This is a genomic window from Candidatus Frackibacter sp. WG13 (assembly GCF_900114655.1).
Taxonomy (GTDB): Bacteria; Bacillota; Halanaerobiia; order Halobacteroidales; family Acetohalobiaceae; genus Frackibacter.
Window position 1 is genome coordinate 57,672 of sequence record NZ_FOTT01000007.1, and the last position, 46,552, is coordinate 104,223.

At 34.2% G+C, this 46,552-nt stretch carries 53 protein-coding genes and 3 pseudogenes (1 of these 56 running past the window's edge); 5 read left to right on the forward strand and 51 right to left on the reverse strand.

Features of this window, described 5'->3' with window-relative positions; genetic code table 11:
* A protein-coding gene (locus BM077_RS05415; protein WP_089748798.1) for an FAD:protein FMN transferase crosses the window boundary here: on the reverse strand, positions 1-322 show its 5' portion. The gene continues 704 nt to the left of window position 1, outside the view; 322 of the gene's 1,026 nt are visible here — the first part of the coding sequence; its start codon is at positions 320-322; its stop codon lies off the left edge, out of view.
* Between the two features lie 269 nt (positions 323-591).
* Here BM077_RS05415 and BM077_RS14190 point away from each other — a divergent pair.
* Positions 592-1,022 (forward strand): annotated as a pseudogene (locus tag BM077_RS14190) (spore coat protein).
* Between the two features lie 141 nt (positions 1,023-1,163).
* Here BM077_RS14190 and BM077_RS05425 read toward each other — a convergent pair.
* From BM077_RS05425 to BM077_RS05655, 47 genes and pseudogenes are all read right to left on the reverse strand, one after another.
* On the reverse strand, positions 1,164-1,670 hold the full coding sequence (locus BM077_RS05425) for a hypothetical protein (protein ID WP_089748799.1): 507 nt from the start codon (positions 1,668-1,670) through the stop codon (positions 1,164-1,166).
* A gap of 173 nt (positions 1,671-1,843) precedes the next feature.
* Entirely contained in the window at positions 1,844-3,145 is a 1,302-nt protein-coding gene (hemL, locus tag BM077_RS05430) for a glutamate-1-semialdehyde 2,1-aminomutase (RefSeq protein WP_089748800.1), read from the reverse strand.
* Between the two features lie 158 nt (positions 3,146-3,303).
* The gene (gene ahbB / locus BM077_RS05435) at positions 3,304-3,786 is read right to left on the reverse strand and encodes a siroheme decarboxylase subunit beta (RefSeq protein ID WP_089748801.1); all 483 of its coding nucleotides are present in this window, start codon (positions 3,784-3,786) and stop codon (positions 3,304-3,306) included.
* Positions 3,786-4,271 carry a siroheme decarboxylase subunit alpha gene (gene ahbA / locus BM077_RS05440; protein ID WP_089748802.1) on the reverse strand — a complete coding sequence of 162 codons (486 nt, stop codon included), beginning with the start codon at positions 4,269-4,271 and terminating at the stop codon, positions 3,786-3,788. Before ahbA ends, ahbB begins: the two co-directional genes overlap by 1 nt.
* A gap of 23 nt (positions 4,272-4,294) precedes the next feature.
* Complete coding sequence (gene nirJ2 / locus BM077_RS05445) at positions 4,295-5,290, reverse strand: putative heme d1 biosynthesis radical SAM protein NirJ2 (protein ID WP_089748803.1); 996 nt, start codon at positions 5,288-5,290, stop codon at positions 4,295-4,297.
* 4 nt (positions 5,291-5,294) lie between these two features.
* Positions 5,295-6,272, reverse strand: a complete 978-nt coding sequence (gene hemB / locus BM077_RS05450) for a porphobilinogen synthase (protein ID WP_089748804.1) — start codon at positions 6,270-6,272, stop codon at positions 5,295-5,297.
* A 176-nt stretch (positions 6,273-6,448) separates the two neighbouring features.
* Positions 6,449-7,627, reverse strand: coding sequence for a putative heme d1 biosynthesis radical SAM protein NirJ1 (gene nirJ1 / locus BM077_RS05455; protein ID WP_089748805.1), 1,179 nt, complete (start codon positions 7,625-7,627; stop codon positions 6,449-6,451).
* A 33-nt stretch (positions 7,628-7,660) separates the two neighbouring features.
* Entirely contained in the window at positions 7,661-9,172 is a 1,512-nt protein-coding gene (gene cobA, locus BM077_RS05460; RefSeq protein WP_089748806.1) for a uroporphyrinogen-III C-methyltransferase, read from the reverse strand.
* Positions 9,172-10,116, reverse strand: a complete 945-nt coding sequence (gene hemC / locus BM077_RS05465; protein WP_089748807.1) for a hydroxymethylbilane synthase — start codon at positions 10,114-10,116, stop codon at positions 9,172-9,174. The genes cobA and hemC overlap by 1 nt, the downstream gene beginning before the upstream one ends.
* On the reverse strand, positions 10,106-10,798 hold the full coding sequence (locus BM077_RS05470) for a precorrin-2 dehydrogenase/sirohydrochlorin ferrochelatase family protein (RefSeq protein ID WP_089748808.1): 693 nt from the start codon (positions 10,796-10,798) through the stop codon (positions 10,106-10,108). The genes hemC and BM077_RS05470 overlap by 11 nt, the downstream gene beginning before the upstream one ends.
* A gap of 61 nt (positions 10,799-10,859) precedes the next feature.
* Positions 10,860-11,210: a cytochrome c-type biogenesis protein gene (locus tag BM077_RS05475; RefSeq protein WP_089748809.1), complete on the reverse strand. Its 351-nt coding sequence runs from the start codon at positions 11,208-11,210 to the stop codon at positions 10,860-10,862.
* A gap of 240 nt (positions 11,211-11,450) precedes the next feature.
* Positions 11,451-12,275: a c-type cytochrome biogenesis protein CcsB gene (gene ccsB / locus BM077_RS05480; protein ID WP_090003465.1), complete on the reverse strand. Its 825-nt coding sequence runs from the start codon at positions 12,273-12,275 to the stop codon at positions 11,451-11,453.
* Positions 12,276-12,277: 2 nt separating this feature from the next.
* The gene (hemA, locus tag BM077_RS05485) at positions 12,278-13,555 is read right to left on the reverse strand and encodes a glutamyl-tRNA reductase (protein WP_090095162.1); all 1,278 of its coding nucleotides are present in this window, start codon (positions 13,553-13,555) and stop codon (positions 12,278-12,280) included.
* A 163-nt stretch (positions 13,556-13,718) separates the two neighbouring features.
* Positions 13,719-14,240, reverse strand: a complete 522-nt coding sequence (locus BM077_RS05490) for a NapC/NirT family cytochrome c (RefSeq protein WP_089748812.1) — start codon at positions 14,238-14,240, stop codon at positions 13,719-13,721.
* Between the two features lie 61 nt (positions 14,241-14,301).
* Entirely contained in the window at positions 14,302-15,315 is a 1,014-nt protein-coding gene (locus tag BM077_RS05495) for a polyprenyl synthetase family protein (protein ID WP_089748813.1), read from the reverse strand.
* Positions 15,316-15,366: 51 nt separating this feature from the next.
* Positions 15,367-16,086 carry a bifunctional demethylmenaquinone methyltransferase/2-methoxy-6-polyprenyl-1,4-benzoquinol methylase UbiE gene (gene ubiE / locus BM077_RS05500; protein WP_089748814.1) on the reverse strand — a complete coding sequence of 240 codons (720 nt, stop codon included), beginning with the start codon at positions 16,084-16,086 and terminating at the stop codon, positions 15,367-15,369.
* A 254-nt stretch (positions 16,087-16,340) separates the two neighbouring features.
* Positions 16,341-17,186 carry an FAD/NAD(P)-binding protein gene (locus BM077_RS05505; RefSeq protein WP_089748815.1) on the reverse strand — a complete coding sequence of 282 codons (846 nt, stop codon included), beginning with the start codon at positions 17,184-17,186 and terminating at the stop codon, positions 16,341-16,343.
* 3 nt (positions 17,187-17,189) lie between these two features.
* A complete protein-coding gene (locus BM077_RS05510; RefSeq protein ID WP_089748816.1) occupies positions 17,190-18,227 on the reverse strand; it encodes a 4Fe-4S dicluster domain-containing protein in 1,038 nt (345 codons plus the stop codon).
* 28 nt (positions 18,228-18,255) lie between these two features.
* Positions 18,256-19,227: a 4Fe-4S dicluster domain-containing protein gene (locus BM077_RS05515; protein WP_089748817.1), complete on the reverse strand. Its 972-nt coding sequence runs from the start codon at positions 19,225-19,227 to the stop codon at positions 18,256-18,258.
* Positions 19,224-19,667 (reverse strand): hydrogenase iron-sulfur subunit, encoded by a 444-nt coding sequence (locus BM077_RS13980; protein WP_176941649.1) that lies wholly within the window; start codon positions 19,665-19,667, stop codon positions 19,224-19,226. The genes BM077_RS05515 and BM077_RS13980 overlap by 4 nt, the downstream gene beginning before the upstream one ends.
* A complete protein-coding gene (locus tag BM077_RS05525; RefSeq protein WP_090003464.1) occupies positions 19,658-21,634 on the reverse strand; it encodes a CoB--CoM heterodisulfide reductase iron-sulfur subunit A family protein in 1,977 nt (658 codons plus the stop codon). The genes BM077_RS13980 and BM077_RS05525 overlap by 10 nt, the downstream gene beginning before the upstream one ends.
* A 26-nt stretch (positions 21,635-21,660) precedes the next feature.
* Positions 21,661-22,527: a CoB--CoM heterodisulfide reductase iron-sulfur subunit B family protein gene (locus tag BM077_RS05530; protein WP_089748819.1), complete on the reverse strand. Its 867-nt coding sequence runs from the start codon at positions 22,525-22,527 to the stop codon at positions 21,661-21,663.
* Positions 22,527-23,102 carry a 4Fe-4S dicluster domain-containing protein gene (locus tag BM077_RS05535; protein WP_089748820.1) on the reverse strand — a complete coding sequence of 192 codons (576 nt, stop codon included), beginning with the start codon at positions 23,100-23,102 and terminating at the stop codon, positions 22,527-22,529. Before BM077_RS05535 ends, BM077_RS05530 begins: the two co-directional genes overlap by 1 nt.
* 99 nt (positions 23,103-23,201) lie before the next feature.
* Entirely contained in the window at positions 23,202-23,399 is a 198-nt protein-coding gene (locus tag BM077_RS05540) for a hypothetical protein (RefSeq protein WP_089748821.1), read from the reverse strand.
* 149 nt (positions 23,400-23,548) lie between these two features.
* Entirely contained in the window at positions 23,549-24,706 is a 1,158-nt protein-coding gene (locus BM077_RS05545; protein WP_089748822.1) for an RnfABCDGE type electron transport complex subunit B, read from the reverse strand.
* Positions 24,707-24,804: 98 nt separating this feature from the next.
* On the reverse strand, positions 24,805-25,383 hold the full coding sequence (gene rsxA / locus BM077_RS05550; protein WP_089748823.1) for an electron transport complex subunit RsxA: 579 nt from the start codon (positions 25,381-25,383) through the stop codon (positions 24,805-24,807).
* A gap of 32 nt (positions 25,384-25,415) precedes the next feature.
* Positions 25,416-26,027, reverse strand: coding sequence for an electron transport complex subunit RsxE (rsxE, locus tag BM077_RS05555; protein WP_089748824.1), 612 nt, complete (start codon positions 26,025-26,027; stop codon positions 25,416-25,418).
* Positions 26,028-26,030: 3 nt separating this feature from the next.
* Positions 26,031-26,576: an RnfABCDGE type electron transport complex subunit G gene (locus BM077_RS05560; protein ID WP_089748825.1), complete on the reverse strand. Its 546-nt coding sequence runs from the start codon at positions 26,574-26,576 to the stop codon at positions 26,031-26,033.
* Complete coding sequence (locus tag BM077_RS05565) at positions 26,576-27,502, reverse strand: RnfABCDGE type electron transport complex subunit D (protein WP_089748826.1); 927 nt, start codon at positions 27,500-27,502, stop codon at positions 26,576-26,578. Before BM077_RS05565 ends, BM077_RS05560 begins: the two co-directional genes overlap by 1 nt.
* 11 nt (positions 27,503-27,513) lie before the next feature.
* Positions 27,514-28,842 (reverse strand): electron transport complex subunit RsxC, encoded by a 1,329-nt coding sequence (gene rsxC, locus BM077_RS05570; RefSeq protein WP_089748827.1) that lies wholly within the window; start codon positions 28,840-28,842, stop codon positions 27,514-27,516.
* A 303-nt stretch (positions 28,843-29,145) separates the two neighbouring features.
* Entirely contained in the window at positions 29,146-29,502 is a 357-nt protein-coding gene (locus BM077_RS05575) for a (2Fe-2S) ferredoxin domain-containing protein (protein ID WP_089748828.1), read from the reverse strand.
* On the reverse strand, positions 29,502-30,053 hold the full coding sequence (locus BM077_RS05580) for an ATP-binding protein (protein ID WP_089748829.1): 552 nt from the start codon (positions 30,051-30,053) through the stop codon (positions 29,502-29,504). The genes BM077_RS05575 and BM077_RS05580 overlap by 1 nt, the downstream gene beginning before the upstream one ends.
* Positions 30,054-30,071: 18 nt before the next feature.
* Positions 30,072-30,815: a PHP domain-containing protein gene (locus tag BM077_RS05585; protein ID WP_089748830.1), complete on the reverse strand. Its 744-nt coding sequence runs from the start codon at positions 30,813-30,815 to the stop codon at positions 30,072-30,074.
* Between the two features lie 11 nt (positions 30,816-30,826).
* Positions 30,827-31,159, reverse strand: coding sequence for a DRTGG domain-containing protein (locus BM077_RS05590; RefSeq protein ID WP_089748831.1), 333 nt, complete (start codon positions 31,157-31,159; stop codon positions 30,827-30,829).
* 13 nt (positions 31,160-31,172) lie between these two features.
* Positions 31,173-32,486 carry a [Fe-Fe] hydrogenase large subunit C-terminal domain-containing protein gene (locus BM077_RS05595; protein ID WP_090095164.1) on the reverse strand — a complete coding sequence of 438 codons (1,314 nt, stop codon included), beginning with the start codon at positions 32,484-32,486 and terminating at the stop codon, positions 31,173-31,175.
* 14 nt (positions 32,487-32,500) lie between these two features.
* Entirely contained in the window at positions 32,501-33,409 is a 909-nt protein-coding gene (locus BM077_RS05600) for a CBS domain-containing protein (protein WP_089748834.1), read from the reverse strand.
* Between the two features lie 5 nt (positions 33,410-33,414).
* A complete protein-coding gene (locus BM077_RS05605) occupies positions 33,415-33,771 on the reverse strand; it encodes a DRTGG domain-containing protein (protein ID WP_089748835.1) in 357 nt (118 codons plus the stop codon).
* Between the two features lie 375 nt (positions 33,772-34,146).
* Entirely contained in the window at positions 34,147-34,650 is a 504-nt protein-coding gene (locus BM077_RS05610; protein ID WP_176941650.1) for an SPOR domain-containing protein, read from the reverse strand.
* Between the two features lie 443 nt (positions 34,651-35,093).
* Positions 35,094-36,383: a bifunctional folylpolyglutamate synthase/dihydrofolate synthase gene (locus tag BM077_RS05615; protein WP_089748837.1), complete on the reverse strand. Its 1,290-nt coding sequence runs from the start codon at positions 36,381-36,383 to the stop codon at positions 35,094-35,096.
* Positions 36,384-36,556: 173 nt separating this feature from the next.
* Complete coding sequence (locus BM077_RS05620) at positions 36,557-37,240, reverse strand: class I SAM-dependent methyltransferase (protein ID WP_089748838.1); 684 nt, start codon at positions 37,238-37,240, stop codon at positions 36,557-36,559.
* 75 nt (positions 37,241-37,315) lie between these two features.
* Positions 37,316-37,831, reverse strand: a pseudogene (locus BM077_RS05630) (DUF2284 domain-containing protein); the annotation flags it as partial.
* Between the two features lie 103 nt (positions 37,832-37,934).
* Positions 37,935-38,225: an ArsR family transcriptional regulator gene (locus BM077_RS05635; protein WP_089748841.1), complete on the reverse strand. Its 291-nt coding sequence runs from the start codon at positions 38,223-38,225 to the stop codon at positions 37,935-37,937.
* A gap of 20 nt (positions 38,226-38,245) precedes the next feature.
* Complete coding sequence (locus BM077_RS05640) at positions 38,246-38,653, reverse strand: methyltransferase domain-containing protein (protein ID WP_089748842.1); 408 nt, start codon at positions 38,651-38,653, stop codon at positions 38,246-38,248.
* A gap of 120 nt (positions 38,654-38,773) precedes the next feature.
* Complete coding sequence (locus tag BM077_RS05645; RefSeq protein ID WP_176941652.1) at positions 38,774-39,253, reverse strand: methylated-DNA--[protein]-cysteine S-methyltransferase; 480 nt, start codon at positions 39,251-39,253, stop codon at positions 38,774-38,776.
* Positions 39,254-39,429: 176 nt separating this feature from the next.
* Complete coding sequence (locus BM077_RS05650; protein WP_255361575.1) at positions 39,430-39,624, reverse strand: cyclase family protein; 195 nt, start codon at positions 39,622-39,624, stop codon at positions 39,430-39,432.
* Positions 39,625-39,702 (reverse strand): annotated as a pseudogene (locus tag BM077_RS13985) (cyclase family protein); the annotation flags it as partial. It lies immediately after the preceding gene.
* Positions 39,703-40,084: 382 nt separating this feature from the next.
* Positions 40,085-41,170 (reverse strand): Fic family protein, encoded by a 1,086-nt coding sequence (locus tag BM077_RS05655; RefSeq protein WP_089748844.1) that lies wholly within the window; start codon positions 41,168-41,170, stop codon positions 40,085-40,087.
* 411 nt (positions 41,171-41,581) lie between these two features.
* On the opposite strand from BM077_RS05655, the gene BM077_RS05660 reads away from it, so the two are divergent.
* Together BM077_RS05660 and BM077_RS05665 are read left to right on the forward strand one after the other, a co-directional pair.
* On the forward strand, positions 41,582-41,806 hold the full coding sequence (locus tag BM077_RS05660) for an AbrB/MazE/SpoVT family DNA-binding domain-containing protein (RefSeq protein ID WP_089748845.1): 225 nt from the start codon (positions 41,582-41,584) through the stop codon (positions 41,804-41,806).
* The gene (locus BM077_RS05665; RefSeq protein WP_089748846.1) at positions 41,803-42,195 is read left to right on the forward strand and encodes a type II toxin-antitoxin system death-on-curing family toxin; all 393 of its coding nucleotides are present in this window, start codon (positions 41,803-41,805) and stop codon (positions 42,193-42,195) included. The genes BM077_RS05660 and BM077_RS05665 overlap by 4 nt, the downstream gene beginning before the upstream one ends.
* A 374-nt stretch (positions 42,196-42,569) precedes the next feature.
* On the opposite strand, the gene BM077_RS13990 is transcribed toward BM077_RS05665, so the two are convergent.
* Entirely contained in the window at positions 42,570-43,268 is a 699-nt protein-coding gene (locus BM077_RS13990) for a group II intron maturase-specific domain-containing protein (protein WP_445082262.1), read from the reverse strand.
* 16 nt (positions 43,269-43,284) lie between these two features.
* Positions 43,285-44,034, reverse strand: coding sequence for a reverse transcriptase N-terminal domain-containing protein (locus tag BM077_RS13995; protein ID WP_255361576.1), 750 nt, complete (start codon positions 44,032-44,034; stop codon positions 43,285-43,287).
* Positions 44,035-44,952: 918 nt separating this feature from the next.
* Here BM077_RS13995 and BM077_RS05675 point away from each other — a divergent pair.
* Both BM077_RS05675 and BM077_RS05680 read left to right on the forward strand, forming a co-directional pair.
* The gene (locus BM077_RS05675) at positions 44,953-45,342 is read left to right on the forward strand and encodes a HEPN domain-containing protein (protein WP_255361577.1); all 390 of its coding nucleotides are present in this window, start codon (positions 44,953-44,955) and stop codon (positions 45,340-45,342) included.
* Entirely contained in the window at positions 45,318-45,656 is a 339-nt protein-coding gene (locus tag BM077_RS05680; protein WP_089748847.1) for a nucleotidyltransferase domain-containing protein, read from the forward strand. Before BM077_RS05675 ends, BM077_RS05680 begins: the two co-directional genes overlap by 25 nt.
* Positions 45,657-45,832: 176 nt before the next feature.
* Here the strand turns inward: BM077_RS05680 and BM077_RS05685 are convergent.
* The coding region (locus tag BM077_RS05685; protein ID WP_255364342.1) for a reverse transcriptase domain-containing protein at positions 45,833-46,552 on the reverse strand (720 nt) is incomplete at its 5' end.

The following is a 46,552-nucleotide window of genomic DNA, read 5'->3' on the forward strand; positions in this document are numbered from 1 at the left end:
CTTTAGCTGTCTTAATCATAGCCAGGATATCTTGGTCAACCTTAACCGGCTTTACTCCTGCTTGACGATTTATCTTACTGACAATACTTTCTGCTTTATATCTATCTGACTTATCTGCTATTTGCCGCATTTTCTGTAGTGCACCTTCTACAGCCTTATCTGCATTCTCACCAGTAGCTTGAATCGAAATAATAGTATCCATAAAAAATTCTTTTGTTTGGTACTGATTAGGTTGTTGAATGCTTTGTACAAAGCCTATAGCTAGAATTATAATCATAATTAAGAAGATTATTCCTATACCTATTTTTTTCTTAGCCTTCATATTGACCCACCTTCTATTTAAGTATTTATTCTCTTAATAATATTATCATTTATAATCCCATTTTACAAATCTTAAATGATTTTTCTCACTTAAGATTTTTGTATAATTAATTGCTACCGCCCTAAAACTTCATCATAATTATGTTTGAATTTCAGTTATGAAATTCACTTATTTAATCAATTAAAATTTCAATTGGAATTCTAGTCATAAACTTCCTACATACCATTATTTATTATGGAAATATTACTATTAGAAGGAGGGAGTTAAAGATGCAACTTACTAATAAAGAGCAGAGTTATCTTCAAGATGCTAAACAACATGAAGAAATGTGTATTAAAAAATACGGGAATTACGCTAATCAATTACAAGACCAAGAATTAAAGGATCTATTTAATCAAATCCAACAAAAAGAGCAAGAACATCTTAACACCATCAATCAATTTTTGAGCCAATAAAGTTTATAAAATTTTAAAAAGGAGGAATAATTATGCCCCAGAATATCACTGATAAAGACATCTTAAATGATATGTTAATGACAGAAAAGTATGTCTCTAATAGTTATGAAAATTCTGTTTTAGAATCAGCTAACCCACAATTACGTCAAGCCTTACAGCATATACAGAAAGAAGAACAGCAACACGCTGAACAAGTCTTTAATGCTATGCAGCAACGTGGTTGGTATAATCCACAAAATAGTTAAAAATATATGAATAAAGTTAATATAAAAACAAATTAGTGTGAGTAATGAGTATATGGTAGAACCTTTTCCCCATAACTCAAACTCACACTAACATTCGAATTATATAGTCTTTTAACCTCAATCTTAACTTAAGCCTTAGTCTCAGACTGAAATTAAATTCCCAACACGAATAGATAATAGATCAATCAAACTAAAAATAATAATAATAACTAAAAACTTATCCGTTAAAGTCGCTGCTATAAAACTAACAACTGCTACGTCAATGCTAGTAACAATTATTAAATTAACAAGTGCTGTAGTACTTTCTTCTTTCTGCTTTAAGACATCTTTCTCTTCTATATATTCTAATTTTAAAGTTCTTTTTGTAATTAGTTCTTTATTATTAGGTTCAGACATAATTATGTAGAATACAACACTAATTCCACCTAATAATAAGATGCTAATTAGTTTAGCTATTTTCTTGCCAACTAACATAAGGGTTAAATGTCCTAATAGTACAGCAAGGCTGATCAGAGTAATAATATATATAGTTATAAGTATTAACCCTCTTTTCTTAATCTCACCCCATTCACGCTTATAAATTACTCCGCTATAAAAACTATCAATGCTTACTAATAACGCCATTAAAAACAGGGTTCCTGTTCCCAAGTTAAGAACCTCCTTTACTTTATTCCACTACACTATTTATAGTATGAAAGTACTAGTATAATCGTGTTCTTATTGCTTGGGAAATAGACAAAAGCAAAAAAACAAGTTAGTAGGGTAAATAATTTGCCCTGCTAACTTGTTTAATTATACTTTATAAGTTTTTAAAATCTTGCTTATATGCTTTCTTTCACTGCTTTTAAAGCATTATAGTTAGCTTCGATAGTCTTCTGAATATCTTCTTCTGTATGTGCTAAAGACATAAATGCAGCTTCAAACTGTGAACAACCTAAATAGATACCTTGCTCTAACATTTTTCTAAAGTAAAGAGCAAACGCATCAGTATTACAGTCTTGAGCAGTAGCATAATCTACTACCTCATCCTCAGTAAAGAAGAGACTAAACATTGCTCCTTGCCGTGATTGATAGTAATTAAGACCTAATTTTGCTAAATTTTCCTTAATACCTTCATTCAGTTTAGCAGACTTTTCTTCTAATTCTTCATATACTCCTGGTTGCTTAAGAAGCTTTAAAGTTTCAATACCAGCTGTCATAGCTAATGGATTCCCTGATAAAGTTCCAGCTTGATATACCGGACCATCTGGTGCAATATGATCCATGATTTCTTTCTTGCCACCATAAGCACCTACTGGTAGACCTCCGCCAATTATTTTACCTAAACATGTTAAGTCAGGAGTTACTCCATACTTTTCTTGCACACCACCATAGGCTACTCTAAAACCAGTCATTACCTCATCAAAGATTAAAAGTGAATCATTCTTTTCTGTAATCTTTCTCAAACCTTCTAAGTAGCCATCTTTAGGTTTAATAACACCCATATTCCCGGTTACTGGCTCTAAAATAATGGCGGCAATATCATCACCATACTCTTCAAATATCTCTTCGATAATTTCTAGATCATTATATGGGGCTGCAATCGTTTCTTTAGCAATATTCTCTGGTACACCTGGACTACCTGGAATACCTAGAGTAGTTACTCCTGAACCAGCATCAATTAGTAGACTATCTCCATGACCATGATAACATCCGGTTAATTTAACAATTTTATTCTTTCCAGTGTAACCTCTAGCTAAACGTAAAGCACTCATCGTTGCTTCTGTACCTGAATTAACCATTCGTACTTTTTCAATTGAAGGTACAGCATCAACTACTAACTCTGCCATTTCAGTTTCTAATGCTGTAGGAGTTCCAAAGCTAGAGCTTCTAGCTACTGCCTCCTGTAAAGCTTCTACTACTTGAGGATGAGCATGTCCTATAATCATCGGTCCCCAAGAACCTACATAATCAATGTACTCATTCCCATCAGCATCATACATCTTAGAACCTTTGGCTTCTTCAATAAAGATAGGGTCCATCCCGACTGAGCTAAATGCTCGCACAGGACTATTAACTCCACCTGGAATCACTTGCTTTGCCTCTTCAAATAATTCATTTGACTTATTTGTGTTTAAACTCATAATTTCTTAAATCTTCACCTCCAAAAGTTGATAAAAATTAAACTATTAACATTATGTAATCAGAAATTTTATTTCTTAAGATACTAAGCTACGCTTTGAGAAGGAATCCCAAAGCGTATCTTAGATTTAATATTTATACTATAGAATCTCATTTTAGTTTAATCTTCACAGAAGTATTTCATACTTACTTTCTTTAATTCTTCAGTACTATATAAAATAGTATAATCATTAATTCCAGTCTTTTGAGAAATATCTTCTGCTACTGCTTTTACATCTTCTTTACTTTTCCCATGAACCATACTAAATAGGCTATATGGCCAGTCAGGATAAGTAGGTCTTTGGTAGACATGACTAATCTCATCGTAAGTAGCCATTACTTGTCCTGCCTCTTCTCTCTTTTCAGGCGGAACTATCCAAGCTACCATTCCGTTAAAGTCATAGCCAGAGTTACGATGATAAAGAATAACTCCCATACGTCGTAGCTTACCTTCATCGTTCAATTTATTTAATCTAGTCAGCAATTCTTCTTCGGTAATCCCAAGCTTATCAGCAATTTTCTGGTAAGGACGCCTTTCTAATGGTAGTTCTTCTTGAATTTCTTTTACAATCTTTTTATCTAATTCACTAATTTCTGCAGCCATTATGAATCCTCCCCACCTTTCTTTTCTCGCATATCTAGTTTAACTCCTATTTTAAAGAAACGTTCTGCTGGGAGATTTCTTAAAACATTAATCCCTTCAAAGTCAGCAATTTCAGCTAACTGTTCTTCTAGTTTTTCTTCTGAAGGAGCAATTAATGTAAACCACAGATTAAAATCATGATTACGACGATAATTATGCGTTACACCATGATAAGCACTAATCTTATCAGCGATTTCATAAAATTTATCTTCGTCTACTTTAGTAGCTACTAAAGTACTAACGTATCCTAATTTTTTTGAACTAAAGATACCGCCTAAACGTCGAATATAACCAGCATCTTTTAAGTCTTTTAACCTTTCAATCACTTCATCAGCATCAATACCTAGTCTATCTCCAATTGCTTTATAAGGCTCTGCAACTAAAGGGAAATTACGTTGGGTAGTAGTTAAGAGTTCCTGATCTACTTCATCTAATTCTTTTGCCATATGCATTCACCTCTCTAAACTTTTTATGCACATCCACCACGATGACACCAAGGCTCTCCAGCCATATAATCTCCATCAGAGTAATAATAAGCCCTTGCTCGACATCCACCACATATCTTAGTATAACCACAACTACCACAACTACCATCATAATCTAAAGTCCTTAGTTCTTCGAAGATCTCAGCGTTCTCCCAAATCTCATCGAATGGCTTTTCTGTAACATTACCTACTTCTACTGGTAAGTATGGACAGATATGGACTTCTCCATTAGGTAAGATACAACAATAATCAGTACCCGCTAAACAACCACGAGTGAATCGCATATCCATGTCCTTTTCTTTAGCAGCTGCCATAAATTGTGGTGCACAAGTTGGTTTTAACTCAATATCTACTTCTTTCTGCTTTTCTAAAATACGGTCAATCATCGCGTGATATCTCTTAGCTCTTACTGAATCCTTTTCAATCTCTTTTCCTCGTCCAGTAGGTACTAAGAAGAATGGATGATGGGCCTTAACTCCTAAATCTATAACAAAGTCTGTAATCTCTTCAAATTCATCATAGTTAATATCAGTAATCGTAGTATTAATCTGTACCGGAATCCCTACTTCAATACAGTTCTTAATTCCTTCTACTGCCTTCTCCCAAGCACCTTCTACCTGTCTAAATTCATCATGTACTTCTGGGTCAACACTATCAAGGCTGATTCCCATACCAGCTGTTCCAGCGTCTTTTAATTTCTTAGCAATCTTCTTAGTAATATACATCCCATTAGAACCAAAGACTGGACGCATACCTAAGCTAGCTGCATGTTCTACTAATTCATAAATATCATCTCTTAATAACGGTTCACCACCACTAAAGATCATAATCTTAAAACCTGCTTTAGCGATTTCATCTAATAGCTTCTTGCCTTCTTCTGTGCTTAATTCATCATTCTCTTTTGCTTCTGGTCCTGAATCTCGATAACAATGTTTACAATATAAGTTACATTCCTTAGTTGTATTCCAGGAAATAATCATTATTTTATTCCTCCCTTAACCATTTAGCTACATCTTTAGCAAAGTAGGTTAAAATTAAATCGGTTCCAGCTCTCTTCATGCTAAGTAACATCTCTAAAACTACTTCTTGCTCATTAATCCAACCTTTTTCCGCAGCTGCTTTAATTAATGAATACTCTCCACTTACATTATATGCAGCTACTGGATAATCGAACTCTTCGTTTAATTTCTGAATTATATCTAGATAAGATAGAGCCGGTTTTACCATTATAATATCGGCTCCTTCTTCAATATCTAAAGCCGTTTCTTTAACTGCTTCTTTACTATTAGCAGGATCCATTTGATAAGAACGTCGATCTCCTTCTTCTGGAGCAGAATGTGCCGCATCTCTAAATGGACCATAAAAACTAGAAGCATACTTAGCTGAATAAGCCATAATTGAAATATTACTAAATTCATTTTCGTCTAAGGCCTTACGAATAGCTCCAACTCTACCATCCATCATATCTGAAGGAGCTACCATATCAGCACCTGCTTCAGCATGAGAAACTGCTGTCTTAGCTAATAGCTCTAATGTCGGATCATTCTTTACTCGACCATCCTCTAATACACCACAATGTCCATGATCTGTATATTGACAGAGACAGACATCGGTAATTACTAATAAATCCGGATATTCTTCTTTAATCTTTTGACAAGCTCTCTGTACTATACCATCATCAATCCAAGCACTAGAACCTTTTTCATCCTTAAACTCTGGAATTCCAAAAAGAATAATAGCCTTAATTCCTAAATCAACTAGGTTCTTTACTTCTTCCATAACTAAATCTAACGACCAATGATAATTACCAGGCATTGATGGTATCTCTTCTTTAATCCCCTCACCATTAACTACAAATAGTGGATAGATTAAATCATCAACACTTAATTGATTTTCTCTAACTAAATCACGGATATTATTATTCCTCAATCTGCGAGGTCTTTTAATTAGCTCTGGAAACAAATTTCTTACCCTCCTTCAACACAAAATCTACACAAAGCTTTCTGCATTATATACTATATCTAATTATTCATAATTTAAATCTATCTAATCTTCAGTCTGTGCTTTGTCTGTGTAAGTCTGTGTCCAATTCTTTTTAAGTTTTAATCCGGAAGCTTTTTTCTGAACTTCAATATCAACTATTCTAGTCCAATCTCTTCATCAGTTAGGTAACACGCAGGATCTTCATGCCAGAAGTCATCATGTACTGCTTCAGCTCTGGATCTGAAGTTACCATTACATACCTCTAACCATTTACACTTAGCACAACGTCCTTTTAATAATGGCTTTCTATCTTTTAATCCGGCTAAGATTTCATTTTTTGAAGTGTCTGTCCAGATTTCACCAAACTTACGTTCACGAACATTACCGAAAGTATGGTTCTGAGTAAATTGGTCCGGATGTACGTCTCCAACCCAGTTTACATTAGCAATTGCAATTCCTGTTCTATTACCACCATTTCTACTTAAAAGTTCCCAAATTTCTTCTGCTTTTTCAGGATGCTCTTCCTTCATTCTTAAGTATAAGTAAATTCCATCAGCATGATTGTCTACAGTTAAGATCTCTTTATCTAAACCTCGGTCTAAAAAGTCCAGAGTTCTATCAATGATTATATCCATTGCTTTTCTAGATTCTTCTAAAGAGATGTCTTCCTTAACCATTTCACTACCACGACCAGAATAAACTAGGTGATAGAAACAAGCCCGTGGGATATTCTCCTCTTCAATTAGATCAAAGATATCATTTAAATCCTTATAGTTATGTCGATTAATAGTAAAACGCAAGCCTACTCTCTGACCAATCTCTAAACAGTTATTCATTCCTCTTAAGGCTTTATCAAAAGCTCCTTCTTTACCTCTAAATTTATCATTAGTCTCTTTAACTCCATCAAGACTGATTCCTACGTAGCCAACGCCTATATCCTTAAGACGTCTAGCAACATCTTTATCAATTAACGTTCCATTAGTAGAGATAGTAGGTCTCATTCCTTTTTCAGCAGTATACTCTGCTAATTCAAAGATATCATCACGAATCAATGGTTCTCCACCCGAAAATAATAGAACCGGCACATTAAAATCAGCTAAATCATCAATAAATGACTTGGCTTCTTCAGTTGTTAACTCACCATCATATTTTTTATAATCTGAATCGGAATAACAGTGGGTACAACTTAGGTTACAAGTTCTAGTCATATTCCAGACTACAATTGGACCTCTACCTTCTCTAGTACCATGCTTTTGCCCTTTAGATTTACGACTATATCTTAATTTATCACCATATTTTTCTGCGCCACCTAATAATTTTGAAACACCAATCATAATTTATCCCACCTTTTCTTAATTTAAAATGCCTTATTGAGCATCCTGTAATAGAGCTTCTACTAAACCATTGATAGTATATTCATCAGCCACTATATCTACTTCTAATCCTAGTTCTTTAGCTGTCTTAGCAGTAATCGGTCCAATACAAGCAATAGTTGTTTCAGATAATAATTCCTTATAATCTCGATCACCTAACATCTTAACAAAATTTCTCACTGTTGAAGAACTAGTAAACGTTACAACATCTACTTCTCTTTCATCCACCAATCTTAAAGCTTCTTCATTACCTTCTCCTGTTACTGTCCGATATGCTACTACATTTTCTACTTCGGCACCTCGTTCTTTTAAGCCTGCTGGTAATGCTTCCCTAGCAATATCTGCTCTTGGTAATAAGAACTTTTGACCAGATAAGTCATCTTCTAACCCGTCTAAAATCGATTCAGCTACATACTTTTCTGGAATATAATCTACTCTTAATCCCGAATTTTCTATCTCTTCAGCCGTTTTAGAACCGATTGCACATATCTTAGCGTCACCCAGGGCTCTTACATCCTTATCTAATTCTTTTAAGCGATTAACAACTGCTTTAACACCATTAACACTAGTAAAGACAATCCAATCATACTTATCAGCTTCAGCTAAACTAGCATCTAATGGATTGATATCTTCTGGTGCAACAATCTTAATTGCTGGACATTCAACTGGTTGAGCACCTAACTCATATAGTTGTTTCGAAAGTCTACTAGCCTGTGTCCGCGATCTAGTAACTAGTACACGTTTGCTAAATAACGGTTTATTATCGAACCATTGCAATCTATCTCTTAATTGCACTACATCACCAACTAAAGTAATTGCTGGTGGTTTTAAACCTGCCTCTTTTACCTTCTGTACTATATTATCTAAGTTACCAACTACTGTTTCTTGTTCTGGCCTAGTTCCCCAGCGAATTAATGCTACTGATGTATCTGGACTACGACCATGCTTCTTTAATTGTTCAACTATATTGGGTAGGTTCCCAACCCCCATTAAGAAAACAATTGTTCCTGTTGCTGTCGATAACTTTTCCCAATCTATGTTCGATTCATCTTTAGTCGGGTCCTCATGTCCAGTTACAAATGCTACTGAAGAGTTAAAGTCACGATGAGTTAATGGAATACCAGCATAAGCAGGAACCGCAATTGGAGATGTAATTCCTGGTACAATCTCAAATTCAACTCCATTGTCTCGTAAATACTCTGCTTCTTCTCCACCACGACCAAATATAAATGGATCTCCACCTTTAAGTCGAGTAACTATCTTGCCTTCCTTTGCTTTCTCAACTATTATGTCATTAATTTCTTCTTGTGAATAAGTATGATTTCCAGCTTTTTTACCTACATATATCTTTTCTACTTCTGGTGAAGCATCTTCTAATAACATAGGATTAGCTAAGTAGTCATAAACTAAGACATCAGCTTCTTCTATAGCCTCTAATCCTTTAACGGTAATTAGTTTTGGATCCCCTGGGCCAGCACCTATTAAAAACACCTTTCCTTTTTCCATTATTTATCAGTCTCCTGTCTTACTTTTTTTAATATCTCTTTAGCACCTTCTTCTACTAATTCTTTAGCTAATTTTACTCCTAATTCAGCGGCTTCATCTACTGAACCGGAGATTGTCTTCTGTAAACATTCCTTACCATCTAATGTAGACACCATTCCTTCTAAAGTAATATTATTGCCATTCACTTCAGCAAATGCACCTATCGGTACTTGACAGTCTCCTTCTAAATATTCTAAAAAGCCTCTTTCAGCTTCTAACCTATATTTAGTCTCTTGATCATCTACTTTAGCTACAACCTCACTAATCCTTTCGTCGTTCTCTCTTGTTTCAATAGCTAAAGCTCCTTGACCTGCCGCCGGCAAAACAACATCAGGTTCTAAATATTGAGTAATCTTATCCTTCCAACCCATTCGTAATAATCCAGCAGCTGCTAAAATGATAGCATCTAAATTTAATTCTTCATCTTGTAACTTTTTAATTCTCGTATCTATATTTCCTCTAATCGGTACTATATCTAAGTCAGGTCTATACTTTAATAATTGAGCAGTTCTGCGTAAGCTCCCAGTCCCAATCCTAGCTCCTTTAGGCAAATCATCCAATAATATATCATCATTAGAGATCAATGCATCTCTTGGATCAACCCGCTTAGGAATAGCTGTAATTGCTAAATTTTCTGGTAATTCGGCTGGCATATCCTTCATACTATGAATTGCTAAATCAACCTCTTCTTCTAATAATGCAACCTCTAACTCTTTAATAAATAACCCTTTTCCACCAACTTGAGCAAGCGGCTTATCTAAAATCTTATCTCCTTTAGTTGTAATCTTTTTTAACTCAAATTCATAATCAGGACAAAGCTCATCCAACATATCTGCTACCATCTGTGTTTGCCCAACAGCTAATTGACTACTCCTAGTCCCAATAATTACTTTATTATTCTTCATCTGTCGCCTCCTCTATCCTAAACTCTTCAGTATCTAATTTAACCTTCATTTCACTAGGTAGAAGGTTATTGATCACTTCTTCTGCTTGTTGATAATCCTCGTTTTGTAAATGGTCAATAACTTCTGAATAGACTAAATTCCTAAAAATCTCTTTTCGATCTCTTTCTTGCTTCACTCGCTCAATAACCTCTCTTCGTATTTCTCCCATTAATTCTAAAAAGAGGTCATATTCAGACCCAAACTCTTCTCCTAAATCTTTGCGAATCTTTCTCGATAAAGCTGGGCTCTTTCCATTAGTAGAAACACTTAAACAGAGTGGTCCTCGTTTTACTACTGCAGTTACATTAAAATTAGATAGTTCAGGTTGGTCAATGATATTAACTAACAAATTTTTAGCTAACCCATCTTCAGCTACTTTCTTGTTAACAGATAGAAGATCAGTAGCTCCAACTACTAAGAATTTATCTTTAACATCTTCTGTTTGATAGTTCCTATACTCACAAGAAACTAAATCTTTACTAACTAACTCCTCTAATTTAGGAGTTAATTCAGGGCTGACAATAGTTACTTCTGCCCCAACATTTAATAAAGATTTCACTTTTCTCTCTGCCACATTGCCGCCACCAACTACTAATGCAGGCTTATTCTTCAAATCTAATGCTACTATATAATCTTTAGCCATCCTACCTCTCCTCTACAAGACTAACTAATAAAATTACATTAATCACAAATCTAGTTAGGTACTAATATCCTGGCTGCATTCCATAACGACTAGAAACTAATTTAATTACTTCTCCTCTAGTCTTCCCTTGAGCAAGATTATACTTGATAAAACCTTTAATCTCTTTAGCTCCTTTTGGAGAGTCACAAGTGCAATTATATAATCCTAAAGTACAGTCACCACATAAACACTTATAACGTCTTGCTAAAGCATTAAAGACACCTTGTTGGTTGGAAGTAAGTCTTACATTCTGCCCTTGATTTACTGACGGTGTATTCCTAGACTGATTAGTAGATAAAACAGCTATTCCAACTAAACTTAACACCATTCCTGCTACCAGAATCATTGCCACTGTCTTCATTGATTTATTCATTATTTCTCCACCCCTATCAATTATTATAACCTTCTCTAAATTAGACCTTTATCCTACTCTATATTCTCTAAATAATATATTCTCGTTAGCCTAATAATTACCTTCTAAACTTATAAATGTTCACTAATTCTTCAATTTTATTAATAAGAATCTTGCACAATTAATTGCTGACGCCAAAAATCCTGCGTCAATTATACTTGAAATCTAATAATGAGATTTGATTTAACTAACAACTATTGATTACGTAAAATAATGCGAATTCTTAGTAATAAAATTCAATCCTAAATAAGTAAATAAAATAGTTAAAAAACCTAACACTGTAATATAAGCACTCTTCTTCCCACGCCAAATATCTGAATAACGATTATGAAGATAGACTGCATAAATCAACCAAACTAAAGTAATCCATATCTGTTTAGAATTCCATTCCCAATATGTTCCCAAAATCTGTCCTGACCATAAAGCTCCAGTAAGGATACCAATCGTTAATAAGGGAAAACCAAGCATTACTAAACGATAACTTAGTTTATCTAGTTTTCCTAAAGGAGGTAAACGATAATAAAAGACCGATGTCTTCTTCTCTTTTAGTTGATGTTCTTGTATAAGGTATAATAAGCTTACACAAAATGCTAAGGTAAAGACACCATAACTAATAAAGATAACTGAAGTATGGATGCTAAGCCATATCCCACGCATGCCTACTGGCAAATTATCTACTTTATTAGGCAGGAAGTTAGTATACAAAAGTAATAATGAATTAAACGGAAGGATAAATGCCCCTAAGATCTTAATCTTATATAAATATTCTATTAAAATATAGATTACAATTATTGTCCAAGATAATAATACTAACGTTTCATATAGATTCTTAATAGGTAAATAGCCAGTTTCTAAGATCATAGCTAACAAACCAAAAGTGTGGATTGCTATCCCTACATATAAAAAATTAGCAGTCCAATGGTTCTTGCTTTTAGGGTCAGAAAAAAACTCTCGCTTAATATAAAAACCTCCACTAATAGCATAAATTAGCAAACTAATCTTTATTAAAATAGGAGACCAAACCATCGTTATTTATCCCCCTTCTTTTCTAAACCAAATAATTTATTGACTGCATTAAGATATAAACTTCGATTTTCAACATTAGCAAACTCTTTTACTTGAACGGTAGGGTGATGTAACATCTTATTAACAATTTTATAAGTCAATCCTTTAATTACCGATTTATCCTGTTCACTAATATCATCTAATTTAGAAAGTGCTCTTTCTAATTCTTCTTGTCTAATCTCTTCCGCTTGCTTTCTTAATGACTTAATAATCGGTACTACAGTTCTAGAGTTTGGCCATTCATTAAAAGCTTTAACCTCTTCTTTTATAATTTTATTTACTGAACTAACAGCCTTTTCTCTCTTCTTCAAATTAGCATCTACTACTGACTCCAAGTCATCAATATTATACGCATAAACATTATTCAATTCATGAATTTTAGGGTCGATATCTCGTGGTACAGCAATATCAATAAAGAATAAAGGTTTACTTCCTCTATCCTTTAAGATTTCCTCCACTCTTTCATAAGTCACTATATAATGTGGCGCCCCTGTAGAACTGATGACTATATCAACCTTATTTAACCATTCATCTACAGTTCCCCATTTAACAGCTTGACCATCAAATTCTTGAGCCAGATCAACCGCCTTAGAAAAAGTACGATTAGCTACAAATACTTCTTTAACTCCATGGTCAACTAAACTCTTTAAAGTCAACTGGCTCATCTCTCCAGCCCCTAGTACTAAAACCTTTTCTTTTTCTAAACTTCCAAAGATCTTATTAGCCAATTCCACTGCTGCATAACTGACTGAAGCAGCATTATCATTAATGGAAGTCTCACTACGAGCTCTTTTCCCCACTCTTAATGCTTCAGTAAATAAATGATGAAATACTGTGCTAATAGTTTCCTTTTCTTGTGCCAGGCCAAATGCCTCTTTAACTTGTCCTAGAATCTGTGCCTCACCTAAAACCATCGAATCTAGACCAGAAGCAACTTGATAAAGATGAGTAACTGCTTCTAAATTATAATAAGTATATAAGTAATCTTCCAGCTCTCCTTCAGTTAAAGAAGAAAATTCACTTAAAAGCCTTAATATAAAACTCCTACCTTTACCTTTTTTTTGAGTTACTATATAGACTTCTGTTCGATTACAAGTAGCTAAAACTATTCCTTCTTTTATAAAGTCTGTTTTATTAATCATTTTCATAGCTTCTTCTTTTTCTTTAGATGTAAAAGATATCTGTTCCCGAATTTCCACCGGGGCCGTTTTATGGTTTAAACCCATAGTTATAATAGTCACAATTATGGCCTCCTTAGTAGGATATTAATTAGTGAAAGGATTGCTAGATTTAATTATCCTTAATAAGATAAGACTAGCAACCCCTCACTATAAGTATTATATAATCATAATAGATATTAATCAAGCTTTAATTAATAAAAATTAACATTTTTTTCCATTTAGGTTAGCCATGACATTGAGCACATTTGTTAATATCTTTAACATCATGACATTTTGCACAAGTATTCATATCAGGCTTTGTTGCTTTTAAACTTTCTGCATGTACTACATCAGCATGACAAGTAGTACATTCTAACCCCTTCTCCATATGACTCTGATGCGGAATCTTAATAGATCCTACCTTTGAAACTTTATTAACATCTTCATGACACTTGATACATCTTTCACTAGGTACATGAGCTTCAATCTTTTTAGGTACATTATTGGTTACTACCTGATATAACTGCTTTGTACCAGCTAACTTAACTTTAACTAATCCTATTAGTCCTTCATCAGCGTGACATTCTAAACAATTTTCATCTTTGTGTGTAGTAGTTTTCCAGCTTTGATAAGCATCCTCCATTACGTGACAGGATCTACAGAACTCAGGTCTTTCTGTATACTTAATAGCCCCTGCACTAAATACAATTAAAAGAACTAAAACTCCAACAATTACTTTCCAGTTTAAATAATCTTTAATAGCCATTATTATTAACTCCCTTCTCTTAAGTTCCCACTTTTAGGTTATTATCTTTAGAATATTCTACTTAGATTGTTACTCCAGTCTCTAAGGTTTTAATACCTTTATAAGAATTTATTACAGTATGAGCAATTAACTGTAACGTGCTCTTAGCTGGTGAATCAGAAAAGAACCTTAATGAATCTAAAGCTTGATTAATATAGTCTTGACTAACCTTAATAGAGTATTCGATTGCTCCTGAAGATCTTAATACTTTTAAAGCTCTTTCTATCTCTTCATCTGAATTCTCATGTTTTACAATTACTTCTTCTAAAAATTCTTTTTCAGCTGACTCCTGCAAACCATAAATTACTGGTAGAGTTAAAGTCCCTTGTCTTAAATCATCTCCTGGTTCCTTACCTAAGTCACATTTCTCTGCCACCACATCATTTAAATCATTAATGATTTGGAAAGCAATTCCTAATTTTTTACCATAGTTCTCAATGGCATCTACTCTTTTGTCAGAGAGTTCACAAACTATACCACCTAACTTACAACTAGCTGCAATTAAAAGAGCTGTCTTCTTTGTAATCTTGTCTATATAATCTTCCATTGTTTGGTCTAAGTCATGGTTAGTAACAGCTTGTTTAACCTCACCCTCACAGATTAGTCCCACAATATCTAACATATAATCTAATAAATCATTGTCTCCTAGTTCATTAAGTAATCTTAAAGCCTGAGTATATAATAGATCTCCACTCAAAACTGCTACCTTATTTCCCCAGTCTCTATTGACTGTATTCTCTCCACGACGATGAATAGAATTATCAATTACATCATCATGAATTAAGGTTGACATATGTAGCAGCTCAATCGATGCACCTCCTGATATTAAATTATTGCTGACATCAGTATCTAATTCATTGTTTAATTTACCAGTTAATAATACTAGTAATGGTCTTAATCTTTTTCCACCAGCTTTTAACAATCTATTAGATATCCTATATAATAAATTAAACTTTGTTTCGGTAATCTCCTGTAATTTTCCTTCAATTTTTTCTAATTCTCCATTAATTGATGGTATTGTCTCTAATTTAATCATTATCTCACCCACTCTATATTAAATAAAATTAAAGCCTAAATTTACAAATTACTAGTGGGGCTTCTCGCCAATATGAACAGCAACGATTCCACCAGTTAGTTCATGATATCTTACATTAACTAATCCTGCATCCTTATAAATCTCTGCTAACTTATCCTGATTTGGAAAAGTCTTTAGTGATTCAGGCAAATAATCGTAAGGACCTCGTTTGCCATATACTAATCGACCTAAAAATGGTATAAAATGATTTAAATACAAATAATATATTGATTTAAATAATTTAGATTTTGGTTTACCTAAATCTAAAGATATAACTTTACCTCCAGGTTTTGTTACTCTTGCCATTTCCCTTAAAACAGTCGGAATATCATCTACATTACGTAAAACCCAAGCACTTGTTACCACATCAAATTGATTATCAGCAAATGGAATGTCCATGGCATTTCCTACTTTAAATTCCAATAAATCAAAATGCTTCTCTTCCTTTAGATCTACTTGTGCTTTTTTTAGCATATTTTCACTAAAATCCATACTCACTACTGAACCTTCCGTATCCATTGACTTAGCTAATTCTAAACTTAATCTTCCTGTCCCAGCTCCTGCATCTAATACTCTATTACCTGGACTTAAGTCTGCTTGTCTAACAATAAACCTTCGCCAATATTTATCAAGCCCAAATGACATCAATTTATTTAGCAGATCATATTTTGGGGCAATAGCCTGGAACATCTTGTAAACATATTTTTCTTTGTTTTCTTTATCATAGCTCATTATTTTACACCCCAATTATATTATCCCAAATTAACTACTATTTATCAAGTCTAATTAGTATTTTGCATAATTAATTGCTGACACTCAAAAATTTCATGTTAATTATACTTGAAATTCAATTATAAAATTTGCTTAATTATTTATCCTATCCCTGTAATTAGTAACCAAATTAATACCCAACATTTATATTAGATTTAACTTTTAAATAATTTGCTAATGTTGGGTATTAATTGACTACTAGCCTCTAACCATAATTAAAGTTCTTTATCAATCGGTAATTCTTTTATCTCTGTTAAGTCAAATACCGGCCCATCAAGACAGATATACTTATTACCTATATTGCAACGACCACACTTACCAATACCACACTTCATATTTAACTCTAAAGTGGTTATGATCTGTTCATCTTCAAAGCCCATATCCTGTAGAGCTTCTAGGACAAACTTAATCATAATTGGTGGCCCACAGGTAACTGTGATTCTTCCTTCTGGGTCTGGGTCTACATCCTTCAAATAATCAGGAACATAACCTGTTCTACCATCCCAATTATCATCTTCATCAGTACCATCAACAGTTAGGTAGAGATCTACATCATCTATACTTGGCCATGTTTCAAAGAGTTCCTCCTTAAAACAAAGATGTTTTGGAGACCGAGCCCCATAGATAATATCTACATGTCCATAATCTTCTCGATTATCAAAGACAAAGTTGATTAATGAACGTAAAGGCGCTAAGCCTATTCCCCCAGCAATGAAGACTAAATCCTTACCTTGCATCTTCTGATAAGGAAAGCTACTGCCAAGTGGTCCACGAAGGGCTATCTTATCTCCTTCCTCTAGTTCATGAATAACATCTGTTAATTTACCTACTGCTGCAATACTGAATTCTAGATACTCACTCCTAGTCCGCGGAGAAGTAATAGAAATCATTGCTTCTCCCACACCCATAATCGAAAGTTGAGCACACTGCCCAGGTTCTTGATTAAAGTCCTTCATCATTTCTTCATCATCTAATACAACTTTGAATGTCTTAATACCTACAGATTCATCTCTAACCTCCGTAATTGTCGCTGGATACGGTCGTAATGGATTCTTACTCATATGCTATGCCAACTCCTTTACATCGGAAATGACGCGAGTAATATCCAAATTGACTGGACATTTCTCTAAACAACGTCCACACCCTACACATCCTGTGTCTCCATAACGTTCATCAAAGAAACGTAATTTATGCATAAAACGTTGTCTTACTCTTTCTCTTCTGGTTGGACGTGGATTATGGTCACCAGCTGCTTCTGTAAAATCATTAAACATACAAGAGTCCCAACAACGATATCTAATCCCCGCATTACCACGGCTATAATCTCTAATATCATAACAGTGACATGTAGGGCATATATAAGTACAGACAGCACAACCTAAACATTTTAGTGATAATTCTTGCCAATAATCGCTGAGATATACATCTTCTTTCTGCATTATTGCTTCTATATCATCAACATCTACTGTCAATTTCATATTACTTACTATCTCTTCAGTCCTAGTCTCTTTATCTTCTTCAGAGTACTTATCACTAAAGTATGAACTATTATCAGAAACTAATTTTTCTCCTTTATCAGTTAATACTTCTACTAAATAGTCTCCATCCATTTCAGTTAACATTATATCTGCATTACAGGTTGCTGTTGGTGAAAGTCCATCTAGACTATTACAGAAACAGTAAGCTCCTGGCTCACTACAAGAGAGTCCGATAATAGTTGTTCTATCACGTTTTTCCTTATAAAAGGAATCGCTAAATTCTCCATCTTCATCGAAGACTAAATCCAATAATTCAACACTCTTTAAGTCACATGGTCTTGCTCCAAAAAGAATATATTCGCCATCAGTTGCTGGTAAGTCGTTAATTTCTAATTCAGTAATTTTATTTTTAAATTCAAATAGTTCTTCGGTTTGAGAAAAGAACCAATCTTTAACTGGAGTTATAGTATTTTGATAATCTAAGACTACTTGATCAGCTGATTCCACATTTTTAAATAAGAGTATATCCTCTTCTGCTTCTACGGGAGCAATTAATGTTTGCTTAAACAGCAACGAGTTTAAAAGTTCACTCAACTTATTCTTATCAATTGCTTTCGTACTCATCAATAAACCTCCCTTAATTATTTAATTCTTACATAAATTCCTCCGGGTCTTCTGTTAAGAATGTACCTAAAGGAGGCGGATTATCTATATCATCTTCGCTAGTAGCAATCTCGCCAATTCCAAATAAATTATCCATATCTAAACTAATCTTACGATTTAGCTTCTGTACCGGAATACCAACAGGACAGACCCGTTCACATTCTCCACAGTCTACACATCTTCCTGCTACATGGAAGGCTCTTGTGATATGGAATGCTTCATTATCAGAAAGAGTCTTTCCTTTAGCTAACCAAGTTGAACGCTCATCTCTATCAAATAAACAGTCGCGACAAGTACAGGCAGAACAAGCATTTCGACAGGCATAACATCTGAGACACCTTTCAAAATGTGCTTCCCAAAATTCGTTCTTCTCTGCTACTGATTTATTTGCTAAAGACGCCACTTCATCATCCTTATTCTTGTTCTTCGGTAGCTCACTCACCTCATTACCAATAACTTCATCTGCTATGACTGGATTAGGGAAACGACAATCTAAGCATTTATCATATAATGCTTCTTCTCGAGAGAGCTCCTCTGTACTACCTTCAGTTTTGACATTAACTCCATTATTTGTCACTTCTACTTCAATAATTGTAGTAATATCTACCTTATCCTTAATCTTATCAAGGTCAACATTACCATTACAAGGAATGCCTAATACTATTACTTCGTCACGGTCGAGTTGATTATCCTGCAATAATCTAATTACCGTTCTAGAATCACATCCTTTAACAAAGACCGCTAGCTTATCTTCAAAATGGCCTTTGGATAATAACTTAGGCAAACTATTAACACAGAACGGATTCCAAATCAATCTTTCAGCTTTTTCTAAAGTATCTGCGAATAAAGGTGTTGTCCGAGAAGGGTATGTTCCTTCTTCGTAACCAACAACTAATTCTACATCGCCATCTTCTAACAATTCTTTAGCTTTATTACGCACTAATTCCGTCTCTTTACTCATTGCGCATCCCTCATTTTCTTATTCGGTCCTAACTTTTTGATATTTTCAGTAATTTCAGTTGCGGTATCAGCAAATTTCTGACCTTCAGAACCTGAAATCCACTTTACATATAATCGTTCTGGTTCGAAACCAACATACTCTAAAAGACGCTTCATAATTAAATATCGTCTTCTAGCAAAATAGTTACCACTAGAATAGTGGCAGTCACCAGGGTGTCAGCCAGCCACTAATACTGCATCGGCACCTTTTTGAAAGGCCTTAAGCACAAACTGTGGATTTACTCGTCCAGAACAAGGAACCCGAATAATTCTTATATTAGTAGGGTATTCTAATCTACTGGTACCAGCTAAGTCTGCACCAGAATAACTACACCAATTACAACAAAAAGCAACAACTGTAGGTTCCCAGTTACTCTGATCAGGCTTTGGATTTATAGACATATCGCTTCCACCTCCGCCAAGATTTGTTCATTAGAGAAGCCTCTTAAGTTCATAGCGCCGGATCTACAAGCTGCAGAACAGGTTCCACAGCCAGCACATAAACTTTCGTTAACATTTACTGCTGTACGAGTGACTTCTTCCCCATGATTCCATTCAGTAACTTCTTCTTCTGTAACCGCAGAATATGGACAGACTGGAATACAGCGTAAACAACCAGAACATCTACTAGTATCACAATTAGCAATCAACGGATCATTTTCGATTTCATCTTTTGAGATTAAGTTAATAGCTTTAGCAGCTGCACCACTAGCTTGAGCAACAGTTTCTGGGATATCTTTCGGTCCTTGACATGCTCCAGCTAAGAATACACCTGCTGCATTAGTTTCAACCGGTCTTAATTTAGGATGAGCTTCTGTCATAAAGAAGCTTTCATCATAAGAAACACCCATCGTCTGTGCTACCTTTCTAGCATCGGGCTTAGCTTCAACCGCAGTAGCTAAAACGACCATATCTGTTTCTAAAGTAACCTGTTCACCTAACATGGAATCTTCGCCTTTAACGATTAATTTATCACCTTCGCCATAGACCCTAGAAACTCTACCTCTTAAGTAATCTGCCTCAAACTGATCAGTCGTCCTCCTATAAAATTCTTCATATCCCTTTTTAAAAGCACGTACATCCATATAGAATACACTAGAATCTATATCATAATGTTCTTTTAAATAAGTTGCGTGTTTAGCTGTGTACATACAACAGACTCCTGAGCAGTATTCATGACCTTTCTGACTATCACGTGACCCTACACATTGAATAAAGGTTACATGTTCTGGTTTCTTGCCATCTGAAGGTCGCTTAACTTTTCCATCAGTAGGACCAGAAGCATTCATTATTCGTTCTAAATGTAGACCAGTAATTATATCTTCGTACTTATCATAGTTGTATTCAGGATATCTTGTTGGATCATATAGATCATAACCAGTAGCTACTACTACCGCTCCAATTTCCTCCTCAACAAATGTATCCTCTTGCTCAAAATCTACTGCATCCTTAGGACATAGCTTCTGGCAGATTCCACATTTCCCAGTCTCATAATAACGACAATTATCACGGTCAATAACCGGAACACTCGGTACCGCTTGTGGGAAAGGGATATAGATAGCTGATCTATCACCTAAACCCATATCGAATTTATTAGGAACTGAATTCGGACATTTTTCCCAACAGATTCCACAACCAATACATTCTTCTTCATCTACTGAACGTGCTTTTTTGCGGATGGTAGCCGTAAAGTTACCTACATATCCATCAAGTTTATCAACTTCAGCATTAGTATATAGTTTTATATTTGGATGTCCTGAAACATCGACCATCTTTGGTGCTAAAATACAAATTGAACAGTCCAAAGTTGGGAAGGTTTTATCTAACTGTGCCATTCTTCCGCCAACAGTTGGTTCTTTCTCTACAACTACTACTTCATGCCCGGAATCAGCTAAATCTAAAGCAGCCTGAATACCTGCAATTCCAGCCCCCACTACCATAGCTCTTCCGGTTACACTATCGGTAGTTGGTTCTAATGGAACAGCAAATTCTGCCTTCTGTACTGCTCTCCTAACTAAAGCAATCGATTTCTCTGTAGCCTTTTCTTCATCATGATGCACCCAAGAACATTGCTCACGCAAGTTAGCCATAACTAAGAGGTAAGGATTCAATCCCGCCCCAGCTAGTGTCTTCCGAAAGGTAGGCTCATGCATTCTTGGAGAGCAAGCAGCTACTACGATTCGATTCAAATTATGCTCTTTAATTGCATCTTTAATCATTTCCTGTCCTGGTTCTGAACAGGTATACTTATAATTACAAGAATAGGCAACATTAGGCATCTTACCTATCTCTTCAGATAATTTTTCTACATCAACTGTACCTGCTATGTTAGAACCACACCAACAAACAAATACTCCTATTCGCTTCATAAATCATCTCTCCTGCTTTTTAGAATTTATCCAACTAGTGACCCTAATAATCCTTCAGACCCAATGAAATGCCGTTTCAATCCTAAATTTTTCTTACTATGACCTAAAGCTGCACCAATTAATTGAGTAAAATAAAATATAGGCATATTAAAGTCATCACCAAACTTTTTATTAATCTGTTCTTGACGCATATCTAAGTTTGCATGACATAACGGACAAGCAGTTACTATACAGTTAGCTCCTGCTTGCTTGGCAGCTTTCAATATGTCTCTACTTAGTTTTAATACCACTTCACTTCTTGCCATTACTAAACTACCACCACAACATTCTACCTTATGCGTCCATTCAACAGGCTCAGCACCTATAGCTTCCATTATCTGGTCCATACTTTGTGGATTCTCAGCATCATCAAATTCTGTTACTTCCGGAGGTCTAGTTAATAAACATCCATAATATACAGCAGGTTTGATATTCTTTAATTCAACATTAACTTTTTCTTCTAATATTTCCATGACATCATCATTTTGAAATACTTCTATTAGATTTAAGACTTCAACATTAGCTTGATAATCCATCTCTATAATTTCATTAACTGTTTCCTTTAAATCATCATCTTCATTTAATTCTTTATTAGCTGCCTTAAAACGATTATAACATGCTGCACACGGAGCTACAACATCAAGTCCTTCTTTTTCTATAATCGCCAGATTTCTAGCTGGTAACGCTACAGGAAGCAAATGACTAGTAGTATGAGCTGGCGTAGAACCACAGCAATTCCAGTCAGGAATCTCTCTTAGTTCCACATTTAAGTCTTCCATAACTAACTCTGTTGCCATATTATACTCTTCAGCCATTGAATGGAGAGAACAGCCGGGAAAATATGCGTATTTCATTAGTGACCACCCTCCACTTTTTCGATTTCCTTAACTTTATCGAAGATTTTCTTTACTTCTTTCGCACCCTTAATCTTATCTGGTGTCAGGTTAAGCTTATTCTTTACAAACATAGGCAATCCCAATTCAGCATCTTGCATTAAGTTACCACTTTTCATATTATATGCTACCGTCATTCCCATCTCAAAAACTCGTCCGCTCTTTTTGACTGAATTCAAAAATATATCATGAAATAGTGCTACATCTTTTTCCTTAGGCTTAATTCCTTGATGTCTAGCTTCAATTCTTAAAGTATCCATAACAGCAGCTAAATCTACTTCTCGAGGGCAACGAGCTGTACAAGTAGAACAGGTTGCACATAGCCAAATAGTTGAGTTATTTAAAGCTCTATCTTTCATATTCAGTTGAACCATGCGTACAATCTGTCTTGGGGCATAGTCCATAGCAAAACTTAGTGGACATCCACCAGTACATTTGCCACATTGGTAACAACTAGTCACACTTTGACCACTTTCCGCTTCAATCTTTTCTTTAAAACCCTGATTCTTTCTCTTTACAGCTGATAAGTTTGTCATAAAGATCCCTCTTTTTAATAATTTTTAATTTTACAAACCCCTTTACTCAAAGCCAGTCTCAAATTGCTCAAAGCCATCTAAAAAATTAGTCAATTAAGTCTAAAGAACACCACCCACCTCCTTTTCGCTACCATCTATTTCTAATATTATGTATATTAGAAATTTTATGGTATATGATAAGGTTTCACTAATACAGTTAAAAAAACTATTGCTTTTATATTGAATGGTGTATTTAATTACTTTTTTCACTAATTTAATTAATTCTTTCACTAAGTAAATTATTCTTGCTTTTGACATCAATTTCCTGCTTTGATTTTATATTTTTAAATAAATGTTATGTAATAAATCATCAAGAAATATAAATTTTTATCATAGTCAGCCTAATACACCTTAATACCACATAAATTAAAGAAAAGGGACTAATTAGTCCCTTTTCTTTAAGATTCCTAGTCTGTTATTATTGCCTCTTTTGGACAGGCAGCAACGCAATTTTCACATTCAATACAGGCCTCGGGGTCGATCTCATGTAGTTCTCCTGCTTCACCATTAATAGCCTCTACAGGACATTCTTCAACACAGACAGTACATCCTACACACTCATCTGTAATACTGATACTACATTCACTCTCAGCACTTTCATTATTATCATCTTCTGTAGTACTATCATTCTCTTCTATAGAACTATCATCTTCTTCCTCTGATTTAGATTCCACTACCTTCAATTCAGGATTAGAATCTTCTTTGTTTGCTTTCTTTTTTTTCTTATTCTTAGTCTTTTGCTTCTTTGACTTAGCATCAGTTTCAATAGTCTCTATAGTATCCATTGGACACGCTTTAACACATGCTCCACAATTGATACAATCACCATAATCTAAGACTGCTAAGTTATTTTCCATAGTTATAGCATCTACTGGACATTTTTTAGCACAGATACCACAACCAATACACCCAACTTCACATATACTTTTGACAGTCTTTCCTTCATTATGTGAACTACACCGAATATGGACTTCTTTATCTTCAGGAGCTAAAGTAATTATCTCCTTAGGACACTCATCAACACAGTTTCCACATCCAGTACACTTTTCATCAATAATTACTGGCAGTCCATTGTCATTCATTTCGATGGCATCAAATGGACAGATAACTGCACAATCACCGAAACCTAAACAACCATAAGAACATGACTTACTACCACTACTAGCTATATCTGCTGCCTTACAAGACTGAATCCCTCTATATTCTGATCGTGCAAAAGTCTCTTGATTCCCACCACGACATAAGACTCGTGCTAGACTACGAACACTCTCTTGACCAGCATCTGCTCCCATAATTTCCGCTATCTTGTCTGCTACTTCACTTCCTCCAACTGGACAACCATCTGCTTTAGCACCACCGCTCACAACCGCTTCCGCAAAACTGCCACAACCTGGCTCTCCACAGGCACCACAGTTAGCACCAGGTAAAGCATCTTCAATCTCTTCTATCCTAGGGTCTGTTTCTACAGCTAATTTTACTGAAGCTATAGTTAAGCCACCAGCAAATGCTGCTCCTAAAATCCCCATACTTGGTACTGCAGTCTTTAACAAGCTAAAATAATCCATTATTATTTCACCTCCACCTAGCAATTCAAATACTACATCTCAAATATAATATTAATTAATATTATGCTGAAATTATCAACTAAAATAGATAAACTCATCTACATAGCAATCATACCGGAGAAACCCATAAAAGCCATTGCCATCATTCCGGCAATAATTAAAGTCATAGGTGCCCCTTGTAACGGTTCAGGAACATCAGCAAATGCTAATCTTTCTCTCATTCCTGCCATTAAAACCATAGCTAAGGTAAATCCAACTCCGGCTCCAAAACCAAAGATTGTACTTTCAATGAAACTATACCCTTTCAATGGAATTAATAAAGCCAAACCTAAGATTGCACAGTTAGTTGTTATTAATGGTAAAAAGATCCCTAATGCTTTATATAGTGGTTCACTAATCTTTCTTACAGCCATTTCAGTTAACTGTACAAAAGCAGAGATTACCAAAATAAAAGCAACATACTGCAGATAGGGAAGACCAAACTTTTCAAGAATAAAAGTTTGTACAAACCAAACTACCATTGCTGAAGTAGTCATTACAAAAGTAGTCGCTAATCCCATACTAAACGCTGTAGGAACCTCTTTGGAAACTCCCAAAAACGGACAAATTCCTAAAAATCTAGCTAAAATAAAATTATTAGTAATGGATGCTCCAAGAAATACTAACAATAATTCCATAATTTATTAAACCTCCTTCTCCTTTAACGTTGTTAATGACACTCCGCCTCAGAGGTTGAGCCACTTTTAAGTACATTAAATATAGCTAAAACAATTCCCATAGTTAAGAATGCTCCGGCAGGTAAGACTGCTATAATCCACGGAGTAAACCAGTCACCTAATACTTGCACTCCAAAAATAGAACCGAAACCAAATATTTCTCTAATGATACCTAGAAAAGTTAAAGCCCAAGTAAAGCCTACTCCCATTCCTAAGGCATCAGAGATAGCATAATGAACAGGGTTTTGGGTAGCAAATGACTCTGAACGTCCTAAGATCAAACAGTTAACAACAATTAATGGAATAAATAATCCTAAAAGTTTATGAACCTCTGGAAAATATGCTGCCATTACATAATCAGCAATCGTTACGAAAGTAGCTATTACTACGATATAACAAGGAATTCGAACCTTATGTGGAATTACATTTTTGAGAAGCGAGTTAACAATTCCACCACCTAACAATACAAATGCAGTAGCTAAACCCATAGCTAAACCATTAACCGCTGTATTTGTAACTGCTAATAGTGGACACATTCCTAGAAGTAATACCCAAACTGGATTCTCATCCCATAATCCTTTAGCAAACTCTTTCCATAATGACATTTACTATTCACCTCCATCTGTTACCTTTTGTACTTTCTGAATCGTATTCTCAATAATATCACTAACTGCCTGTGTAGAAATTGTTGCACCAGCAATTGCTTTTACATCACTTTTAGCTTTAAATTTATCATTAAATTGCTTATTCTTAAATTGATTCTCAAACCATGGTTCAGTTATCCTTGCTCCTAATCCTGGAGTTTCTAAGTGACTTAAAATCTTAATAGCTAAGACCTTGTCATTCTTAAGGTTCATTCCTAACATTAATTTAATCATCCCCTGAAACCCAGGCCCTTTGGTCTCAATAGCTGTTCCTACCAAATCTCCATTCTTATCATAACCTTTATATAATTCAAGGTTGCCTTTTTGTATTGTTTTGTATTTTGTAGCGCCAGGCAACACATTTAAGATTGCTTTCTTCTTCTGTTGAGCAGCATAAGCATCTATTTTGGGTTTAGTAAAACCAAAGACAAAGGTTAATACTGTTGCAGAAAGAATCATAATGATGGTTAGAACCGCCACCATTGCCACCTTAGAATCTTCTTTCGCCATTATTTAGCCACCTCCCCAAATACAGTTGGGACAGTATATTTATCAATAATCGGCACAAACATATTCATAAGAATAATCGAATATAAAACTCCTTCTGGATAACCACCAAAGATACGAATTAATACTAATAAAATCCCTGCACCGATTCCAAATATCCAACGACCTTTTTTAGTAATTGGTGTTGTTACCATGTCAGTCGCATAGAAAAAAGCACCTGCTAATAAACTTCCAGCTAACAGATGGAAGATTGGGTCTTCACCTAGAATTGTCATGAATATTACTACTGTTCCCAGATAACTTAAAGGAATTCTCCAATCAATATATCCTTTATATAATAGATATAATCCACCTATTAAGATGGCTAAAGCAGAAACTTCACCTAAAGAACCACTAACACTTCCCATAAATAAATCAGAGTAGGGAGTGGCTACACCCTCCATTTTCATTAAACCTAACGGTGTTGCCTGAGCCTGAGCATCAACAAATGGCTTCTCCCAAGTCGTCATTAACACTGGAAATGATGCCAATAAAAACGCCCGTCCAATTAATGCCGGATTGAAATAGTTATAACCTAACCCTCCAAAAATCTGTTTACCTAGGATAATTGCTACTACAGTACCAACTACTGCTACCCATAAAGGTAAGTTTGGTGGTAGACTCATTGCCAATAACAAAGCAGTTACTAGAGCACTACCGTCATTAATTGTAACCTTTACACCTCTAAGCTTCTGAGCTAACGCTTCACTAGCTAAAGCAGTTACACTGCAAGTTATAATTAACCATAAAGCATGTAGCCCAAAAGTTCTAACAGCTAAAATTAATGCTGGTAATAGAGCTAGAACTACATTATACATAATCTTAGTAACCGAATCCTCATCTCTGACATGAGGTGAAGTAGTTACTATCAGACCTCTTCCTTTACTCATTCTTTACCCTCCTATTCATCACTTTTACGCTGTTGTGCTGTTAATATTGCTTTACCTAATCGAATCCAATGTAATAAAGGAATCTTAGCTGGACAAACATAAGAACAACTACCACATTCTATACAATCAAAGACATTATAATCATCTAATTTAGTAATCATATCAGCCTGCGCTACCTTAGATAATGTCACAGGTAGTAAGAATGCTGGACAAACATCTACACATCTAGCACATCTAATACAGTGTTTTGGTTCAAACTCCTCTACTTCATCTTCCTGAAAGACCAAAATTCCAGAAGTAGCTTTAGTAGCAGGCACGTCAGTCGAATGTTGGGCAATCCCCATCATCGGACCACCTAGGATAACTTTACCTACATTACCTTGAGTCCCTCCACACTGTTCAATTAACTCTTCAAGCTTAGTTCCTAAACAAAAGATTAAGTTCTGAGGACTCTTAACCGCCGAACCAGTTACTGTTACGGTTCTTTGCACTAATGGCATGCCATTCTTAATTGCATCAGTTATGGCAAAAGCGGTTCCTATATTATTGACCACAACCCCTACATCTAATGGCAGTCCCCCTGATGGCACCTCTCGGTCCAGACAAGCTTTAATTAATTGCTTCTCTGCTCCCTGTGGATATTTCACTTCTAATGGAACAACACTAACATTTGCTTCATCACTAACTGCCTTCTCCATTTCTTCAATGGCATCTGGCTTATTCAACTCAATCCCAATATAACCTCTGTTAGCACCAGTCATCTTCATAATGGCCTTCAAACCATAGACTACTTCATCTGGCGCTTCTACCATCATACGATGGTCAACAGTTAAATATGGTTCACATTCTGCTCCATTTAAGATTACTGTATCTACATTTTTATCCTTTGGTACTGAAACCTTTACGTGAGTTGGAAAGGTTGCACCTCCTAAGCCTACAATCCCCGCTTCACGCACGATATTCCTTAACTCGTCTGGAGATAAACTCTCTACGTCTCCTTTAGGCTTCACACTTTCATGTAAAGTATTCTGCCCATCGGAAGCAATAGTTACTGCTAAAGTATCACTTCCATCTGAAGTCATAACTGGACCAACAGCTGTAACTTCTCCCGAAACACTAGCGTGTACCGGTGCAGAAACAAAACTTTCACTATCTCCAATCTTCTGTCCTACTTGCACCTTGTCACCTACTTCAACCAATGCTTCACAAGGAGCCCCAATATGCTGTTGCAACGGAATTACTACTTCATCTGGTGTCTGTACTTTTTTAAGGCTTTTGCTAGCAGTGGCTTCTTTATTGTAACAAGGATGAATACCTTGTTCAAAAGTTTTCGCTTGCATTTTTTCACCCCTCTTTACATTTTTTCTTTCTTTAACTCCTGATAAAATTTAATTTTAAATTGTAGGATTGAGCTTCCAATTATATAGCATTCTATAAACTATATAAAAACCCTCTTTCATTTTGAAAAAATTATTTTCCAATGTCGAAATTACTCTTTTTTCATAAAAAGTGATATAATGTAATTTAACAACATAGGTTAATTAAGTTATTAAAATAATTATAATAAACCTTATCCAGAATAACTATGACATTTGTTACACAGTTATAATTGTACTCTTTTTAAATTTAAATTATACGAAGACTTATTTGATTACCAAATCTTGTACTACCTCATCATTAACAATATGTTCGTCAACAATTTTATGAGCCTCTTCAATTCCTACTTCTCCATAAGTAACCGGATCTTCTCCTGGTTTCTGTACCTCTACTATCGGTTCCTGATTGCATAAACCTATACAACCAGTTTGAGTAATAGAGGCATTATTTATCTCCTGCTTTTCTAGTTCCTCCAAGATCACTTTTAAGACATCCCTAGCGCCAGCAGCTATTCCACAAGTCCCCATAGCAATAGTAATTCTAGTATCATCTTTATCTTCACGTAATTTCATCTCTTCTTGTGCTTCTTTTTTAATCTTTTCTAATTCATCTAATGATTTCATTATCTCACCGCTCCTTTTAAATTTTGTATGTTTTCAGCTAAATACTCTTTAATAAATTTAATAACTGCTGGTTCATTAATCGGAACACCTTCTAATTCTTTTCTTGCCTCTACAGTAGAAAAATCAAATTCATTATTATTGACAATATGTTGATAATATACTTCCAAATCTGGATTCCCTTGAATAATAATAGCTATCGTTCCTTCAATATCCCCTAAGGGAGCTCGGTCTATATGACTATGCTTAAAAGTAGCTTCAACTTTTGTCCCTTTCCCTATCTCTGAATCTATTTCCAGTTTTCCTTCACATCTTTCGGCTGCTGCTTGAAAAAGCGGAAGCCCTAACCCTACTTTACGAGTAGTTCGGGTAGTCGTAAACGGATCTAAAATATTTTCTAAAAATTCTTCTTCGACTCCCTCTCCGTTATCTTCAATTATAATCTTCATATAATCATCTTGTAAATTTTCCACTATCTTTATCTTTAATTCTGTAGCTTTAGCTTTAATAGAATTCTGTGCTACATCTAAAATATGCAATGACAGTTCTTTCACTACTAACTCCTCCAATATTCACTCTATAACTTCTACCTCTCGCCCCGATTCTCTTCTAAAAGCTAACAATATCTCTTCTAAAGTGGGCTCAGCTAATTTCAAAGATAAGTTTGGGACTATATCATGTAAATAATGAGCATCGGAAGCCCTTACTAACTGATAAGACCGTAATAAAGGAAATCGATTATATAAATCTGATATAGAGGCATGCTTAGAAACTTCTAACACAGGAAAATCAATCTCTGCGGGAATAAACCCTAAGTTAGTTAAAATACTATACTCTTTGCGGTCTATATGGGCAGGATATACAACTCCATTTCTTTGTCGCACCTCGTTGACAATCTTTTCTAAAGAAAGATTAGCTGAGATTAGTAATAATCTTTCTAATCTATCTATAAACTTGTCTTGATTATTAGTAATTAATTGAGGACCAAAGAGATCTTCATTATTCTTTACACTAGGTAAGTTATTATAGATTATTTTTTGAAAATCAATAACCTGTTCTAAATCAGAAAATAGTGCAATTAAATGAATACCTTCTTTAGTTTCAACCTCCATCCCAGGAATAATTTTAATTTTAGATTCCTCTGCTAATTCCATAGTTACCCGTAAATTTTCCGCAGAATTATGGTCGGTAACTGCTAAGATATCTATTCCCCTCGCTTGGGCAGTATCAATGATATTTTGCGGGGTCATAATAATATCACCACAAGGAGATAAAACTGTATGCACATGAAAGTCTGCTTGGTATTCTTTTAACATTATAATACTCCTTAAACTCCTAATTTATACAGTCGGCCTGCTACTTCATAGATTGATAAATCAGTTGTAAATAGTGGTATATCTTCTTTTTTAGCCTTAGCAATAGTTTCAGTATCTAATTCAGCACCACAAGCAATTATAATTCCAGATAACTCTACTAAAGAAGCAACTGCAACTATATTCTGATGGGTCTGTAAGGTGATCCATAGTTCGCCGGATTTAGCCTGCCCCATTACATTACTTAATAGATCCGAACAGTATCCTCCAGTTACCTCTCTATCCAGGTCAACCGATTCAATTATTTCTTCTAACTTCAACTGATTAACCACTTCTGCTAATTTCAAATTAGCTCCCTCCCTAAATTTCCTCTGATTTGACTAAACCCATTATATCTTGACTTAATCTTTTAACCTTCTTCTTTAAAAGAATAATACAATCTTCTCTTTTGGCTAAACCATTAACTATATCTTCAGCTAATCCTCTGCAACTAGGAGCACCACAAGCAGTACAATCTAAGCCTGGTAATCTACTCTCTTCTCGTTCCAAGCTATCTAATTTGTTGATCGCCTTTTTGATATCATTATCTAATTTACTATTAGGACGCGGTTTTATTAATTTGGAGATGTTATACTCCCCTTCTTTATAATTCTGTAATAATTCCTCAGTTGATAATGATTCTTCAATTGAGCTCATAGACAATTGATTACTGATCTTTTCTAATGCTACTTGAGCAATAAATCTATTTTCAACATTTAACGGTCCACCTATACATCCACCTGGACAAGCGGTAAATTCAAAGAAGTCTATTTCCTGTAAATGTCCTCTTTCTAATTCTTCTAAAATCGATATTACATTATCAATACCATCAACTGCTAAACTACTCTTAAATTGATAATGCTTATTCTGTTGTTCACCACTTTTTACCCATCCGATTCCTTCTTTTGAAATTTGATTTAAGTCTGGTTCAATCTTTACATCATTAATTAGCTTAATTAATGGTCGATAAATATCCATTATAGAGATTACTCCATCTATATAACTCTCTTCTAATCCTAATGGAGAATTAATAGCCGTAACTTTAGCTGGACACGACGTAATATAGAAGATTCCAATCTGATCTAAGGATAGGTCTAATTCTTCTGCTTTTTTCTTTTTAATATCTCTAGTAACTATCTCCATCGGTTCTTGCAACGGAATAATATTAGGTAAAAACTCTGGAAAGGAGACCTGAATTAATCGTACTATAGAAGGACAAGTAGCTGAAATTAATGGCGAAATTTCTTCTTCCTCATTCAAAAATTGAGGTAAAACTCGGTTTAAAATTCTAACTCCATTACCTTCTTCACAGACATCATCAAAGCCTAATTCCAATAAAGCTGATAAGATCTTATGTGGTTCATACTTCTGTTTAAATTGTCCATATAAAACCGCCGTAGTTAAGGCAATAGTATAGTCATAATCATCTAACTTAGTTAAAGGATCTGTTAGAGCATAATTTGCATTCTCCTTACAAACCTTAATACATACTCCACAATCTATACATTTCTCAGCTCTTATCTTAGCCTGTCTTTCTTTAACTCTAATCGCACCAGTTGGACACTCTTTAACACAATTTGTACAGCCATTACACTTGTTTTGGTCTAATCTAACTGAATGAAAGAACTCTGTCATAAAATCACCACTTCTTATAAATAGATTTTAGCTTCTAATTTAGTTCCTTTTCCTACTTCTGACTCAAGGTGTAAATCATCTGCCCACTGTTCTATATTTGCTAAACCCATCCCTGCACCAAAACCTAATTCACGAACATGTTCAGAGGCAGTAGAATATCCTGGCTGCATCGCTAAGTCAATATCTTCAATCCCTGGTCCTTCATCTTCTACTATAATCTTAATTAACTCAGGAGTAATTTCTGCTATTAACCTCCCTTGACGAGCATGGATGACTACATTCATCTCTGCTTCATAAGTTACAATTGCTGCCTTCCTTATATTAACTGAGTCTACACCTAGCTCTTTTAGTACTCTCTTAACTTTACTAGATGCCTGACCTGAATTATTAAAGTCTCCACCTTCAATCTCTACTTCAATCTGTATATTATCTTTATCCTCTTCATTTTTATCTAAAGGTTTAATTTGTAGAAAGAATTCATCATCTTCACTTCCCCTTTCTACTTCTTCTAACAATTTACGAGTGATATCCCCGGGAGTAACAATTCCTAACAAGAGATTATCTTTATCAATAACTGGCAATCTACCATATTTATACTTTTTAAACTTACGTAATGCATCTGCTACTGAATCATCAGGATGAATTGTAATTAATTCAGTACTCATCAATACTCGCAACTCATCATTTAACCTGTTCTCTTCTAATCCCCTGATAATATCATCTATGCTAATAATCCCCTTTAATTCACCACTATTATTAATAATCGGAATTCCTGAAATCTTTCTTAAACGCATAATCTCCTTAGCATTCTTAACTTTATTGTCTGGTTTAAGAGTTATTACATCATTAGTCATAATATCATGTACTGTCAAGTCAGTCGATAACTTTTCGATGAACTCGAAATTTAATGATGAATTCTGCAAAGTTATTATTCCCCCTTCAATTTATCACTTTTTAAACCAGCCTCATATAAACGACCACATGTTTCATATAGCGGTTTTTCTGTATATAATAGGGGAATCCCACTCTCTTTAGCCAATTGAACGGTCTGCTCATTAGGCTTCTTCCCACGCACAAAAATAATAGCTGATAGTTCTAACATTTCAGCAGTTCTAATTACTTGCGGTTTTGTCAAGCCGGTTAATAATAAAGTATTCTCTGCGGAAAACGTCAGCACATCACTCATTAAATCAGCTCCACAGACTACTGAAATTTCTAAGTCTAGCTTATCCTTACCTAATATTACTTCTGATTTTGTAATTTCTTTGATATCTCGAAGTTTCATTATTTAGCCCCTCCCTTACTATATAACTGAATATTATCGGCTAAATAAGCCTAATGTTTATAAGGGTAAGCCCTTATAAATTTGCTCACCTCAATCATATTTGAAATTTAGGTTCTTACACAATCAATTGATACCGCCTACGAATTCCGTGCTGAATTCACAATGCATATTTAAATTGAAACTTCAGTGCATTCTAAATGGCTAACATCAATCAATTATGCACGAAAGCTAAATTTTTAGCCGGTATTACTATATAACTAGATGAATTTCAAAATTAATATTATCTTTTCAGTTATAATTAATATATACAATATCATTCTCAAGAATTCCTGCCCTAAAATAGAAAAAGCCCACCTTTTGGTGGGCAGTAAAATTTTAATGTGATATAAAGACCGGAAATCCATCTTCTTTTAATTCTCTTCCTAATTTAGCCGCTGCTTCTTCAGTCTCAAAGGCACCTACTTGTACTTTATAAGGATTCTGAGAAGTAATGTAAGCTGAATACCCTATAGATTTCAATTTTTTAACTAATCTTGTAGCATTATTTTGATTATTAAAGGCGCCTACCTGGACTACAAATAAATTATCACTTCCTTGTCTAACTTCTGGTTGACTATTTAGTGTTGAAGTTTGTGCTGTGTTGGAATTATTTAAATTCTGCTCTTCTTCCTTTTTCTCTTCTAATTTACTCGTATTAATCTTCTCTTCTAAAACAACCTTTTCACTAGAAACATTCTGAATTCCATCTTCAGGAGCAGTAACATACTCGATCATCCAACTACCTAAAAAGTAACCGACAACACTGGCTAAAAGTGACATGCAAATAACCATAGCTGCCAGAGAAAAGCCCGATTTCATTCTGGACCTATCAAACTTCATAAGCACCACTTCCTTCATTAAAGATTTTTAATCATCCTATTCACTTATCAGTTTATATAACCCCCTTTACTTATTAAAAATATTATCGGCTAAATAAACTTAATGTTTATAAAGGTTCATAAACCCTTATATTTTCGTTCACCTCAACCATATTTGAAATCTAGGTTCTTGCATAATCAATTGATACCGCCTACGAATTCCGCAACGACTTCCATAAATAAAACATGGGTTGTTTTCAAACTCCCTAACGGTCAAACAGAAAACAACTTTAACCATGCTTTATTTACTCCAGTCTGCTCCATTCTAAATGGCTAACATCAATCGATTATGCGCGAAGTCTAAATTTTTAGCCGATAGTACTCTACTGACATTAATCGTAGTTGAATTATTTAAGTTATACTCCTTAAAAAGAGACCGTTACTAGAATACTATGCACCTTGTCTTTAATTTATTATATTTTTTACTAAAAACTTTCTAGCTTCTGCTACGGTATATAATGAGCCACTGATACTAACTAAATCTCCTACTTCTGCATCTTGAATAGCTTTCTGCACAGCATCTGATATATTAGGGATTACTTCTACCGTCTGTTCTTCTTTATTCAAAAGTTCCGCTACTTTATAAGGATCAGCAACCCGTTCATTAGTATTCTTAGTTAGAATCACCTTATCTGCCAATGGAGTTAATATCTCTACCATCTTTTCGACATCTTTATCACCCAAAATACTTAGAACTAAAGTTAATTCTTGATATTCTAAATCCTCTGCAATTACTTTTTCTAATTCTTGGGCGCCTCCTGGATTATGTGCTCCATCTAAAATAACTAATGGCTCTTCTCCTAGTAGTTCTAATCTTCCTGGCCATTCTACTTTTTCAAGCCCCCGTTTAATAGCAGAGAGACTAACTTTAAACTGCTCGGGCAATGCTTCTATAATACCTAAAGCCATACTTAAGTTTTGGCATTGGTACTGTCCTAATAAAGGAATCCTTAACTCTCCGTAATCTTTTTCTCCCTTAACTTTAAAACACTGCTTTTTTAAACCTTTATCTCGCCTCTCTACTTTTAAAGCAGAATTAACATTAATTAAATCCGCGTTCCGTTCTGCACAGATCTCCTCTAATTTATTCAAAGCTTCTTTATCCTCTACAGCAGTTACTAAACTTCCGTTTTTCTCAATAATACCTCCTTTTTCGAATGCTATTTCTGCCATAGTATCACCTAAATATTCGGTATGCTCTTGACTAATATTAGTTATTGCTGAAACTAAGCTCTTAGCAGCATTAGTAGCATCTAATCTACCACCTAGTCCTACTTCTAAAACTACTATATCTACCTGCTTTTCAGCAAAGTATTTAAAAGCGATGGCAGTAACAACCTCAAAAAATGTAGGATGCCCTAACCCATCGGCTTCAATCTTATTCAAATATGATTTTACTTCTTCAGTTATTCTTTCTAAAGCTTCTGGCTCCATATACTCACCATTAATACGCATTCTTTCATAAAAGGATATAATCTCTGGTGAATTATAAGTACCTACTCGATAGCCGGCTTCAGTTAAAATCGAACTAACCATTGCTGAAGTTGAACCTTTACCATTAGAACCCCCGATATGAATTACAGCAAATTCGTCTTGTGGATTATTTAAATAATCTAATAGTACCTCTACTCTTTCTAATCCTGGATTAATCCCAAACTTACTTAAACTATTTAAATATTCAACTGCTTTACTCATTATTTTCACTTCCTTTTTTGTATTTAAGATCCTTGCACAATTAATTATGCAATAAATTTCTTTATTTAATTATTAATTCTAGAGATAATTTAAAAAACCTTGTGATAATAAATAAGAAGTAGTCAATAAAAAATCGTACTCCCTTTAACTGAGTACGATGTAAAATATAAAAATTAACTTTTGTTTCCCTTCTTTTTAAGCGTGACTTGAAATAGCTTTCTTGGAAGACCTCCCTCTTCAAACTCATCGATATCAACTATCTCAAATCCTTTTGCTAATTCTTTTACTTTTTCTTTACTAAAGAAATGAACGATAAATCCACCTACTTCATACATATCTTCTCCACGATGGACTCCTGTGCCATAATCAGAATCATTTGTATTCCTAGCTGTATATATATTGAATCCACCAGGTCTTAACACTCGCCTAACTTCATCTGAAAGAAATTTTAATTCCTGAGTGGTAAGGGCCATGCAATACAACATATGAGAGTAACAACAGTCAAAGCTTTCATCTTTAAAAGGAAGAGGGTCTCTAACATCATGACAACTTGCATTAATTAATCCTGACAACCCCATCTTCCGGGCTTTTTCATTTATTGTCTCAACCCCACTTTCACAATAGTCCAATACATAGACCTCAAAACCATTTTGAGCAAAGAAAATAGTATCTCTTCCCTGTCCACCACCAAGTTCAAGAATCTTCTTTTTCCCTTCTTTTTCAAAAATTTTTGCTGCTTTTTGAGCGGAAATACTTGGGGCTGTACCAAACATATCCGTTCTTTTTGTAAATGTATCTTCCCAATGTTGATTCTGTTTATTTAAAAGTTCTTTTTCCAACGATTTGTTTTCTTTCAATTACTTACCTCCTAACAAAATATCGTTCTCTGTTTAAACAAATTTTTCTTGATAAATATCATCCTTAAATAAATTTTAATCTAGAAGAACAAGCGCATAGTAGTTCCATCTTCCATAAGTTTCTTTTTTAGTGTCAATTTCAAAGCCATTAGCTCTTACAGTCTTATAAACATCTATACCACAAGCCTCCATCATAGGTCTAATATTAGTCTTTGTCTCCTCATTTGCTTCAGACTCATCCTGAGTCTCTCCACTAGGTTGTCATGTAGAGCCACTATTCCCAAAAGGAAGAGAAATTAAAGCAAAAGCTTTATAATATCCTTGGTTAACTGCTTCATGTTCGAGCTTTACAGCTACTTTAGAAAGAGCTGAACCTTTAAGACCATGAATTAATAACGCTTTACTATATTCTTTAAGTAACTCCTTCATCTCTTCAACACCTGGAGCTAATGGGCGATGAGATGCATCTTCATCATAAAGTGAACAGCCATATTGACATTTCAATTGTACCCAGTGACCAACAGTAATTGTCTCTGTATCTATTATCTTTGCTTCTTCTGCACCTAATTCAAGCGCCTTATTTATAAGGTCATTAAAGCCAACACCTAAATGTTCACTCATAGTATCACTCCCTCATTATAGGTATATTCTAGACTCTAGACTAAAATCCCTTTCCATTTTAATCCTAATTATCTCAATCAATCCCTTTAAAGTCACAATCTTCTAAGTTTTTAATTTCTATTTTAGTAGTATATTCGCACGTTACTAAATTATTAATCATCTTTTTATACTGTTGAAAAATATCTTCTTTTAAACAATAACAGACCCCTGGTCCATCAATAATTCCTTTTATCCAGCCAGCTTCCTTAAGCACCTTCAAGTGTTGAGAGACTGTAGATTGAGAGATTGATAACTGGTTAACTATACTTCCGACTATACAACTTTCATCCGAGGGTAGAGTTGCTAATATTTCAATTATTTTAATTCTATGTGGATGGGATAATGCTAGGGTAAATCCTCTATCTGGCCAAGTTTAAATTCAACATTATTAATTTCATTCTTTCTTGCATTCTCCTCTGCCTTTTCAATCATCTCTGGTGTCATATCTATTCCAATCACTTTGCCCTCTGCCCCTACTTTATTTGCTGCTAAAAAAGCATCAAAACCTGCCCCTGAACCAAGGTCTAATACAACTTCCTTCGCCTCAAGATTGGATAAAGCAATAGGATTTCCACAGCCTAAACCTAAATTAGATTCATCGGGTATAATCTTTAATTCTTCTTGAGAATAACCTAATGCTTTAGCAAACTCATTACTATTTGATCCACAGGTACCACAAGTACAATTTTCTTCGCCTTGAGCTACCTTACTATAAGCTTCCTTAACAATTTTTTGAACCATTTTTTCATCCATTTTACCCCTCCTGACTAATCTTATTATACTCATAAAAATGTGCACCCTTTCATATTCAATTTCTATAACTTTCATTAGACATCCTTCTTAGCAAAAATAACAAGATTTGTTGCTGTTGTTTCAAATCAAGGAGCTTTTCTCATGTTCCAAAAGCCATTTCTTACGCCATACCCCAGCTCCATACCCTCCCATTTTACCATTGCTTCCTACTACTCGATGACAAGGTATAATAATTGCTATATTATTTCTATTGTTAGCATTTCCTACTGCCCTACATGCATTTTTATTTCCTATGGCTATTGCTATATCTTTATATGATAAAGTCTTTCCATATGGAATTTTGATCAGTTCATTCCAAACATCATTCTGAAATTCGGTTCCATTTATTCTTAGTGATAGATCAAACTCTTTTCGTTCCCCTTTAAAATAATCATTTAACTGTTTTTTGGCTTCTATTAATATGGGTTCCGATTTTTCCTGATATCTTCTTTCTTCAATGAAATGTAAATTAATTATATCTCCTTGTGCAGACTGAATTTCCAACAGTCCAATCGAAGAATCGAAATATGCTACATTTTTTTCAATAGTTGCTTTATTCATATATTTATCCTCCATTACAATTAAAATTAATAATAAAGATAATTATCATCCTTTTAGCTACATAATAATGTTAATTTTCTTTCTAACAGTTCTTTTCAGCAAAGATAAAGACATCTGTTGTTACTGTTCCATCTTCTTCTGGATAATCTTGCTTATATAATTTGAATTCATCTGTATTACTCTAAAATTTCCGCAAAAGCTCTAATTGATAAAGCCGCAACATTTTTAGCTTTCAAAGGAACTGCAAAAAGTCTAAAGTTTTCCCCATGTAATTCTTCTAACCCTGCTAAATTCTCTACTATAAGAATTTCATTCTTAAGTAATAGAGTATGAGCAGCACGTTTCATGTTTCTTGAACTATCAATATTCAATATGTCTACCCCAACAAGTTTTACTCCTTCATTAATTAAATATTCTATTAATTCTTCTGATATATAAGGATATGAATAATATTTATCTTCACAAAAATGTTTATAATAACTCTTATCTTAGATGCTTGAATTTGGGGACTGTATTTAACTACATTTGTTTAGTAGTTAGGTATCTACGTAATAATTATACTAATAATACTTAAAAGTATTCCAGAAAACGCACTAAGGTATAACCTACGTATATAAATTCGGCCTTCTTTTATAGTTTGACTTCTTATAAGTTTGATTCCAAAGAATAATATTATGATATCTGTTAGAGAAATAATGATTAGATAACTAATTCCAAATAACTCCCAAAAGAAAGGCAGAAAACTTAATACTATCTCAATAACAAATAATAAATTAGATGTCGCTAATCCTGTGTTATATGATGTATCATCTATCGTTTTGACCTTGACTTCTAACGTAATAAATCAAGTAAATTATAATAATAATATTTTCTATTTCTCATTTTATTATCAGAGTATATAATCTGCTCTTCTTCCAAAATAGATAAATATCTTCTGCATGTAGAGTCAGGAATTCCTGCTAATGAACTAATCATTTTTACATTAAAAATAGGTCTTTGAAACATACTCTTAATAAGATCGACTACATTAGTACTATTAATTAAATCCATTGTCTTCTCTAAGTCTTTTTCATAAAGCTTATCAATTTCTTCAATATTGTTAATATTTTTTAATGCTTGTTTATTTATACTTTCCAAGAAAAACTTTATCCACTCATCCCAATTTTCTTTCTTTCTAGTTCCATTAAGTAATCTATAATATTTATACTTATCTTTTTCTAACGTTTCACTTATAAATAAATTAGGAAAATCAATCAAACTAACATCATATAAATACAGTGGAATCAAAATACGCCCTATTCGACCATTCCCATCTAAAAATGGGTGAATAGTTTCAAATTGAGCATGGATAATTGCAATTCTAACCAAAGGATGTAAATCATCATTAGGTTCATTTATATATTTTTCTAAATTAGACATACAATCATCTACTAACTGTGGTTCTGGTGGTACAAAGGTTGCTGTTTTCATTGTGCAACCTTCTGGACCTATAAAGTTTTGTATTGACCGATATTCACCTGGTGCTCTACTTTCACCTCTTACACCACCACTTAATAATATTTGATGAAGTTCTTTAAACATTCTTGTTGAAATAGGTAATCTAGATAAAGCCCGCTTGCCATACTGCAAAGCTTCATAGTAATTTAATACTTCTTGAGCATCATCATTTTTTTCTTTTTTATCAATATCAAATTCTAAAACTTCATCAAAAGTAATCTGTGTCCCCTCTATTTTAGTTGATTGAACTGCCTCTTGTAAACTCAGTGGAGTAATAAGAAAATCTTTATTTATTTTTGACTTTTTCAACATTACCTCATACTTCCCAACATTAGTATTAGCAGAAATCAACTCATCATAAAATTCTAAAGGATTTATGTAATCGTCTATTGGTAATTCAACTGGCACAAATGGTTTCATATTAAAATCATCTCCTCAATTTTATTTTCAACTTATATATATTATTATAATACATATTGTTATAATGGTCAATTATTTTCAAAAAATACATTATTGAAAATAAATTAAAGAGTAAAATAGTTTTAGATGCTATGTCAGATAACGTCCCTGGTGTTTACGACGCTCAATAAAACTCGTCCAATTTCAATTTAGCATAGCAATTACAATTATATACCAAACTAATCTTGCATAAGTCATTACCAAGATCACTATTATGCACTATATCTAGTGTCGTAAATGGCATGTTATATGACGTTTTGCTTTCTCTTTATTTTCAACTAAGTCAAGTAATCTCTAATTAATCCTTTTTAATTATTATTTTTGTTGCATATTATGTAATACAAATGTTATAATATAATTGAGGTGATACTTATGAAAACAATAAAACTAAGAAAAGTTGGAAATAGTTATGGCTTTACTATTCCCAAAGAACTCATGGAAAAATACAACTTAAAAGAAGGGGAAGAACTTCATGTCATTGAACAAAATGAAGGATTTACTCTAACCCCTTATGATCCTGAATTTGAAGAATGGACTGAAAGTTTCAAAAGGACAAATAAAAAATATAAAAACACACTAAAGGCACTATCAGAATGAAAAATATAAATTTCCTTCCTAAAGATGCAATTCTACATTTTCACGAACAGCTCATTCAACTCTATGGCGGTAGTCTTGGAATAAGAGATGAACAACTGTTAGAATCAGCACTTGAACAACCTAAAACTACTTTTAATGATTCTTATTTACATAATAATATTTTTAAAATGGCAGCAGCATATGGATTTCATTTATGCAAAAACCATCCATTTGTAGATGGTAACAAAAGAATAGCGCTTGTTGCTATGGATGTATTCCTTCAAAAAAATGGTCACGAAATAACCGCTTCAGAAAAAGAGACATATAAAATAATAATTGCATTATCTTCTGGTGAACTTTCAAAAGATGAACTGACAAATTGGTTAAAAAAGAATACTACTTCTTTATAACTTCTTGGTAGTATATATCAAGAAGTTTTTTATTTTAGTGATAAACTGCAAACTGAAATATTCAAAATTCAAACTGACACAAGTGTTATTTTACTAATAAAATCAGGTAATTACAGTTTATAAGTAGAGAATTACATTTTTATCCTTTAAAAAGTCTACTAACTAATAACCTAAATTTCAGCTACAAATCAAAAAGATAAAATATTTATAATTTAAAATTCAGATTAAAAGCTCTATCTTCTATAAGCAAAAGTCTGGTAGGTCGGGAACCTTTCGGTTCCTTTCCCCCATCAGAACCGTACTTGAGCCTTTCAACTCATACGGCTCAAGCTACCCAACACCAACCTCTGGATTGGCAGCAATAAATTAAATCGTTAATTTAGCTTAAGTCTTCTATTACGATAATAATCTTCATACTCCTGCAAATAAGGGTTAGCGGCAAACTTTATTAATCTATGCCTTGTAATTTTCGTGTCACTTGCAAATATTAATCTTTCGTCTTCTGTTGCAAATATCCAACCACGAGTATTACTAGTTTGCCAATATCTATCTTTTATCCACTGCTTTGCTCGTTTGGGATGTCTTCTTTTAGCCCAACTCCACAATGCTTGAAAAATATCCCGATCTAGTTTTTGATAACTTGCTTTAGAACAGGCACTGCTGTGATAATTACACCACCCTCTAATTACTGGATTCAATATTTTAATCAATGTATCTTGATTTTCTGTGTTGTTCTTTTTGATTAATTCTCTGATTCTATTTATTATCGAGTGATAAGCTTCTTTGGCAGGTTTTATTAACAGTTTCCCACTGTATTTTCTAAAGTTCCAACCTAAGAAATTAAATCCCTGACTAATATGTGTTATTTGCGTTTTTCTTCTGGAGAGTTCTAGACCTCGTTCATTTAAGAAGTCCTCGATTAATTCTTTTATCTCTTCTAAAACTTCTTTGCTTCTTGCGGTAACTGTAATATCATCTGCATACCTTACTAGATTTACTTTATCATTGTTATGTCTTCTATTTATCGTTCCATTTGGGTTTGTCCAGTAATTTTTCTTTAGCAGTCTTACCATTCCATCTAGCGTCATATTAGCTAAAATTGGAGATATTATTCCCCCCTTGGGGAGTTCCTTCTTTGGTCGGGAATAGCTGTTGTTCCTGAATGTAGCCTGATTTCAGAAATTGGTTCAGTATTTTCTTTTCCATTGGAATATTTTCTTTTAACCATTTGTGGCTTATATTATCAAAACAGCCTTTTATATCAGCTTCTAATACCCACTGAGCTGACACTTTTCTGCCCAGTAGCTTAAAGAGATATTCTTTAGCATCATCACAACTTCTGTATTTCCTGAAGCCAAATGATATTCTGTCTGCTTTAGTTTCTGCTATAGGGTCTAAAGCAAGAGCATATAGAGCCTGCATTGCTCTATCGTACATTGTTGGTATCCCCAGCGGTCTTTTCATATCTGGGGTCTTATCTATATATATTCTTCTCAGCGGTTTTGCTCTGTATCTTTCATTGGTTAGTTTCAAGGCACTTTTGTATTTCGCAGCCGGAGTAGACCATATTTTACCGTCTACCCCCGGCGTTTTCTTTCCCTTATTTGTCGTTATTTTTCTTACTGCCAGTAATTTTGCGAAGTATGAATTTGTTAGTAAATATTGTAATTTCTTTGCTAAATTATCTTTACCTTTCTTTATTGCTTTGGCAATTCGCGATTGAAGTTTATTAACCTTCCTTTTTACTAATCCCCAGATTATTGTTTCCCAGGTTCGACTAGCTTCTGTGTGGTCTATGGTCGTCCACTCATATTGAGTTATTTGGCTTGCCATATTCATAAAGTTTCAATCCTTTCCTGCCTTAGGTAACCTTCTCTGGAAGTCAGCCTCCTTTCAAAGTAGGGCAAATTTTGAACCCTTATTCATCTTTTTACAAGATGACCTTCGCTTTTTCCAGTCTCCCATGCCCTCTAGATATTGTGTCACGAAACATAATTGACCTACCTGTTTCCAGGAACCTATTGGGTTTTCCCAGTTCTGTAATCTAGCCAATTCACACCGCCTTAGGCTCTACCTTTACTCCGAAGATTTTAGTCTATTTGTCAAGCAATACGAAAACTTACTTAACCTAATCTCCTACCTTTTGGTTACAGTGTATCAACCCCGTTTCACTGCTCACGTTTGACGAAGCTTTCAGTAATTCACATGTGTTAGCCTTTACGGTATATTTACTCTAGCAGGCACTCATTTTAGGGTTAGTAAGATATTCCACATTGTCTCTCCCGCTTAGCACAAATCCGTTACCAGAAATGCACCGGAAGATAGAGTCATTCCAAATAGAATGAATGGCTCAAAAGTCTCTCGACTTAAGCAGCCCAGAACACAGCTTATCCCTATTATTTCAACGGCTGGTCGCACTTTCATATAACGTTCCTGGTATTTACGACGCATCATCAAATCTCATCCGACTTCAATTTATCACAGCACTTACAATTGTATAACCCGAACAGTCTTACGTAAGTTATTACTAAGACTGCTATTATACACAGACTTAGTGTCGTAAATGGCATGTTATCTGAAGTAGCCGCCTCCCCCCACTTTTTCATTAAAAATTCAACACCTTCTTATCTAAAAATAGTCAATATTCTTCCATTGTTACAAATATTGGAATCTTAGTTCACTTTAGCTAAAATTTATGTTATAATAAAATTAATAAAAAGTATTATGTCATAATCTCCTTACTAGGAGGGAATTCAATTGACTAATCAAAAAAATTATTGGCTTCAAATTTCAGAATATGATTTAGAAACTGCAGAATCAATGTTAAATTCAAAGCGATATCTTTATGTCGGATTCATGTGTCACCAAGCTATTGAAAAAATACTTAAAGGTATTTATACAGACAAATTTAATAAAGTTCCTCCAAAAATTCATAATCTAGCAAGATTATTAAAGTTAACAAATCTAGATGAAGATATACCAAAAGACCTTTTAGACATTTTAAATGAATTAAATCCTTTAAATATCATTACTAGGTATCCTGATCAAGAATTAGAAATAATGAAAGAACTAGATTATGACTATTGTTCTACTTTACTTAAAAACACAAGGAGGTTATTCAAATGGCTAAAAATAAAGCTAAAATAAATAAGAAAATTGATGAATATATTGAAACTCTAGAGCAAAATGTCACCATAAATAAAGCAATCTTATATGGTTCATGGGCAAATGGTAATCCTCACGAATATAGTGATATTGATTTAGCCATTTTTTCACCTGACTTCGGAAAAAATAAACTTAAAGAATTACAATTACTTTCAAAAATCGCATGGGAAGTAGATTCATCAATTGAAGCTATCCCATATTCATCTGATAAATTAAATACTTCTGATCCAACCACTTTTGTATATGAAATTCTTGAGACAGGAAAAACAGTTTATGATAGAACTTCTAAGCATTAATCTGCTGGGAAGTTCTTTTTTTGCTTTTATATTTCTGTTTATGTATTAAACCCACAAGGCGGCTATTTCAGAGTCACGGTAGGAATGTTAGTTACCCAACATCCCCCGCACAGATCCCAGCGTGCGAGATTATCGCACTGGGCTCTTCAGTAAATATTCGCTTCCGTAGTCAAGCATTAACTAAACTCAAATTCTAACTGGTTTATCTCCATTATCCTCGGTTTTAATATTCTATACCTTTCTAATACTTTATCAAATTCCTGCCAGTTAAAGCTACGTCTTTGACTTCTTCGATTTAACCACTTATATAGTATTCTTTTTGTTATTCTATAAAATTGATTAAGACTTTCATAGTTCCCTATTATCCCATAGTAATTATAATATCCTCTTAGTTTTGCATTCAAATCACTAAACAAACTTCTGAGTCGCTTATTCCTATTTTCTTTGCACCACTTAGTAAAATTCTTAAGTGATTTTCTTAGTTTCTTGCGTGAAGTTCTCCTTTTAATTATGTCCTTACCTTTCCTTGAAGTTCCCCAACGCATCTCGAACCCTAGAAATTCAAAGCTATTATTTTCATATTTACGGAATCTAGAGAAACTGATTATATTTGTCTTTTCCAATGAAAGTGCTAGACCAAATTTATTTAGCCTCTTTTGTAACATGTGATAAAATCGTTCTGCATCTCTTTTGTACCTAAAAGCACAAACAAAGTCATCAGCGTAACGACATAGATGGGCTTCACCTGCACATTCTTTCTTAACTTTTCCTATAAACCAGATATCTAATACGTAGTGTAGATAGATATTTGCTAGAATGGGACTTATTATGCCACCTTGAGGAGTTCCTGTAACTGGATGAATGACTTGTCCATCTTCTTTTAATATCCCAGCTTT

Bases quoted from the DNA above. Each gene is read 5' to 3' on its own strand.
- ubiE (WP_089748814.1), bottom strand. From the start codon at position 16,086: ATGAGCTATGATAAAGAAAACAAAGAAAAATATGTTTACAAGATGTTC.
- BM077_RS05475 (WP_089748809.1), bottom strand. From the start codon at position 11,210: ATGAATAAATCAATGAAGACAGTGGCAATGATTCTGGTAGCAGGAATG.
- BM077_RS05575 (WP_089748828.1), bottom strand. From the start codon at position 29,502: ATGAAATCATTAGATGAATTAGAAAAGATTAAAAAAGAAGCACAAGAA.
- rsxE (WP_089748824.1), bottom strand. From the start codon at position 26,027: ATGTCATTATGGAAAGAGTTTGCTAAAGGATTATGGGATGAGAATCCA.
- cobA (WP_089748806.1), bottom strand. From the start codon at position 9,172: ATGGAAAAAGGAAAGGTGTTTTTAATAGGTGCTGGCCCAGGGGATCCA.
- BM077_RS05595 (WP_090095164.1), bottom strand. From the start codon at position 32,486: ATGACAGAGTTCTTTCATTCAGTTAGATTAGACCAAAACAAGTGTAAT.
- ahbA (WP_089748802.1), bottom strand. From the start codon at position 4,271: ATGGCAAAAGAATTAGATGAAGTAGATCAGGAACTCTTAACTACTACC.
- BM077_RS05610 (WP_176941650.1), bottom strand. From the start codon at position 34,650: ATGAAGTTTGATAGGTCCAGAATGAAATCGGGCTTTTCTCTGGCAGCT.
- ahbB (WP_089748801.1), bottom strand. From the start codon at position 3,786: ATGGCTGCAGAAATTAGTGAATTAGATAAAAAGATTGTAAAAGAAATT.
- ccsB (WP_090003465.1), bottom strand. From the start codon at position 12,275: ATGGTTTGGTCTCCTATTTTAATAAAGATTAGTTTGCTAATTTATGCT.
- nirJ2 (WP_089748803.1), bottom strand. From the start codon at position 5,290: ATGATTATTTCCTGGAATACAACTAAGGAATGTAACTTATATTGTAAA.
- nirJ1 (WP_089748805.1), bottom strand. From the start codon at position 7,627: ATGATTGGTGTTTCAAAATTATTAGGTGGCGCAGAAAAATATGGTGAT.
- BM077_RS05515 (WP_089748817.1), bottom strand. From the start codon at position 19,227: ATGAGTAAAGAGACGGAATTAGTGCGTAATAAAGCTAAAGAATTGTTA.
- BM077_RS05490 (WP_089748812.1), bottom strand. From the start codon at position 14,240: ATGGCTATTAAAGATTATTTAAACTGGAAAGTAATTGTTGGAGTTTTA.
- BM077_RS05680 (WP_089748847.1), top strand. From the start codon at position 45,318: ATGGCTAAAAATAAAGCTAAAATAAATAAGAAAATTGATGAATATATT.
- BM077_RS05510 (WP_089748816.1), bottom strand. From the start codon at position 18,227: ATGAGTACGAAAGCAATTGATAAGAATAAGTTGAGTGAACTTTTAAAC.
- BM077_RS05565 (WP_089748826.1), bottom strand. From the start codon at position 27,502: ATGAGTAAAGGAAGAGGTCTGATAGTAACTACTTCACCTCATGTCAGA.
- BM077_RS05525 (WP_090003464.1), bottom strand. From the start codon at position 21,634: ATGAAGCGAATAGGAGTATTTGTTTGTTGGTGTGGTTCTAACATAGCA.
- BM077_RS13990 (WP_445082262.1), bottom strand. From the start codon at position 43,268: ATGGTAAGACTGCTAAAGAAAAATTACTGGACAAACCCAAATGGAACG.
- BM077_RS05645 (WP_176941652.1), bottom strand. From the start codon at position 39,253: ATGAATAAAGCAACTATTGAAAAAAATGTAGCATATTTCGATTCTTCG.
- BM077_RS05470 (WP_089748808.1), bottom strand. From the start codon at position 10,798: ATGGCTAAAGATTATATAGTAGCATTAGATTTGAAGAATAAGCCTGCA.
- BM077_RS05535 (WP_089748820.1), bottom strand. From the start codon at position 23,102: ATGACAAACTTATCAGCTGTAAAGAGAAAGAATCAGGGTTTTAAAGAA.
- hemL (WP_089748800.1), bottom strand. From the start codon at position 3,145: ATGAGTTTAAACACAAATAAGTCAAATGAATTATTTGAAGAGGCAAAG.
- BM077_RS05505 (WP_089748815.1), bottom strand. From the start codon at position 17,186: ATGAGTAAGAATCCATTACGACCGTATCCAGCGACAATTACGGAGGTT.
- BM077_RS05660 (WP_089748845.1), top strand. From the start codon at position 41,582: ATGAAAACAATAAAACTAAGAAAAGTTGGAAATAGTTATGGCTTTACT.
- BM077_RS05530 (WP_089748819.1), bottom strand. From the start codon at position 22,527: ATGAAATACGCATATTTTCCCGGCTGTTCTCTCCATTCAATGGCTGAA.
- BM077_RS05585 (WP_089748830.1), bottom strand. From the start codon at position 30,815: ATGTTAAAAGAATACCAAGCAGACTTTCATGTGCATACAGTTTTATCT.
- BM077_RS05655 (WP_089748844.1), bottom strand. From the start codon at position 41,170: ATGAAACCATTTGTGCCAGTTGAATTACCAATAGACGATTACATAAAT.
- BM077_RS05495 (WP_089748813.1), bottom strand. From the start codon at position 15,315: ATGATTAAATTAGAGACAATACCATCAATTAATGGAGAATTAGAAAAA.
- hemC (WP_089748807.1), bottom strand. From the start codon at position 10,116: ATGAAGAATAATAAAGTAATTATTGGGACTAGGAGTAGTCAATTAGCT.
- BM077_RS13995 (WP_255361576.1), bottom strand. From the start codon at position 44,034: ATGAATATGGCAAGCCAAATAACTCAATATGAGTGGACGACCATAGAC.
- BM077_RS05665 (WP_089748846.1), top strand. From the start codon at position 41,803: ATGAAAAATATAAATTTCCTTCCTAAAGATGCAATTCTACATTTTCAC.
- BM077_RS05615 (WP_089748837.1), bottom strand. From the start codon at position 36,383: ATGAGTAAAGCAGTTGAATATTTAAATAGTTTAAGTAAGTTTGGGATT.
- BM077_RS05560 (WP_089748825.1), bottom strand. From the start codon at position 26,576: ATGGCGAAAGAAGATTCTAAGGTGGCAATGGTGGCGGTTCTAACCATC.
- BM077_RS05605 (WP_089748835.1), bottom strand. From the start codon at position 33,771: ATGAAACTTCGAGATATCAAAGAAATTACAAAATCAGAAGTAATATTA.
- BM077_RS05540 (WP_089748821.1), bottom strand. From the start codon at position 23,399: ATGTCAAAAGCAAGAATAATTTACTTAGTGAAAGAATTAATTAAATTA.
- rsxC (WP_089748827.1), bottom strand. From the start codon at position 28,842: ATGCAAGCGAAAACTTTTGAACAAGGTATTCATCCTTGTTACAATAAA.
- rsxA (WP_089748823.1), bottom strand. From the start codon at position 25,383: ATGGAATTATTGTTAGTATTTCTTGGAGCATCCATTACTAATAATTTT.
- BM077_RS05545 (WP_089748822.1), bottom strand. From the start codon at position 24,706: ATGGATTATTTTAGCTTGTTAAAGACTGCAGTACCAAGTATGGGGATT.
- BM077_RS05640 (WP_089748842.1), bottom strand. From the start codon at position 38,653: ATGGATGAAAAAATGGTTCAAAAAATTGTTAAGGAAGCTTATAGTAAG.